Here is a 57,671-nt window from a genome sequence, read left to right on the forward strand (position 1 = left end):
AAGTAAGCCGCATATTGCAGCTGTTCAATCAGCGCCAGCTCCTTGTTGATTAGCGTCTGAACTTTGGCTGGAATCGTATCTGCACCATAATGCCCGGCAGCACCCGCCCATGTGAGATCATGCAGATGCTGCTGCGGTGTCTTGCCGGGCGGTACTGGCTCATCAGGATAATCATATTTCAATTCATCAAGCCTGAATGTGATGGGAGCCACAAAATCGACTGTCGCTTTGATTGCTGTTGCGTAATTGCGGAACAGACGCAGCATTTCATGCGATGGTTTGAGGTGGCGCTCGGCATTTTTTTCAAGCAGCCGCCCGGCTGCAAAAACCGTTGTGTGATGCCGCGTTGCTGTCAGCACATCCTGCAACGCGCGGCGATCAGGGTGGTGATAAAGCACGTCATTGGTGGCAAGCAGCGGCACATTTGCTGCCGCTGCAAAACCTGCGATGCGTTCGGCACGGCGCCCGTCATGGCCTTGATGGGGCATGGTCAGCGCCAGCCAGACAGAGCCGGGAGCCGCCTGTGCGATCTCCGTCAGACGCGCGGCAAAATCCGGCTCGTCTTCGTCGGGCGCAAAGACGGCAATCTGAAACTGCCGCGCGCGGAACAGCAGATCGCCCCATTCGAGATGACATTCGCCCTTGGTGGAAGCGCGATGTTTTCCTGTTGTCAGCAGGCGGCACAATTGCCCATAGGCCGCGCGATCACGCGGATAGACAACCATATCGGGTGTGCCATCAGTAAAGGAAAGGCGACAGCCGATGAACAGGCGGAAGTCGCATGTGTCGCGAATCTCTTTCCACGCCGCGTGGGCGCGAACCACACCGGCCAGCGTGTTGCGGTCGGCAATGCCGATGCCGGACAGCCCAAGCGCGTGAGCCTCCATCACCAGTTCCTGCGGATGCGATGCACCACTCAAGAAAGAAAAGTTGCTGGCGACTGCCATTTCAAAATAGCGGGGCATCACGCAAACAACCCATGCAAAAACCAGCGGGGATGGTTGGAGCCATCATAAAGCCCCTCGCGAAAAATCCAGAAACGCTGGCCGTTATCATCCTCCACGCGGTAGTAGTCGCGCAGCTGCGGCACATCATGGCCGATTGCGAGCCACCATTCCGGCTCGATTCGTTCTGGTCCTTCGGCAAGCCGCACATGATGACGCACGCGCCGCCACAGGAAAAACGAGGGTGGGCTGTCGGGCACTTCCGCAATACTCTCGATTGGCTGCGGCGGATGAAACAGTTTTATTGGTCGCGCTGGCGGATCATCGGGAAGTGTCGGACCAATGTCATAATCGGCCTCGCTTTTGCGGTTTTGCAGGGCAGAACGCAGGCCAAAAGCACGTTCGGGAATATGCGTATTGCGCGAAAAGGAAACCAGCACGCGCTCCTGCCCCAGCCGTGCCGAAAGCCGGTCGATCAACTGGCTGAAACCTGCTTCATCTTCTTCATGCTGATCAAGCCCTGTCTGGCGTTGGGCAATGGCTCCGCTGCGAAGTGCTGCGAGACGGATCATGTCGAAGCCAAAACCGGCATCAAGCGGATCGGTCAGCGCATTGAGCCGCTCCCGTGCGAGCCTGAGAAATACCCGATCTTCACGCAAAGGCTGGCCGGTTTCGATACGGATATGGCGCACCTCGCCATCGACCCGAAAGAAGGAAGCTTCGATCAGAAGCGCCCCTTTGCCTTCGGTTTCAAGCAGCGCAAACAGCTCCTGCGCCAATTCCTGCAAGAGGCGTTCGACCAGTTCCATGGCGCTCACCGGTTCAGGCAGGCGGCGTTCGGCCATGTTGAGCGGTACGATGCGCAAGGGCGAAATTGGTGCGCGCTCCTGTCGAGCCAGCCGGTCAAGCTTGGTGGCAAGGTCGGCTCCAAAACGCGCGGTGAGTGCTGCGCGGGGCAGTGCCATGACATCGCCGATACGCTTTAGCCCGGCCCGTTTGAGACCTGTTTCCGCAGCCTCCGTGAGTTCAAGAGACGAGAGCGGCAGGCGCGGCAACAGCTTGTCGGCATCAGATTTGCTGAAAACACCGCCTTTTGTTCCGCGTGCAAGCAACCGTGCGGCAAAGCTGTTATCGGCAACGGCTGCCTGTATGTTCAGGCCCGTCCGTTCAATCCGCATGACAGCGTCCTCACGCATGGCGGCAAGCCCGCCAAAGAGATGCGCACAGCCGGTGATGTCGAGCATCAGACCATGCGGCGCATCAAAAGCTATAAGCGGTGTGTAACGCTCGCACCAATGGGCAAGACGCTTAAGCAGTGCGCAATCACGCTCCGGTGCGGCTGTTGCCACTTCCAGCCCTTCCACCCGCGCCCGTGCATCGGTCAGCGCCATGCCAGGGAAAAGGCCGAGCGTGGCTGCTTTGGCGTCCACCGCCATCAGGCGCAAGGCATTGGCCATGCGCTCGCTCACAACAAGCGGCCGTTGCTGTTTGCCATCATGCAGAGCGGCGCGGCGCAGCCGGTCGGTCGGCAGGAACGGAAACCACAGGGCGAGGAAAACGCGTTCTGTCATCCCTTTCGCTTGCTCCAAATTCAAGGTTTTCATTGTTCCATTCCATGATCCACTGTCCGCAGGAGCCGTGCCGGTTGCGCTCAAGCACGGCGGAAAAGACAGGCATACCGGGTGCATTCGCGCCGCTGGAGCGAGATGGCGCAGGTGCCACCCGCCAGCGGCTGACAGCAGCACTTTGCACGCCTGTGCGGTGGCTTCTGAGCAGGATGACCGGCAGATGCGCGGTTTCTGTTGCCAGAAGCAGGCGACGTGAAGCAGTCAGATCGAGACATTTCGGTTGCCCCGTCACCGCGGCGACGACGCCGGAGATGAGGTTTGAAGCCTTGCCGCTTGCCTCTTCAAGCGCATCATTGGTTGCTTTCAAAACATCCTGTGCGCTGGGGCAGCGCACGATCAGAAGCCGGGACGGATCGATGCCGAATGCATGAAGGCCCGGTGGATAAAGTCCACCATATTCGCTTGATGCCCTTTCTTCCTCAATCCAGATAATTGCCCGTTTTGAACGGGAGGCACGCAAAGCCAGCGCCAGCGCAAAGCCGGTTGCGGCCATATGTGCACCGGGATTTTCAGCAAAAACCTCATGCAGTGCATCGCCTCTCAGACCATGCGGAAAGGCGGCATCGGCCCCGGCAAGGCCGAGCGTAAAAGTGCCTGCACGCCCACTGCCTGCTCCTGTTTCTTGTGCAAAATTTCCTTGCGGATTGTTGCCTTCGATGGCCGTAACCATGCGCCGCAACGCCGCGATGTCGATGCCGCTCACGTCAAAAACCCCATCAATTGTTCATGTTATGTTCTAGTATTGAATCGTCAAAGCCAAGAGTCAAGCGCAAGAAACAGTTGCCCTCTGCGATTTAAAAGTTGTATATGAATCGTATATGTTTCGTATATCGCTTTTCATCCCGGAACACATGAAATGGTTTCGGGTAAGACGTACGCTAAAACAACAGCTTGGAGCGCTGATCTGATAAAATCAGATCAGAATGGCTCTAACAGAGGACGCCATGGGTATCGTAAAAATCGGGGATGAACTGCATGAAGAGCTGCGTAAGGCAAGCGATGTCATGTGCCGTTCGATCAATGCGCAGGCCGAATACTGGATGAAAATCGGTATGCTCGCACAGGCAAATCCGGAAATGTCGTTTAATGAAATTGTACAGATGCAGTTGCGCGCCGCCCGGGTTGAGCTTCCTGTTCTGTCGGTGCAGCTGTCATGATCAAGACAGCTGCTGAACTGGAAAAAATGGCGGCTTCGGGTGCGCTGCTGGCTTCCGTTTTTACCCTTCTGGATCGCACGACGCTTGCCGGTATGACCACGATGCAGGTCAATGATCTGGTTGAGGATTATATTACGCGCGCGCTCAAGGCGCGACCGGCCAGCAAGGGCCAATATGATTTTCCTTATGTGCTCAATGCCTCGAAAAATGAGGTTGTTTGCCACGGCATGCCTTCGGAGAGCGAAATCATCGAAAATGGCGAAATTATCAATTTCGACATTACGCTGGAGAAGGACGGCTATATCGCTGATTCCAGCAAAACCTATATGGTTGGTGACGTCGCTCCGTTCGCTTCGCGTCTGGTGCGCGTGAGCTATGAGGCACTGTGGAAGGGCATCGCCGCCGTGCGCCCCGGCGCCACGCTGGGCGATATCGGTTATGCGATTGAGCGGCATGCCAAGCGCCATAATTACAGCGTGGTGCGTGACTATTGTGGCCATGGCATTGGTCGCGAAATGCATGAGGAGCCGCAGGTTCTGCATTTCGGCAAGCCCGGAACAGGCCTGCGTCTGCGCGAAGGCATGGTGTTCACCATTGAACCAATGCTCAATCAGGGCACAGCCAAGGTAAAGACCGAAAAAGACGGCTGGACGGTCGTGACGCGGGATGGAAAATTATCGGCACAGTTCGAGCATACGGTGGCGGTCACGCCGAATGGCGTGCGGGTACTGACCTTACGTCCGGACGAAGACAAGATGCTGTTAAAGCATGTCTCGCAAAAGCCGGTGACGATTTTGGGATAAGACGCATGTAAAATGCGTATTCTGAATAAAAAACGCCCTCCGGTTGAGAGGGCGTTTTTTGTCTTTAGGATTGGGCTTAGCGACGATCGCGGGCAGCGAGCGTACGCAGACGAAGCGCGTTGAGCTTGATGAAGCCAGCTGCGTCTTTCTGGTCATACGCGCCCTGATCGTCTTCAAATGTCACGAGCTTGTCGGAATAGAGCGACTTTTCGCTTTCACGACCAGTTACGATCACATTGCCCTTATAGAGCTTGAGTGTGACTTCACCTTCGACATGACGCTGGCTGAGGTCGATAGCGGCCTGCAACATTTCGCGTTCCGGCGAGAACCAGAAGCCATAATAAATGAGTTCTGCATAGCGTGGCATCAGCTCATCCTTGAGGTGCGCTGCACCACGGTCGAGCGTGATCGATTCGATGGCGCGGTGTGCAGCCAAAAGGATCGTGCCGCCCGGCGTTTCATAAACGCCGCGGGACTTCATGCCGACGAAGCGGTTTTCAACGAGGTCAAGGCGACCAATGCCGTTGTCGCGGCCATAATCATTAAGCTTGGCAAGCAACGTCGCAGGCGACAGACGTTCGCCATTGATCGAAACCGCATCACCCTTTTCAAAGCCAATCTTGATGATGGTTGGCGTATCCGGGGCGGTTTCGGGCGAAATCGTCCGCATATGCACATATTCAGGTGCTTCAATCGCCGGGTCTTCCAGAACCTTACCTTCGGATGAGGAATGCAGCAGGTTTGCGTCAACGGAGAATGGCGCTTCGCCCATCTTGTCCTTGGCAACAGGAATCTGGTGCTGTTCGGCAAATTCGAGCAGATGCGTGCGGCTCTTGAACGACCAGTCGCGCCATGGGGCGATGATCTTGATGTCCGGGTTCAGCGCATAAGCGGAAAGCTCAAAACGAACCTGATCGTTGCCCTTGCCGGTTGCACCGTGTGCAATGGCGTCTGCGCCGGTTTTCTTGGCAATATCAATGAGGTGCTTGGAGATCAACGGACGGGCTATCGAGGTGCCGAGCAGATAGACGCCTTCATAGACGGCATTGGCGCGGAACATCGGGAAGACAAAATCGCGCACGAACTCTTCACGCACGTCCTCAACGAAGATTTCCTTGATGCCCAGCATTTCCGCCTTTTTGCGTGCTGGTTCAAGTTCTTCGCCCTGGCCGAGATCGGCGGTAAAGGTGACGACTTCTGCATTAAGCTCAGTCTGCAACCATTTCAGGATGATCGAGGTGTCGAGGCCGCCCGAATAGGCGAGAACGACTTTTTTAACGTCTTTCAGCTTGCTCATAGTTCACTTCCGTCTGATGCGATGAAGGCTTGTTGCAAGTCTTTTATCAGTTGCTAAGCCGCGTGCAACCCGGATGACATTTTCTTATAAAAAAGCATCAAAAATTCCGATGGCGTGATGGCCATATTCGCGTTAGCTTGCCGCGAATTCCCGGAGTCTCTGCTCATGTCTTTCCTGACAAATCTGACCTTCATTCCCGAATGGACCATCTTCGTCCAATTTGTGATCGCCACCGCAATTTTATCCATCACGCCCGGCCCGGACATGACGCTTTTTGTTGGTCGAGCTCTGTCAGAGGGAAAAGCTGCAGGCTTTGCCTGTCTGGCGGGTGCCAGCACAGGCATTATCATTCATACAAGCATGGTGGCTCTGGGCCTGTCGGCGCTGATCATAGCATCGCCCGCCGCCTTCACTGTGTTGAAAGCCGTTGGTGCGCTCTATCTGGTGTGGCTGGCTGTTCAGGCAATCCGCAAGGGGTCGGCATTTTCACCGGAAAAGAATGGCGGCAAGAAGCACACATTGTTTCAGAACTGGGCAACGGGACTGGGCATCAATCTGCTCAATCCGAAGATCATTCTCTTCAACATGACCTTTCTGCCGCAGTTTGTTTCCGCGCATGACCCGCACGCCATGGGAAAACTGTTTTTTCTTGGCCTGTCGTTTATTCCGCTGGCGCTGCCTTTCACCATTCCGATGATTGTGGCAGCTGATAAATTCTCCGGTCTTCTCAAGAAGAATCCAACGGTTACGCGGATTGTAGACTGGCTTTTTGCGGGTGTTTTTTCGGCCTTTGCGCTCAAAATTCTGACAGCGCAGGCCAAGTAGGATTACTTCGCCGGGCGGGCTAAAAATCGTCCGGCATTACGACCGGCAATCAGCCAGTAGACAAAACCACCGACGACGCCTGAACAAGCGAAAGCGCCTGTCAGAAGCGCGATACTTGCGGCAATCTGCTGATCCGTGATTGCGAAAAGCGAACCTGTTCCCATCGCCAGCAACCCGATCACAAGGCCGCCGATACAATAAGGCAGCGATGATTTCCACCCGCGCGCTTCGGCTATCACAATCAGCACCAGTGCCGGGAAAAAGCTGAAGCCGCCTGCCATGAATGCCAGAACAGGTCCGCCGACGAGAACGGCTGCATAAAAGCCCGTCATATCCCAGCTGTCACGAATTTCCGTAAAAATATCCTGAAAAAACGGGTCTGACATGGCATAGCCGAGTACATCGACCTGGCTATAAAGAATGGCCGCCAGAAAAAATCCTGCGGCCAGAACAGCGACACAATAGCCGAAAACAATGACAACAAACCGTGTGATGTAATCGAAAGTGTCGGTCAAACGCGTTGATCTCCGTTAATTACTCACCGTGTCCGGCGATCATCATGGCTTCAAGCGCCAGCCGTTCGGTTTTGCGCATACGCTCTGATTCCGACTTCAGCTGACCACAGGCCGCCAGAATATCGCGACCGCGTGGTGTTCGGATCGGCGACGCGTAGCCCGCCGCATTCACATAATCGGCGAAGCGTTCGATATGTTCCCAATCCGAGCACTGGTAGTTGGTGCCGGGCCATGGGTTAAACGGGATCAGATTGATCTTGGCCGGAATGCCCTTGAGAAGCTTAACCAGCAGCTTGGCATCTTCCATGCTGTCATTGATGTCTTTGAGCATCACATATTCAAATGTAATGCGTTTTGCATTCGACAGGCCCGGATATTCGCGGCAAGCCTTGAGCAACTGCTCCAGCGGATATTTCTTGTTGATCGGCACCAGCAGGTCGCGCAACTCGTCGCGCACGGCATGGAGCGAAATTGCCAGCATCACGCCGATTTCTTCGCCGGTACGATAGATTTCCGGCACAACGCCGGAGGTCGAAAGCGTGATACGACGCTTGGAAAGGGCAAGGCCATCGCCATCTGACGCAATCAGCAGAGCCTTTTTCACTTCTTCAAAATTATAAAGCGGCTCGCCCATGCCCATCATGACGATATTGGTAACCTTGCGGCCTTCCGCAGGCACGATGGCACCATCGGGTGTGTCGGTCTCCGGGAAATCACCCAAACGATCACGCGCGGTCAGAAGCTGCGCCAGAATTTCTTCTGATGTCAGATTGCGCACCAGCTTCTGCGTGCCGGTATGGCAGAAGGAACAGGTTAGCGTGCACCCAACCTGTGAAGAAATGCAAAGCGTGCCGCGGCCTTCTTCCGGGATATAAACACATTCGATTTCGACAGGACGCCCGGCACCGCGTGGCGGAAAACGGAACAGCCACTTGCGCGTTCCGTCCTGCGAGATTTGCTCTTCAACCACTTCCGGGCGCGCAATGGTGAAATGCTGCGCCAGCAGCGCGCGCAGATCCTTGGAAATATTGCGCATATCGGCAAAGTCGGAAACGCCGCGCACGTAAAGCCAGTGCCAAAGCTGCGCAATGCGCATCTTCACCTGCTTTGGCAACACGCCAATCTTGATCAGTGCATCAGCCATTTCCTCACGCGACATGCCAATGAGCGAAGGCTTCTGTTCCATATTTGCGCGCACATGGCGGGCAAGCTGGTCGCGCGTATCATCAATGGTCAGGTCGAACGAAATGGACATATGTTTTCAACTGTTGAGGACGCCGCATAAAGCGCGCCGGTAAACACGATCTGTTGCATGGATATATGGGCTCGTTCATCTGAAATGCGAGCCTGTTGCGCGCGCTCATAGCACACAATATTCGATCCGTCATCCCGCAGTGTTTCGTGGGAGATATGCAGCGACGCGATATCGGATGATAAAAAGAAAAGCCGGAGCTTCGGCCCCGGCTTTTAAATCTGCTTGGACTGATTGGCTTATTTGCACTTCTGAATGGCTGCGAGTGCTGCCGAAATGCCTTTGAGCGAATAAGTATAACTGGTTTTGGTGCCGCGCTTGGACTGCGCCTGAACCTTCATGTCAGAACCGCCGCGCATGGCTGCGACCAGCTGTGGCTCTTCCGCGGCATTTTCCATCCAGCCGGATTTGCCGTTGACGAACATGTTGAAGCTGCGATTGCCGACAGTAACCACAACCTTGGCGTTGGTATTGAGATCATAACCGGCCATGAACTGAGGTTCAAAGCTGATGTTCTGGCCCGGTTTCTGGCTCACGAGAAAGAAATTATCACCGTGATCGACATTGGCTGGGGCCTTTTGTGTCGGCACGGACAGGACATAGCAAACCTTGCCATTGCCCGACTGGTAGCTATATGCGCCCCAGGCGTCGAACTGTTTAATCTGGGTCGGTGTCTGGGCCAGCGCTGCGCCAGCCATTGCAATCGTGAACACCGAAGCCGCGACGATCGATTTTCCAAGCATGGTTTTTTACCGGTTCTCTTTCGTTTGCTTCCAAGTCGAATATCGGGATGTCGTCGTTCAACACGCCGCCCCGCTTAGTGACCCTTAATGTGCCTTAATCTGGGTTACCAAACGGTGAAGTTTTGAAAGAAAACTTGAACGAGTGCACCAGGCTTTGAACCTTAGTCCCCACGATCCCGCTGCTCACTTCATCCAAAAGAAAGCGGCAAGAGTTTGTCGGCAGCAATCTATCCCATTGTATGGATGTGTAAATCCGTAACAAAGCTGTGAATGAGATCGGTCAGCTTCCGGTGATATCAGCTTCGTCGCGCATGGCTTCGCGCGCTGCAATACGGTGCGCAGGCGTTATATGCGTGCGCACGGCTGTGAGTGCTGCCATCAGCACCGCAACGTCATCGGTAAAGCCAATGCCAACCAGCATATCGGGAATAATATCGAAAGGCAGTACGAAATAGGCAAGAGCGGCCATCAACGTCATGCGCACACGCGTTGGCGTTTTTTCATCAAGCGCGCAATAATAAGCCGCCACGACTTCATCCATAAAAGGAACCATGCGACCGGCACGGCGTGCGGTTTTCCAGAAACCTTTTTTCACCCGTTCGCTGCGCCTTTGGTTCTGGCGATCATCACCGGGTTCAAGGATTTCATCGATCCTGGTGCTATCCATAGTCAATCAAACTCCTGTCATCCGCATCAGCCTGTGACTCCAACAAAATGGGGGTGCTGGGACGTCTTTTCAAGTTTTCGTGGTCTTCAGCCTGCAAGAACCGTCAGCTACACCAAACCTCCCAAATCACCAGAATATAGAGTCCTTCCCGTTGAGGGGCGTCCTACGATCTGGCTGAATGGAGATTTTTATGCACTTTACCGGCTATGGCGAAAATTTTGTACGTAGTGACCGGTCAACCCAGTTTTACCGTGGACATCAACTGGCTTTGGCGCAGGACATTGGCGATCAGATCACTGTCGATGTGAAAGACGGCGTTTGCTATGACATGACTGCCTATATGCGTTTTCTTCTGGGCGCCGGGATATCGCAGCATACATTGCGCGGCACATCCGGTCAGAACTGGATTCCTTTACTGAATTTCAAAGCGGGCGAATTGTGGAACGGTTATTCAGCGCTTCCCTATGGCCGGGCAATTGGATTTTACGACGTGAAAGCCGGCCACATTTTTCATTCCGCCATTTCTGTGGGGGATACCTTCATTCGAAGTATCAATGGCGGAGCGCTCGGTCAGGACTGGAGTGATCGTGTCGATCTGACGAAGGCTCTGCCTTATAATTTGAGAAACCGAGACGGAAGCTTCAATTATCAGAAAAAGATAATTATCGTTTATATTTCAAAGATTTGATAGGATTAAGCGATTGCATTCATCATGCGTGCTAACTGGGTGTCCAACTCTGTGATGCCGTTTTCGCTATGCGTTGAAAGCGTGACATCGACACGATTATAGACATTGAACCATTCGGGGTGATGGTCAAGCTTTTCAGCATAAAGTGCTGCCCGGCTCATAAAGCCGAACGCTGCGTTAAAATCCTTGAATTGAAAACTTTTGCTGATCGCTTCACGGTCATCGACCTTCTGCCAGCCCTCAAGCTTGGCAAGTTCCTGTTTCAGTTCATCTTCATTGAGCCGGTTGCGTGTCATTGCCTTTTGCCTATGTTGTTGGCTATTCAGCTCTAACTTATCATAGCCGTGAGAGTTCCGTGACCCAATCAGCCCCAACCAGTATTTTGTTTGTCTGCGCAGGCAATATCTGCCGTTCGCCGCTTGCGGAAGGTGTGATGCGCGAAGTTCTGGCTGAGCGCCGCATTGATCATGTGTTGATCGATTCCGCAGGAACCAATGGCTACCATACTGGCGAAGAGCCGGATGATCGCTCGATCCGTGTTGCAGCCGGTTATGGCCTCGATATTTCTGAGCAGCGCTGCCGTCAGCTCATTGCAAGCGACTTTACGCGGTTCGATCTCATTCTGGGTATGGATCGCTACAATATGCGCATGATCGCACAGCGAAAGCCTGTAAGCGCAAGCGCTCGTATCGGGTTGTTCACCGAAATTGCGCAAGGAAAAGCAGTTGAAATCCCCGACCCTTATTATGGCAATATCGGGGATTTCGAACATGTTTACCGGATGGTTCTGGCCTCATCAAAGGCGCTGGCTGACCAGTTCTGGCGCGATGCGGGTACCAAAGGCCAGGCTTCCTCGACAACATAAGGTCCACCGCCGACAGAATCACGTGACGACATCAGCACGAAGCGCCCCACCTTGAACGGCATTGTCGAGAAGTTGCCGCGCGATGAGAGGTAATGCACGACATCCTCAATGCGCGGGTTTCTCAACCGTGCCAAAGTCACATGCGGTGTGAATTTTCGCGGATCAGCAGGAATGCGAAGCCGTTGGCAGATGCGTTCGATTTCGCCCTGAAGTGCGTTGAGTTCAGGCGAGGGAGATACGCCGGCATAGATGCTGTGCGGCTTCTTGGAGCCGAAAGCATCGACACCTGACAGGCTGAGCATGAATTCAGGGCGCCGCACGCGATCGAGTGCATTGGCAACCTCATCGGCCACATGGCCTTCCACATCTCCAATAAAACGCAGGGTTATGTGGTAGTTTTCGACATCAATCCAGCGTGCGCCGGGGAGGCCGCCTCGTAATAACGAGAGCGAAAGCGCGGCGTCGCGCGGGATTTCGAGGGCAGTAAAGAGACGCGGCATAAAGCATCCTCCTCGAACCGTTCTGCACCAGAGCGTCGTGTGGCAAAAACCACGGAAGGACGCTCTGCGTTTAGAGTGCCTATGCATCAATCATCAGGAAAACGAATCTTCTTTACGAACCGATGCAACTTGCAGCGAATCATTCTTCGCCGTTTTGAGCAAGCTGTTTATGCTTCCGGTCTGTGTCAGCCGCCCGATGTCCCCGTCTTTTGTTTGGCTTTGAGGGTTTTCTCGATCACTGGCATGAAATGGCTGACCATTGTTTCAACGCCCTTTTCATTTGGGTGCATGCCATCTTCGAGCAGCAGATCCTTCTGGGTAGTGACACCATCAAGGAAGAACGGATAAAGTGGTACGCCATATTTCTGCGCGAGCTTTGGATAGATCGGGTTGAATTTGTCGGCATAATCCTTGCCCATATTGGGCGGAGCCATCATGCCCGCGAGAATGACTGAAATACCGCGTGCCTTCAGACGCGAAAGCATTTCATCAAGATTTTTCTCTGTAATGTCCGGCGAAATACCGCGCAGCGCATCATTGGCACCCAGTTCCAGAATAACCAGATCGGTGCCATCGGGAATCGACCAGTCGATGCGCGCAAGCCCACCGGTTGTGGTGTCGCCCGAAACGCCTGCATTCTCGATACTGACTTCATAGCCCTTGTCGTCGAGTGCTTTTTCAAGCTGCTGCGGGAAGGCCGCATTGGACGGCAAAAGGTAGCCAGCCATCAAACTGTCGCCAAAACCGACAATCTTGACCTGTTCAAGCTGTTCGGTTGGCAATGCGTCTTCGAGGCCAGTTGGCTCTTCCTGAGCGCGTGCTCCTGTCGCAAGAAAAGATGCGGTCAGAGCAAAAATCGATAACCAAACCGTGATCGAGTGTTTGAAACGCATTGTTAGCGACCCATATCTAGCAAAGTGGGCAATCCGCCCGGATGATTCCTTCTCGCGCAAAACAAGTTCAATTTTGTGACGCGCTTTGACCCTGAATATGCATATAGGAAGAAAAACGCGTGACGGAACAGGTAGCATCTTCAATTTCTGGCCCGATTATTGAACTTGAGAACGTTCATTTGACCCTCGGGCACGCTGCCTCGTCTGTGCATGTCCTCAAAGGCGTCTCGCTTTCCATTATGCAGGGCCGCTCTGTCGGTATTGTTGGGCCATCGGGTTCGGGCAAATCAACCCTGCTGATGGTGCTGGCGGGGCTCGAGCATGTCGATCAGGGCAGCGTGAAAATCGCAGGCGAGACGATTAGTCAGATGTCCGAAGATCAGGCCGCGGCTTTTCGCGGTGCCAATATCGGTATTGTCTTCCAGTCGTTCCATCTGATTCCCAATATGACGGCGCTTGAAAATGTCGCTGTTCCTCTTGAACTTGCCGGACGTAAAGATGCGTTTGAGGTTGCCGAACGCGAGCTTCGCGCTGTGGGGCTTGGCGAGCGCCTGACACATTATCCGTCGGAACTGTCGGGTGGTGAGCAGCAGCGCGTCGCCATTGCGCGTGCGCTTGCGCCAAGCCCGAAAATCCTCATTGCCGATGAACCAACCGGCAATCTCGACACGGCTACTGGTCGCCAGATTACCGATCTTCTGTTTTCAAAGCAGCGTGAAAACGGCCTGACCATGGTGCTGGTAACACATGATCCATCGCTTGCTGCGCGCTGTGATCAGGAGATCCCGGTGCGTTCAGGCCGTATCGAAGAGCCTGCCCGAAAAGAGCCTGCGCTTGAAGAAGCGGTGGCAGGCGCATGAGTTTTTTAAAATCGTTTTCTCTCGCTCTGCGCTTCGCTTTGCGTGAAATGCGTGGTGGGTTATCCGGCTTCTATATCTTTCTCGCCTGTATCGCTTTGGGTGTTGCAGCCATTGGTGGCGTAAACTCAGTTGCGCGCTCGGTCAGTACCGGTATTGCAGCCGAAGGCCAGACTATACTTGGCGGCGATGTCAGTTTTGCGCTCAATCAGCGTGAGGCCAGCCCCGATGAACGTGCCTTTATCGAGCAGCAGGGACGCTTTGCCGAAAGCGCCACCATGCGCTCCATGGCGCGTTTGCCCGATGGGTCGGATCAGTCGCTCGTGGAAGTGAAGGCCGTGGACGCTGCTTATCCGCTCTATGGTGAGTTGAAAACACAGCCGCAGCTTTCGCTTAACGATATGACCAAAGAGCAGGACGGCGTTTACGGCGCGGCTGTCAGTCAGGATTTTCTCAATCGCATGGGCGTGTCGCTCGGCACGAAGGTGCTGCTCGGGTCTGAAACTTTTGAGCTGCGTGCGCTGATTGAAACCGAACCTGATCTTCTGTCATCGGGTTTTAATTTCGCGCCGCGTTTTCTCGTCTCGATAGACGGCTTACGTGCATCTGGCTTGATACAACCCGGAAGTCTTGTCGATCATATCTATAAGGTCGCATTGCCGGGTAGTGCATCTGATTCAGCAATCACGCAGTTGCGTGAACGCGCAACGAAGGACTTCCCCGATGCTGGCTGGAATATCCGCTCACGCAACAACGCAGCCCCCGCACTGACTGCCAATATTGAGCGCTTTTCGCAATTCCTCACGCTGGTCGGCCTGACGGCGCTGATTGTTGGCGGTGTTGGTGTTGCCAATGCCGTTCGCGCTTATCTCGACGGCAAGCGCGGGGTGATTGCGACTTTCAAATCATTGGGCGCGCCTGCACGCTTTGCGGTGCTGGTCTATCTTGTACAGATCATGGTGATCGGCCTGATTGGCATTGCCTTTGGACTGCTGCTGGCGGCCATTATGCCGTTTGCGGCTGCCGCAGCCCTTGCCAATTATCTGCCCGTTGCGGGTGGTGGCGGCTTTTTCCCTGATGCTTTGGCACTGGCGGCAGTGTTTGGCCTTATCACAACGCTGGCCTTTGCGATCATTCCGCTGGGGCGTGCACGCAACATCCCCGCCACTGCATTGTTTCGCGAGCAGGGTTTTGAGCAGCGCGGACTTCCGCCATTGCTTTATCTGGCTCTGGCTGTCCTGCTGATTGCGGCACTGGCCGGACTTGCGCTTTATGTGGCCTATGATCGGCGGATCGCAGGCGTTTTCATTGTTGCGGCGATTGCGGCTTTTGGTGTGCTGCGGCTTGTGGCAGACGGCATCCGCTGGCTGGCGCGCCGTGCGCCGCGTGTGCGTTCAACAGCTGTGCGTCTGGCAATTGGCAATATCTACCGCCCCGGCGCGCTGACGCCTTCGGTGGTTTTGTCGCTCGGTCTTGGCCTGACGCTGATGGTGGCTATTGCGCTTATTGATGGCAATCTGCGGCGTCAGATAACGGAGAATATTCCCGCACAAGCGCCGGACTTCTTCTTCGTTGATATTCAGAACAATGACATCGGTGATTTCACCAAACTTGTCAGCGGCATCGTGCCGGATGGCAAGCTCACTGCCGGGCCGATGCTGCGTGGTCGTATCGTTGCTTTCAACGGCACCAATGTGCGCGACATGACCATTCCGCCTGAGGCCGCATGGGTGTTGCGTGGAGACCGTGGCATTACTTTTGCGGACAAAGTTCCCGAAAATTCGACGCTGAGCGAAGGCGAGTGGTGGCCTGCTGACTATAAGGGCGAGCCTCTGGTCTCGTTTGCAGAGCGCGAGGGCAAAGAGCTGGGGCTCAAGATCGGCGATGTGGTCACCGTTAATGTGCTTGGCCGCAATATCAATGCCAAGATTGCAAGCTTCCGGCAGTTGCAATGGGAAACGCTGGCGATGAATTTCGTCATGGTTTTCTCGCCCAACACGTTTGCCGGTGCGCCTGCAACGTGGCTTGCAACGCTGACGATCCCAGAGAATCAGAAGAACTTGGCGCCGGATGTTTTGCGACAGGTCACAAAGACATGGCCGGCGGTAACAACCGTCAGCGTCACCGATGCGCTTGATGTGGCAAATGACCTGATCAGTCAGCTTGCAACGGCGATCCGAGCGGCAGCCTCTATTGCGCTTGCGGCATCGGTTTTGGTGCTGGGCGGCGCTTTGGCTGCTGGCAACCGTGCCCGTGTTCACGATGCGGTGGTGCTAAAAACGCTGGGTGCCACACGCGGCACGCTGATTACGGCTTATATCGTTGAATATATGCTGCTTGGTCTTGCAACCGCCGTGTTTGCGCTGGTCGCGGGCAGCGTTGCGGGTTGGTACGTCGTGGTTGAAGTTATGAAGCTTAAAGCGCAGTTCCTGCCGGATGTGGCTTTGATGACGATTGCCATCGCTCTTGTGCTGACTGTCGGATTCGGACTTGCCGGAACATGGCGTGTTCTGGGTCAGAAGCCTGCGAACGTGCTCCGAAACTTATGAAGCATTTGTAATGTTGTTGCATAAAATCGCGTAAGGTCTTGGATCTTATTGAAAATGCGGTCCATTTTAAAATGCTCTTATTATGATTTTTTACAGGGAGTACTTGTAGGATAGCTGCAAAATCCCCATAATAAGCGAAGGCATGCTGGGGTCCCGCCAGCGGCGCCTTGTGGCATCTTAAGCTTGAAGTATGCCCTGACACCGGACGGGACAAGGCAAGAGGAATTAAGTCATGGCTGACTATCGCAATATTCAGGCGCAGAGGCCCGTCGGCGGCGCACGCGTCGGTGCTGACATCGATCAGGGGCTGCGCAGCTATATGCTGGGCGTTTACAACATGATGGCTATCGGCTTGGTCGTTACCGGCCTTGCTGCTCTGGCTGTCTCATCGCTGGCAACAACAACAGACCCATCGGCTGCAGTCGCGCAGATGGCGAACGGCAAGATGCTCACTGCACTCGGTGCAGCCCTTTACACATCCCCGCTGCGCTGGGTTGTTATGCTTGCGCCGCTCGCAGCAGTCTTTTTCCTGAGCTTCCGCATTGAGCGTCTGTCGGTATCGACCGCCAATGCTGTGTTCTGGGGCTATGCGGCACTGGTTGGTCTGTCGCTGTCGTCGATCTTCCTGGTCTTTACCGGCCAGAGCATCGTTCGCACCTTCTTCGTGACGGCTGCCTCTTTCGGCGCGCTGTCGCTTTACGGCTACACCACCAAGCGTGATTTGTCCGCTATGGGGTCGTTCCTGATGATGGGTCTGTTTGGCCTGATCATCGCTTCGGTTGTTAACATCTTCCTCGGCTCCACCGCGCTGCAGTTTGCAATCTCGGTGATCGGCGTGCTGATCTTTGCAGGTCTGACCGCCTATGACACGCAGTCGATCAAGGAAATGTATTTTGAAGGTGATTCGGCCGATTCGCAGGGCCGTAAGGTTGTTATGGGCGCGCTGCGTCTGTACCTCGACTTCATCAACATGTTCATGTTCCTGCTTCAGTTCATGGGCAACCGCGACTGATCAGTCTGGAATAGAATGAATGCGAAAGGGCAGCGGAAACGCTGCCCTTTTTGCTTTTCAAAAAGACTTCTTCGGGGCATGTTGAGCGGGTAATTTCAAACAGAGTCCTGGCTTTCGCTATGCCCTTCATTCGAGACTTTCAGCCCACCGATATGGCAACCATTTCCGCGATCTACACGGAAGCGGTGTTAAACGGCTCCGGTTCCTATGAGATTGAGCCGCCTACTCTTGATGAGATGAAGCGGCGCTTCGACACTTTCGTCGATCAGGGTTTTCCGATTCTTGTTGCGGAAGAGCATGGCCGGGTGCTGGGCTATGCCTATATCAGCTATTTCCGCACAAGGCCTGCCTATCGCTGGCTTGCAGAAGACTCGATCTATATCGCACCCGATGCGAAGGGAAAGGGCCTTGGTAAGCTGCTGCTTGGAGAATTGATAAAGCGCGCGACCGCGCTTGGCTTCCGGCAGCTGCTGGCGGTGGTGGGCGATGGTGAGCACAATATCGGCTCGGTGAAGCTGCATGAAAGCCTCGGCTTTATCCATTGCGGGCGTATTCAGGGTTCCGGTTTCAAGCATGGCCGCTGGCTTGATACCGTGCTGATGCAGTTGCCGCTTAATGGCGGTTGCACGGTTGATCCCGGCGCCATGCCACTGACTTAAGTCATCGCTTATTTATCGACCAGCTTGAGGCTCTTGTCGAAAACGCGAAGCACACGCTCAAGCTCGTGCCCGCGCTTCATGATAAGGCCTGTTGCGGCAATGACAGAATAGGCGCCCTGCTTATTTGCGAGCTTTGGATTTTTCTCAATGCGAAAAAGCGGCACTTCGCTTGCCCGACGGAAAATCGAAAAAACAGCCCTGTCTGCGAGATGGTCAATCGCATAATCCCGCCAAACGCCTGTTGCGACCATGCGGCCATAAACATTCAGGATTTTTCCAAGCTCATGCCTGTCAAAGCTGATGGTGGTTGGAGCAGTTTTTATATGCCCCACAAGGGCAATGTTTAGGGTGGACGAAGAGTTGGGAAGTGAATGGGACGCTGCCGCATTCTCATTTGCAGCGCTTTGTTTATCCATGGTTTTCCTTTCGACGCTGGATGGTTAGCCAAGGAAATGTGCAAGTCGCAATTATCTTGCCGCATAAGCCCATGGTGATGGTTTTGTTAAATCTTTGCAAGGTTGTGATTGGCGCTGGTGATCGCGCGCAAATTGATCTATAAAAAATCAATCCCAATTAGTTGTATATTAGCTGGTCACGAAAAAAGAACGCCTGTTCTGAATGGTGATGATTGGCCACATTTTGGCCTTGTTAACTTCGCATTCCGGCCTGATTGTGCGGCCTATATTAGCGTGTTGCCTGAGACGGTTCGGTTCGGGTTTGTCCGACCCCAAGCCCCCCGCCCAAAGGACTGCTCGAACCGAACCAGCTCACACGCGATCAGCCTCTCAGGCAAATGTGAAACTTCCAAAAAATTATCGAAAACAGGCCGTCAAAGACGTGATCCTGATAGCGTTTCGCGCATTACAGGCTAAGCGGGCTTCTTTGCTTGAATATGGCCGCACCATGGATTGGGCCAAGCGCATTGGCGCTGTTGCTTTCCTGCAAAATGATTGCGCAGCCGTTTACGTCCTTGCGCTTGAGCTCTGAGGCAGGCAGCTCGATTTTCATAGCTTCACCGTCCCACATGCCGATCGTGTCAGTGTCCATCACCGTATTGCGGTACGTGACTGACTGGCCGGCATTCTCGCCCCGGTCGATCGGGATCGTGACTGCATCGCGCAAATAGAACATCACTACATGCACCGGACTTTTCGGCTTTTCACCTTTGGCGATCTCGATGGACAGACGTCCGTCATCCAGCTTACGGATCGAAACGGGCACGTTAAGTTTGTTTGCAGCAATATGTTGTTTTACGGCCTCAGCATCGCGACCATTTACTTCAGACGTGCCATTGACGATGGCCTGCGGCGTATACAGCATCTTGGCATTAAACGAATTGCGATAGGCGTTCTGGCGGTCCGTGTTGTCCTGCGATGCAAGCGTATCGTGCCAGCCCATATAGTCCCAGTAATTGACGTGGAATGACAGCGCCAACACGTTCGGGTCATCGGCATATTTCGCCAGATTCTTATCGGCTTGCGGGCAGGATTTGCAGCCTTGGCTGGTATAAAGCTCAATCACCGATGTGCGCGTGCTGCTGGATTCAGCGTTCGCCACGCCATGCATGGACAAACTACCCGTAAACGCCAAACCCAGAGCAGCACAAACACAGCGCAGACCGGGAGCATATTCGCCGGAAAATCGTGTACATGTCCCATTGAAAGGGGAGTGGAAGGTCACTTTGGTTTCATCCTGCAATCAACGCATTTCCAGCAAAACGAAAACGGTTTTGAATGGTTCAATGCGTATATAATTAGCTCTGACATATATTATGTAGGAATTGGCATGATCAATAGGAAGTCACGTTGCAGTGAGTTTCATGTCGGTACTGTTTCTTTTATCCCACGCTTGGCGTGACCTGCGATAAAAGGATGGTGTGCCAGAAAATCCATAGGGACGGGACTGATCGAATATGCGGTTGAGCCTAAGAGAAAGAGCCATCGCCATTTGCGATGAAAAGATAGCCAAAAAGGGCGAGACGGTTGGCATCTCTTTTTACGCGTTCTTTGCCAATAAGAATTCTGACCCCGAATTGCTTATGGAAGCTGCTCAGTGGTGGATTAAAACCCACTCGCTTGATCATTTTGAGAAAGCAGTAAAAATCAGGGATATGATCCGTTCGGGCTTATAAACCAAAAAGCCGCCGGATTTCTCCGGCGGCCTTTTAATTTTGATGCTGTACTGATTAAGCAGCCAGATCGCGCAGAACGGTCTGCAGAATGCCGCCATTCTTCATGTAGTCGAGCTCATCCAGCGTATCGATACGGCAGATGAGTGGAACCTTCTTCACGCTGCCATCGGCATAAGTGATGGAAGCTTCGACCTTTTGGCGTGGGCGCACATCGGCAAGGCCTTCGATGGAGACGATTTCATCGCCCTTAAGACCGAGTGTCTGCCAGCTTGTGCCTTCCTCGAAGACGAAAGGCACAATGCCCATGCCAACGAGGTTGGAGCGGTGAATACGCTCAAACGACTGCGCAATCACAGCCTTGACGCCGAGCAGATTGGTGCCCTTTGCAGCCCAGTCACGCGACGAGCCATTGCCATATTCGACGCCGGCAAAGATGACGAGCGGAACGCCCTCTGCCTTATATTCCATAGCGGCGTCGTAGATCGACATTTCTTCCTTCGACGGATAGTGAATGGTGTATCCACCTTCACGACCGTTTTCGCCCAGCATGTGATTGCGAATACGGATATTTGCAAACGTGCCGCGCATCATCACTTCATGGTTGCCGCGACGTGTGCCGTACTGGTTGAAGTCGGCAATGCCGACGCCATGGTCAAGCAGATACTTGCCAGCAGGTGACTGCGCCTTGATGGAACCGGCAGGTGAAATATGGTCGGTTGTGATCTTGTCGCCGAAGAGACCAAGCACACGCGCGCCTTTGACATCAGAAATCGTGCCAGCCGACTTGCCCATGCCCACAAAGTAAGGCGGGTTCTGCACATAGGTCGAATTGTCGTCCCATGCATAGGTCTGGCCAGCAGGAACCTGAACGGCCTGCCAGTTTTCGTCGCCCTTAAACACATCCGCATATTTCTCGGAGAAGATTTTGCGGGTGACATTCTTGGCGATGAAGTCCTGAATTTCCGCCGATGAAGGCCAGATATCGCGCAGGAATACCGGATTGCCATCTTGATCTTCGCCAAGCGGCTCTGTTGTCAGATCCTTGGTAACCGTACCGGCAAGCGCGTGAGCAACAACCAATGGCGGCGAAGCCAGGTAGTTTGCCTGAACGTCCGGCGAAACACGGCCTTCAAAGTTACGGTTACCGGAAAGAACGGCAGCCGCAATCAGACCCTTTTCATTGATGGTCTTGGAGATCGGCGCAGGCAATGGACCGGAATTGCCGATACAGGTCGTGCAGCCGAAGCCAACGAGGTTGAAGCCGAGTGCATCAAGATCCTTCTGGAGGCCAGCGGATTCAAGATAAGCGGCCACAACCTGAGAACCGGGTGCGAGCGAGGTCTTGACCCATGGCTTGGTCTTGAGACCTTTGGCAACCGCATTGCGCGCCAGAAGACCGGCAGCAATCAGCACGCTTGGGTTGGAGGTGTTGGTGCAGGACGTGATTGCGGCAATCGCCACATCGCCATGACCAAGATCATAGTCTTCACCTTCAACGGCATAACGTGTGGTCTGGCCGGTGGTCTTCTTGTACTCGGTTTCAAGCGAGGTTGCGAAGCCCGATGCAATGTTTTCCAGCGCAATGCGGCCTTCAGGACGCTTTGGACCAGCCATCGATGGAACAACGTCGCTCATGTCGAGTTCGAGAATGTCGGTAAAGACTGGGTCTTCGGAACCGGCTTCACGCCACATGCCCTGAGCACGCGAATAAGCTTCCACGAGCGCGAGGCGGTCTTCTGCACGACCGGTCGTGTTCATGTAGTTGAGCGTTTCCTTGTCGATCGGGAAGAAGCCGCAGGTTGCGCCATATTCCGGGCCCATATTGGCAATGGTCGCACGGTCGGCAAGCGTCATGTTTTCGAGGCCTTCGCCGAAGAATTCGACGAATTTGCCGACAACGCCCTTCTTGCGCAGCATCTGTGTGACGGTGAGCACGAGATCGGTTGCGGTCACGCCTTCCTTGACTTTGCCTGTCAGGCGGAAGCCGATGACTTCTGGCAAAAGCATGGAAACGGGCTGGCCGAGCATGGCAGCTTCCGCTTCAATACCGCCAACACCCCAGCCAAGAACGCCAAGGCCATTGACCATGGTGGTGTGGGAATCGGTGCCAACGCAGGTATCAGGATAGGCAACGGTTTCGCCATCTTCTTCCTTGGTCCAGACGGCCTGTGCCAGATATTCAAGATTGACCTGATGGCAGATGCCGGTGCCCGGAGGAACAACACGGAAGTTCTTGAATGCCTGCTGGCCCCATTTGAGGAAGCGGTAGCGTTCGCCATTGCGCGCATATTCGAGGTCCACATTGGCCTTGAAAGCATTTGGATTGCCGAACTCATCGACGATCACCGAGTGGTCGATGACGAGATCGACAGGAACCAGCGGATTGATCTTTTCAGGATCGCCGCCCAGCGCCTTCAGACCATCGCGCATGGCTGCAAGGTCAACAACGGCTGGAACGCCGGTGAAGTCCTGCATCAGCACACGGGCCGGGCGATAAGCGATTTCAGCGCCTGCCGAGCCGCGATCATTGAGCCACTTTGCAACAGCTTCGATGTCCGACTTCTTGACAGAGCGGTCGTCTTCGAAGCGGAGCAGGTTCTCAAGGAGAACCTTCATGGAGAAAGGAAGCTTGGATATGCCCGTCAAGCCGTTCTTTTCGGCTTCGGTCAGGCTGTAATAGACATAATCCTTACCGCCAACGGTAAGGGTTTTGCGGCATTTAAAGCTGTCGATGTGCGACACTTCATTCGTCCTTTATGCTACTGGCCGGAAAACCAGGACGAACGCCTAGGCTAGCGTTTCAAGGACGCGCCAAGGTGCGGGTGCAGTCATTTCCGCTGTCCGTCCCGAAACTTGTATAATAGGTTACAAGTGTTTGAGATCGGCCAAAATTCGTTTCCACACCGACCGCTGGCATGGTAGCCCTCATATAGAGAGTTTCCTAAAACGATTCCAGACTGAATTTCGTGAATTTGCCCCCTTGCGGCGAAATGTTGCGATAGCCCCTTTTAGACGTTGCCAGAAGGGGCTGAGGAGAGAGAATGCGGCTCAAAGCCGAAAATCTGGCAGGTGAGCGCGCGGGCGAGACGATCTTCGCAGGCCTTTCATTTGACTTGTCGTCGGGTGAAGCACTTATTGTCACCGGCCCGAACGGCTCTGGAAAATCGACATTGCTGCGAATCATCTGTGGTCTTCTGGCGCCGGAAAACGGCACCATTGCGCTCTACGAAGACACTGTTTCGATGCCAGTGCGCGCTGCTTGCCATTATCTTGGCCATCTCAATGCAATGAAGCCCGCTTTGAGCGTGCGCGAGAATCTTTTGTTCTGGCAAAAATTTAATGGTGCTGCACGCTTCGATATTGAAGAGGCACTGGAGGCAGTCGATCTGCCGGGCGTTGACCATCTGCCTTTTGGCTATCTGTCAACCGGGCAGAAGCGCCGTGTTTCCATTGCCAAACTGCTGATCAGTCATCGCCCGGTCTGGATTGTCGATGAGCCGACCGCCGGTCTCGACAAGGCATCCGAGGCGCGCTTTGCAGAACTGATGCGCGATCACAGGCGTGAGGGCGGCATGGTGATTGCCGCAACGCATATTCCGCTTGGTCTGACGGGGATCAAATCGCTCGACATGGCCGCCTATGCGCCCGAGGTGGCGTGATGGGAGCACTGTTTATCAGAGATTTGCGTTTGGGTTTTCGTGCCGGTGGCGGCGCACTGATCGGGATTTTGTTCTTTCTGGCTGTCATTTCAGTGATGCCGTTTGGTGTCGGCCCTGATCTTAATCTGCTCTCGCGCATTGGTCCGGCCATGTTATGGATCGGCGCTTTGCTGGCAACACTTCTTGGCCTCGACCGGCTGTTTCAGGCGGACCGAGAAGATGGCTCGCTTGATCTGCTGCTGATTGGTGCAGACCGCCATATGCTGGCTTTTACAGTCTTTGTGAAATGTCTTGCCCATTGGGTGGCGAGCGTTTTGCCGCTGGTCATTGCGTCACCCATGTTGGGGCTGTTCATGAATATGGATATGACCGCAACCGCTGCAACTGCGCTGACACTTCTGGTCGGAACGCCAGCCATTGCTTTCATCGGCGCAGTCGGTGCGGCATTGGCGGTGGCGCTTCCGCGCGGCGGCTTGCTGGTTTCGGTGATCGTGCTGCCGCTGACCATTCCGGTGCTGATTTTCGGTGTCTCGGCTTCATATGGCGCGACCGATGCTGTGGCCCCATTCTTTGCGCCGTTTCTGATTCTGTGTGCGCTGACTTTGTTTTTTGCTGTTTTAGGGCCGTTGGCAGCTGCTGCATCTTTAAAAAGTTCGGCGGATTGAGCATGATCCCGAAAAGTGGGAACCGGTTTTCGGATAAGATCATGCTCGAAAATAATGTGATCCCGAAAAGTGGGAATCCGTTTTCGGATAAGATCAGGCTCGGCGGATTGACGCAGTTGATTACGGTCAATTGAACGGCATATCGCGTCAGGTATAAGTATAGGCCATGACGAATGACATGATGAAAACCCAAAGCTGGCTCGATCTGGCAAACCCGACCCGCTTTCTCGCTTTTGCGGGTAAGGTTCTGCCGTGGCTTGGAGGCTTTGCCGGGCTGTTTCTGGCAGCCGGGCTTTATATGGTTTTTCTGTCGCCGGATGATTATCAGCAGGGTCTGACTGTCCGCATCATGTATATCCATGTGCCTTTCGCCTGGCTTTCGATGATGTGCTATTCGATCATGGCAATCTCGGCCCTGGGGACGCTGGTCTGGCGCCATCCGCTGGCGGATGTCTCAATCCGCGCAGCGGCTCCCTTGGGCGCGGTGTTCACAGCGCTTGCACTTGCAACCGGCTCGCTCTGGGGCAAGCCGATGTGGGGCACATGGTGGGTGTGGGATGCGCGATTAACTTCCGTGTTCGTGCTGTTTTTGATGTATCTCGGCATTATTGCGCTGTCGCGCGCCATGGATGATCCGGCCAAAAGTGCAAAGTCCGTCGCCGTCCTCACACTGGTTGGTTTTATCAATATTCCGATTATCAAATTCTCGGTCGACTGGTGGAACACATTGCATCAACCCGCTTCGGTTTTCCGCATGGATGGTCCGACGATTGACGGCTCTATGCTGCGGCCGCTTTTTGTGATGGCGATCGGCTTCACGCTGCTGTTTCTCACATTGCACATGATGGCGATGCGCAATGAAATCTGGCGTCGTCGCGTGGCTATGATGAAAAAGCTTGCAGCCCGCAATGCAGATCGCAGCCGTATGAAAAAAGTGCGTGTGGAAGCACAGGAGGCAACGCAATGAGCCATTTCGCTTATGTGGCGATCTCCTATGGCATCGCCGCCGCAGCCCTCGCCATCACGATTGGCTGGATACTGATCGATCAGCGCATTCAGAAAAATGAGATCAAACGGCTTGAAGCGCAAGGCGTGCGCCGCCGCTCGGCAAAGAGTTCTGCGCAATGAGTGAAGCCGATACCGCTAAAAAGCCCCGCATATTGGTGGCGCTGCTGCCTTTGCTAATCTTCGTTGGCCTTGCCGCGATCTTTGCCGTGCAGCTTTTATCCGGCAAAGACAATACGACCATTCCTTCGGCCTTGATTGGCAGACAGGCACCGCCAACCAATCTTCCGCCCGTCGAAGGCCTTCTGCGCGATGGTGCGCCCGTGCCGGGGCTCAACAGCGAAGATTTCAAAACGGGCCCTGGGGGCAAGCTCACGCTCGTCAATGTCTGGGGATCATGGTGCGTACCATGCCGTCAGGAGCATCCGCTTTTGATGGAAATCGCCAAGGACAAGCGCATTCGTGTGGTTGGCCTCAATTACAAGGACCAACCCGAAAACGCCCGCCGTTTTCTTGGCGATCTCGGCAATCCCTTTGCTGCCGTGGGCGCAGACCGCGCGGGACGCTCCGCCATTGAATGGGGGGTCTACGGCGTGCCGGAAACCTTCCTCGTCGATGCAGACGGTAAGATCGTTTACAAGCATGTCGGGCCGTTTACGCCGGAGTCGGTCAAGAACGATTTGATGCCTGCGGTGGCGAGGGCTTTTAAAGCTGATTAAAAAGGCTCGTGTCCGTGTAGTTCGCGAGCAAATTCGTTATCATTGGCTTTTGAGAAGGCTTCTTTTAATGATGGGATGTGATTATCAAAGGTTTCCCTGAATTTATTAGATAAACTGAATTTGTCTATTGAGTTCATCCGTTTTTGAATAAATCTTAAGTGCTGATCATTAATAGCATAAGCGAGCCTTTTACTCGATAGGGCGAACAAATTATTAAATTTGAGTCGGACGGTCTGTAAAGGAGCTGCTCTTAATTGATTAGCTGTATCCTCACTTTGATACGCAAAAAATAAATGATGGGGCGAAATCGGGCAGGCCAACCAGCCTTGAGAATTATTAAAAGGTGTATCGAAAATAACGGGTCTATCTGAAGTGATAAAATCATAGTTACGTACATAAAGTACGAACCATTTCATTTTGAGAATTCCATCGATTATTCTTTTGTTGGACATTATCTCTGGTAATTTAAGCATGGCTTTCTGAGGCGCAGACGCGATTATCTCAGTACTAATTTGATCGAATTGATTATCCGAAGCGCGTCGAATAGTATTATATACTGTTTCGAATTCAGGTATGATAGACTTGTAGAGATCGTGCAACGATGCCTTAAAATTTAAAATGTCATCCGGCATTCTCAACATCAAAGTTGCGATAAATTGAGCCCAAGCATGTCGCTGGGCTGGGGAAAGCGATTGTTTAGATAATAATAGTTTTTGCGCTTCAGCAGCTCGGCTGTCGATAGGGGACAAAAATTCTGTTTCAATTTTCTGCGCAGCTTCGTCTGGGAGGCCGTCAATAGCATACAAACGATAGATATAGCCCGTAGCTGCGGGGTGAACTCGTCGCGGCTTTACAACGTTACCGTAAGGTCTGCTGAACTCAACAAGGGTATCTGCTTCTCCAGTCCATTGTTTGAGGTAAAAAACGGGAAGAAAATGATGCTTTTTTGGAGCGGCCATTATTTTATCTAAATCCTAAAAACGGACTTGAATATTTTACCGGAGAAGCCGTCCAAGAATCACCCCCTCCCCGCATGAAGGAAGGGTTTGATTACTGCATCTGAATTTTCAATCAATCCGGCAATTTCCGCACCGCGCCCTTGGCAGCACTCGTTGCCATGGAAGCGTAAGCTTTGAGCGCGGTTGAAACCTTGCGCTTGCGCTCTTCAAGCGGCTTCCAGCCGGATGCATCCTGCTCGGCGCGGCGTTCCGCCAGCGTTGCATCATCAACAGCCAGATGGATTTTGCGGTTTGGAATGTCGATATCGATAATATCGCCTTCGCGCACCAGACCGATCGTGCCGCCTTCGGCTGCTTCCGGCGAAACGTGACCAATTGAAAGACCCGAAGAGCCGCCCGAAAAACGTCCGTCAGTGACCAGCGCGCAAGCCTTACCGAGGCCCTTCGATTTCAGGTAGCTGGTTGGGTAGAGCATTTCCTGCATACCCGGACCGCCGCGCGGACCTTCATAGCGGATCAGCACAATGTCGCCAGCCTTGATCTTGCCGTTCAGGATACCGAGCACGGCAGAATCCTGGCTTTCGAAGATGCGGGCAGGGCCGGAGAATTTCAGAATGGAATCATCCACGCCTGCCGTCTTCACGATGCAGCCGTCTTCAGCCAGATTGCCGTAAAGCACGGCCAGACCGCCATCCTGACTAAACGCATGTTCTCTCGAACGGATAACGCCCGTTTCACGGTTCGTATCAACGCTGTCAAAGCGGCGTTCCTGGCTGAATGCAACCTGTGTCGGCACGCCGCCGGGGGCCGCCGAATAGAACTTGTGCACCATTTCACTGTTGGTGCGCGTCACGTCCCAATGATCGAGCGCCTTGCCCATGGTTTCACTATGGATGGTCGGCAGATCGGTATTGATCAGCCCTGCCTTGTCGAGCTGGCCGAGAATGCCCATAATGCCGCCTGCACGATGCACATCTTCCATGTGAACCGTATTGTTGGCAGGCGCGACCTTACAAAGAACCGGCACGCGGCGCGACAGACGGTCAATATCGGCCATGGTGAAGTCGATTTCGGCTTCCTGTGCAGCCGCCAGAAGATGCAGGACCGTATTGGTCGATCCGCCCATGGCAATATCAAGCGTCATGGCGTTTTCAAAAGCCGGGACGCTTGCAATCGAGCGCGGCAGGACGCTGTCGTCGTTCTGCTCATAATAACGGCGCGCGAGATCGACAACCAGATGACCGGCTTCCACAAACAGGCGCTTGCGGTCGGCATGGGTTGCGAGCGTCGAACCATTGCCCGGCAGCGACAGGCCAAGTGCTTCTGTGAGGCAGTTCATCGAATTGGCGGTGAACATGCCCGAGCATGAGCCACAGGTTGGGCAGGCAGAGCGCTCAATCGCCTTGACCTGATCGTCGGTATAGTGGTCATCGGCGGCAGCAACCATGGCGTCCACGAGGTCGAGCTTCTTGACCTGATCGTCCCACACGACCTTGCCAGCTTCCATCGGACCGCCGGAAACGAAAACGACCGGAATATTGAGGCGCAGCGAGGCCATCAGCATGCCGGGCGTGATCTTGTCGCAGTTGGAAATGCACACCATCGCATCGGCACAATGGGCATTGACCATATATTCCACCGAGTCGGCGATCAGCTCGCGCGATGGCAGCGAATAGAGCATGCCGTCATGACCCATGGCGATGCCGTCATCGACCGCAATGGTGTTGAATTCTTTCGCAACGCCACCAGCGCTTTCGATTTCACGGGCAACCAGCTGGCCCAAATCTTTCAGATGCACATGGCCCGGCACGAACTGGGTGAACGAGTTCACCACGGCAATGATTGGCTTGCCAAAATCCTCATCCTTCATGCCGGTGGCGCGCCATAGGCCGCGCGCGCCAGCCATATTGCGGCCGTGGGTGGTAGTACGCGAACGATAAGGAGGCATTTTCAAACCTTTTAGGAACTGTTCTAATTTGGTCGTCGGTATGCCAGAATCACCCGCTCTACGCAAAGCGCAAATTGCCCCAGCGCCTGCACTGGTGCGCTATTTTCAAGCACATCGCATTCAGCGGAAATGTTCAGGCGTGCAATCATAATTGCCGACACCGACCGCCCCAACTTAGCATATTGTTGATATAATGCAAAAGATTTTACGCTTTAAACGTAAGGAAATTTCTTAAACGCCGCTCGTTGCTTCCGCCAAGGCGCTGTCAATCAACGCATTGACGGTTTTCATGCACTGCTTTGAAAAACGTGCAGGTCAAAAAGAGCCGATGTTTTCGCTCTAAATGAGCCCGACGTCGAGACAGGAGAGGCGAAACTAAAACCGGCTGAAAAAAACGGCCAAAGCGACATGCGCAGAGTCGGTGCGCGTGATTGTGGTTGTCGCCTTAGGCTTTCGTTTCTCTCAGCACGGTTGCAAAGTCGGGAAAACTGTGCCGCATCGTCAGCGCTGCATCACTTCAGAAGAAAATGCGTAGGCCAGCGTCCTCGTCAGCACGTAGGGTGGCACGGGTTTTCGAAACACCGGCACATCAGGATAGCGCGCAGCAAGATGCGTGGGCAGTCCTCCACCTGTATGAACCACGACAAAAACGTTGCGGCTCTTTAGTCTGTCCAGAATAGGCTCCAAATCACCATCCGCAAGGTTGACGTCGAGAATGGCGGCGTCCACTTCCTGCTTATTGATGAGGTCTATGGCTTGTTTTACGGTGCCCACAGGGCCGATAACAGTGCCCTGGGCATCTTCCACAGTGGCGGCAACGTCGAGAGCGACGAAAATTTCGTCCTCCACGACCAGTACCCGCCTATGTTCAAGATTATCCATGATCTTTCCACTGTCGCTATCGATTTCTGTTTGCTCTAAACCCAGTGTGGGTTGTCGCAGAGTCAATGCTCAGGCACACAAAGAGGTTCCCTGAAGGATCAGGATAATGGATTAATGGTGAATCAAATCTTTATTTCAGGCAGGGCAGCCCGATTTAGCTCACTTTAGAAAGCAGTGAAGGTCAGGGTCGTGAGCGAACGCACAATATTGGGAATATCGAGCACATTTTCATTGATGAATTTGCCGATGTCGTCGCCTTCTTTTACGTAGATCTTGGCGAGCAGATCATATTCGCCGCTCGTCGAATAGAGTTCCGAAACAATCTCACGCTGATAGAGCGTGTCCGCAACCTCATAGGTCTTGCCGGGGGCGCATTGCAGTTGCAGGAAAACGGGCTTCATATCTGTTCCTTTCGCCATATGGCGGTCAGCGGCCATAGAGCTAAATTGGCCATTATCTTTGGCTGTTTCAAGCACGGGCGGATACGCGAAATCAAGAGCGTTTCCCGTATGCAAACGGTGTTTCTATCGCAGGTTTAATTTACAGAATTGTGTTTTTAATCAATGAAGGCGATAAGACACCGCTAAAGTGGAAATAAGATAATCATTACATGCTTTATGTACTCCCAGCCGTTTTAATGCTGTTTTCACTGGCCTTTGTGGTTGTCGGTGCAATGGATAAGCTGCGCCGCCATCTCTTATGGTGTGCATTATGCTTTTTCTGCATCGGCCTGGCCATGCTTTCCCAGCTTGTCGATATACCGGCAGATGATGGTGTCAACACGCTGTTGACCACCACAATATATGTGGTCGGCACTTTATCGGGCGGGCAGGGCATTCTTCTCAGGTCCGCGCGCCGTTTGCCGCTGTGGTTCGGGATTGTCAGTTTTGGTCTGATTGTCGGTGGCGTTGTTTATTTTCTCTACGTGCAGCCCAATGCGATCAATCGCATTTACGTTGTGAATTTTGGCCTCGCATGCATGATTTTGACCTTTGTCTGGTACTTGCGCGGATTGGCGCGGGGCTCTGTCGCTGACCAGCTCATTCTGGGAATGCTGTTTTTGGTTGCGGTGCAGTTTTTTCCCCGAACACTGCTGACCGCGCATTCCATTGTCGGTGATGACACGGCAGCTGACTTTGCTTTTACGCCATTCTGGCAATGGACTGTTTTTTCAACCGCTGTTGCGGGTGTCATTGCCGGTCTGGTGCTATTTGCGGCAGCGGGGGCTGATCGGTTCAGAGAACTGGTTTATGAACGGGATACTGATCCGCTGACCGGGCTTTTAAACCGCCGTGGGCTTGAAACAGGGATGAACGCGCTGGAGCGCGGTCGCTTTTCTGGCTGGGTTGTCGCCTGCGACATCGATTATTTCAAAACGATCAACGATATTTATGGACACGCGACGGGGGACACAGTGCTCACAGAGTTCGCAGCTATTTTAAGGTCCTATTGTACTGATCGTCATCTGACGGCGCGTATCGGCGGCGAGGAATTTGTCATCTGCCTTGAGGATATGCCGAGTGAGGCGGCGTTTGAGCTGGTCGAGAGCATTCGGAGAAGCGTCAAGACACGCGTTTTCTCGCGCCTGTCAAAGGATACGAGCCTGACGTGCAGTTTTGGAGTGGTCAGACTGGGGCATAAAGACGATTTCTGGCGGGCGGTGGAGCGCGCTGATAAGGTTCTTTATGAAGCCAAAGAGGCCGGTCGAGATCGGACTTTGTTTGAAGATAGAATTTCCTGAGCGTTGTGGCGTTTGAAATTCTTGCTGTGAAAACCGGATAAACTTGCTGTGATGATCAAAAATCTGACGCAGATTATGTGTTAGAAGCGTTTTTTACACTCCCGCAAAGCGAGTTATGCGTAAGCCAATGCAATTTTTATCCGCTCTGATTTCGAATTTTCCTTTTCGCTTTTCGTCATTTTTTATCATGAGTGTTGCCGCCTCTTTGAGTACGCCGTCCATGGCAATGACGGCGCTGGAAAAAGCACAACTTGAAAGGCTTGACCCTGCAACGCGTCTTGAGCAGCGTTGCGATGTCGAGGCGATGGAACGCATCAGCAAGGATAAAAGAAAGCTTTCGGTCGATAAGGTGCTGGCCTATGCCTTTTCTGACCCTGTTGCCTCAAAAAATATGATCAAAGCGGATGGCGCTGCTTTTCGCAGCCGCGAGCATTGGTACAAGCTCTCATTCGTTTGCAAAACGGATGATGAGCACATCAATGTCGTTTCATTTGATTATCACATTGGTGAGGAGGTTCCGCAGTCTCAGTGGGACAAGCATTACCTCGTGCCATGATGATGAGCGCACCTTTATAGGTTTGCCGGAACGTTTCTATTGCGCACCATCATCCGCGCGGCAGGCTGAAAGCAGCGTGATTTCTTTGGCCGAATCGTCCGCCTCCAGATGGGTGAGAATGGCCCGTCCATCTTTTTCAGCCCAGCGATAGCTGTCCTGCTCGTCCATTGCGACATATTTCCTGAGCGCATTATGCCATTGCAGAGCAACCATTTTGCCTTCAACGTCAATGACGGCAAAAGCAGGCTCTTCGCCCGCATGAATATAGGTGACAGGCACCACGACCCCGCGTTCACAGACATAATCCGTCCGAATGACCGAATCCCGGCTGATTGTCTGGGCCAGAGCGGGGCTTGATGCGAGTGCGCTCAGAGCAAGAACGATGCCTGTATTGCGAGATTTTCTCAGCATAATGACCTCTGTTTCGTAAAGCGTTATGAAAGGTCTGGCAGAAAAAACAAAGAATTTCAATTTTTTACGGGAACCTAATTTACACTTGGCCGTTCTTCATGTGCTGGTCGTTAGATCGGCCGGGGCCCGGAGTTAATTTGCCCCCGCAATCCTAATCCGGGTCCCACTTTTAAATCTGCCGCTTCATCCTGAAATTGATAATTCTTTCCCCGGAATTCGGTTATTTGAGAAATCGGGTGAAAATTTAATTCCGCATATTTCATTATCATAGCTTATAATTTTCGAAGTGCTTTCAAATAAGAGAAAGCTTATGGCATCCTGTGTGCAAAGACCTCTGATACTCTCAGGTCAATGAAACGCGGAGAGGTGGTCATGAAAATATCGAGAGTCTCATTCACGCTTGCAGCTTTTTTAGCAACGGCGGGTATTGCCGGAACTATTCAGGTCGGTCACGCCGATCAGACATTGCTCAATGTGTCCTATGATCCGACGCGGGAGCTTTATAAGGATTACAACGCGGCTTTTGCGAAGCATTGGAAAGAGCAGACAGGCGAAAACCTGACCATCCGTGTTTCGCATGGTGGTTCGGGCAAGCAGGCACGTTCCGTTATTGATGGCGTGAAAGCGGACGTTGTCACCCTTGCACTGGAAAGCGATATTGACGCAATTGTCGAACATTCCGGCAAAATCGACAAGGATTGGCGCAAGCGCCTTCCGCATAATTCTTCGCCTTATACATCGACGATTGTTTTTCTCGTGCGCAAGGGAAACCCGAAGGGCCTCAAGGATTGGGGCGATCTGGTCAAAGACGGGGTTGAAGTCATCACGCCCAATCCGAAGACCTCGGGCGGTGCACGCTGGAATTATCTCGCTGCATGGGCATGGGCCAATAAGGAATATGGCGGCGATGAAGCCAGGATAAGGGAATATATCGGCGAACTTTTCCGCCATGTCCCGGTGCTTGATACGGGTGCGCGTGGTTCGACCACAACCTTTGTGCAGCGTCAGTTGGGTGATGTTTTGCTGGCCTGGGAAAATGAGGCCTATCTTTCCATCGCTGAATTCGGCGACAATGCCTTTGATATTGTGGTGCCGCCGCAGTCTATTCTGGCAGAACCACCGGTGGCGCTGGTTGACAAAAATGCTGATGACAATGGAACCCGTAAGGTTGCGCAGGCCTATCTCGAATATCTCTATTCACCGGAAGGTCAGGCCCTTGCCTCCAAGCATTTCTATCGTCCATCCGAGCCGGATATTGTGCCTGCTGACCAGAAACGTGATTTTCCGAAGCTCGACCTTGTAACGATTGACGACCCGGTTTTCGGCGGTTGGGCCAAGGCGCAGCCTTATCACTTTGGCGATGGTGGTACTTTTGACCAGATTTACAAACCGGGTAAATGAGCCTCTGTCAGGGCAGTGATTGCTGAGAAAGACCAATAAAAGGGAGCAAATATTGATGTCTTCGCACCCTGCACGGGTCAGAGCAGGGTGGCATTTCAGAAAACCGAGCGTTGTTCCGGGCTTCGGACTGACGTTCGGTTTTAGTGTCGCCTATTTGACTCTCCTCATTCTCATTCCGCTTGCAGCCCTCGTGCTGCGCTCAACAGATGTTGGCTTTGCCGGCTTCTGGCGGATCATCACCGATGAACGCACGTTAAAGGCACTTGAAACCAGCTTTGGCACCGCTTTCATTGCTGCAGTCATTAATGTGATTTTCGGTGTTATTCTCGCATGGGTTCTCGTGCGCTATCGTTTTTTTGGTCGCAGGTTTATCGATGCAATCGTTGATATTCCCTTCGCGCTTCCCACAGCCGTTGCCGGTATCGCGCTCGCTTCAATCTATGCGCCCAATGGCTGGATTGGCAGTCTGCTGGCGCCTTTCGACATTCGCATTGCTTTCACCCGTGCCGGCATCGTTGTGGCGCTGATTTTCATCGGGCTGCCATTTGTGGTGCGCACGGTGCAGCCCATTATGGAAGAGATCAGCCGGGAGGTCGAGGAGGCGGCGGCAACGCTTGGCGCATCGCGTTTTCAGACGATCTGGCAGGTTTTGTTGCCCGCATTGCAGCCCGCAATTCTTACTGGCTTTGCACTGGCTTTCGCGCGCGGGGTGGGCGAATACGGCTCGGTCATTTTCATAGCAGGCAACACGCCTTATGTTTCGGAAATTGCTCCGCTGCTCATCGTGATCCGGTTGGAGGAATATGATTATGCCGGTGCAACGGCGCTTGCGACTGTGATGCTCGCACTTTCATTTGCCATGCTGCTGTTGATCAATCTGATCCAGTCGTGGTCAAGAAAGAGGTATGGCTATGGCGCGTGACCATGTTTCTCCTGCGCGCAGCGCTGTGAGCGAAAGCCTGCCAACGCGTATTGTGCTGATCAGCATAGCGCTGATCTTTTTGTTGCTGTTTCTTATCCTGCCGGTGGTGGCCGTTTTTGTCGAAGCCTTCCGTAAAGGCATGGGCGAATATCTGGCAGCCTTGGCGGAGCCCGATGCATGGGCCGCAATTCGGCTGACATTGTTCGTTGCGGTTATCTCTGTTCCGGTCAATCTGGTTTTTGGTGTCGCGGCTGCATGGGCGATTGCCAAATATGAGTTCAAAGGCAAGGCGCTTCTGACAACGCTGATCGATCTGCCTTTTTCGATATCACCGGTGATTTCGGGTCTGGTTTTTGTGCTGCTTTTTGCAAGCCACGGCTTGCTGGGGCCGTGGCTTGAAAGCCATAATATTCAAATCCTGTTTGCTGTTCCGGGCATTGTCCTGGCAACGCTTTTTGTGACGTTTCCGTTTGTGGCACGCGAGCTTATTCCGCTGATGCAGGAGCAGGGAAGCGGTGATGAAGAAGCAGCCATTTCGCTGGGCGCCAATGGTTGGCAGACCTTTCGTTATGTCACTTTGCCCAATATCAAGTGGGGCCTTCTCTACGGTGTCTTGCTGTGTAATGCCCGCGCAATGGGCGAATTCGGCGCTGTTTCGGTGGTGTCAGGACACATCCGCGGCCTCACCAACACCATGCCGCTGCATGTCGAGATTCTCTACAATGAATATAATTTCGTTGCGGCTTTCGCGGTTGCATCTCTGCTGGCCTTGCTTGCCCTTGTGACCTTGGCGGCCAAAGCTTTTCTGGAGATGCGTTATGGTGATGAACTGGCTGGCAGTAACGGGCATTAAAAACTAAATTGTCCAAAAGAAAATAAGCCGCCCATGCTTTGGCTGAGCAGTCGGTGGTAGGGGAAAGGATCGGGAATGGAAGTTCGTGTCGCCGGTGTGCGTAAAGAGTTTGGTCGCTTTCCGGCATTGCATAACGTGTCGCTGGATATTCGTTCGAGTGAACTGATTGCTTTGCTTGGTCCGTCCGGATCGGGCAAAACAACCTTGTTGCGTCTGATTGCCGGTCTTGAACGGCCCACAGAAGGAGCGATTTTTTTTGGTGATGAGGACGCCTCGCATAAGAGCGTGCAGGAGCGCAATGTTGGCTTCGTGTTTCAGCATTATGCGCTGTTTCGCCATATGACGGTCGCCGAGAATATCGGTTTTGGCCTCAAGGTCCGCCCCGGCAGCACCCGTCCGCCTTCCGCTGAGATCCGGCGTCGTGCACTCGAATTGCTTGATCTGGTGCAGTTGAAGGGACTGGAAAATCGCTATCCAACGCAGCTTTCCGGTGGGCAGCGTCAGCGCGTTGCTCTGGCCCGCGCCATGGCGATTGAGCCAAAGGTTCTGCTGCTTGATGAACCCTTTGGCGCACTTGACGCGCAGGTGCGTAAGGAATTGCGCCGCTGGCTACGCGAAATTCATGACCGTACCGGCCATACGACCGTGTTCGTCACGCATGATCAGGATGAAGCGCTGGAGCTTGCGGATCGCGTGGTGGTGATGAGCCAGGGGCGGATTGAACAGATCGGTACCCCGGATGAGGTTTATGATCAGCCGAACTCGCCTTTTGTTTATGGCTTTATTGGTGAATCCAGCACGCTGCCGGTAAGGATTGAAAAAGGGGAAGTCTGGCTGGCGGATCGCAATATCGGACTGGTGGCTGATGGCGCGGACGATGGCGAAGCACAGCTCTTCTTCCGCCCGCATGATGTCGAGTTGCTCGATGGCTGTGGGGGCTGCATCGCAGGCACAGTTATTGCCAGCCGAAGATCGGGGGGCAAAAGGCGGGTCGAGCTTGAAATCGGCGGGGCGCGTCAACGTGTCGAGATCGAGATTCCGGCCGAACATCCAGCGGCTGAAAAAAGCCGCATCGCTTTCCGTCCGCGCTATTGGCGGATTTTCGGACATGACCGAGCATCTCAAGCGGATGAAAAAGCAGAGGTTTTGGCTCAAGGCCATTCATAATTCAGGCGTATCGCCCCGATTTTACCCATCAGACATCCGCATTGGCGGGTGTCTTTTTCATTTTAGAAACAAAGAGCATCGGCAGAGCATTTTCGAAATCTATTCTTCAGAGTGGTATTATTCTTATTTTCAGTATGTTAGGGTTGTAGAAACCGCTCATTTTATAACGCAACATTAATGTTCGGAAAGAATTGTGCGTTGCGATCTAAACGATTTGAATATCTCCACAGACTGTCGTCGCATTTTTGTCAAATGAGGACGACATTCAGGGAACCGAATACGGATATTGTCGTTTTTCTGCATTGAAATTCAATCTAATATCCATCCGCCGCATTTCACTCATTCCCTTCGGAAAGGCTGTTAAGGCACATGCCGGAATTGTCTTCTTCGCCGTCTCATTCGTCCATTGCCGATCATAAGACTTCGGATCAAATTCCGCCCGAACAACCTTCTCCGATACGTGCGCTTTACAAAAGCGAGGATGAACTGCGTGAGCTCGCAGCCTCCGTTGCACGTGGTGAAGAACTGGCATTACCCGGTTATCAGTCTTTTGAGTTCGATCAGCGCCTGTCTGAAAATGGCAAGCTTATCCTGCATGCCTATCGCTCGTCGGATGCGGCGTCTCGCGCTGGCGAAACCATCACGCCGGCGGCGCAATGGTTGCTCGATAATCATTATCAGATCGACAAGACGGTCCAGCAAACCCGCCGCGATCTCCCGCGCAAATTCATCCGGCAATTGCCACCCTATGCCGCCCGCGATGAAAAATTTAAGGACATGCCACGTATTTTTGCGCTGGCATGGCTCTATGTCGCGCATACCGACAGCAATTTCTCGCTCAAATCACTCACCGCGCTGGTTCAGGGTTTTCAGACGGTTGAGCCGCTCAAAATCGGTGAATTATGGGCGCTGCCATCCGCTGTTCGCTATTTTCTGATCGAGAATGCACGCCGGTTGGCGCTGCGTGTGGATCGTGCGCGCAATATGCGCAATCTTGCCAATACCGCAGCAGACCGTATCGTCGTTGCCGCCAATGGCGACGAGCTTGATACGGTTCTTGCACAATATGCGCAGGCGGCACGCGACAGTACCTTTGCCACCCATCTTCTCTATCGTCTGCGCGGCGCTTCCACCGATACATCGGCTGCGGCCAGCTGGCTTGAGCATATTCTTGAGCAGGAGGGCAGCAATCCAGAGGACGCCATCGTTGAAGAACATGCGCGCCAGTCGACCGGCGGCGTGACGATGGGCAATGCGATCAGCAGCCTGAAACGCATTGACGATATTGATTGGGAAACCTGGTTTGAAACCGTCAACGAGGTCGATGCGATCCTGCGCGACCACAGCGATTTCGAACTGCTCGATTTCCGCTCGCGCAATGCCTATCGCGTGACAATTGAAAAGCTCGCGCGCTTTTCAAATATGAGCGAAATCGACATCACCTGGGCGGCGCTCAAACTTGCAGAAGAAAGCAAGGCAAACGGACCAGAGGCAAACGGGCAGGAAGGCAGAGGTTCTATTGCCTATTACCTTTCGGGTGAAGGGCGTACAGAACTTGAAAAGGTCTGCGGCTACAAAGCACCCTTTGGCGTCAAAGCCCTGCGCTTTTATCGCAATCTTGGCCTTTTGGGCTTCTTTATCCCGACAGCCATTTTCACGATTTTGATTCTGCTGGGCGTCAATTACTGCATGAGCAGGGCCGGGCTTTCGGCTGATTGGCGCTTGCTGTTCACGCTTCTGGCACTTTTCCCGGCGATGGATGCGTCCTATTCGCTGTTCAATGCGCTGGTGCCGTGGTTTGTTCAGCCGACGCGTCTGATCGGTTTTGAATATAAGGAAGGGCTTCCCGTCGAGGCGCGCACGCTTGTTGCAGTCCCGACGCTGATCAATTCTCGCGATTCCATTGACGAGCAGATCCGTAACCTTGAAGTTCACTATCTTACCAATCCGCGTGGTGAAATCTATTTCGCACTGGTGAGTGACTGGGTTGATGCCAAGCAGGAAATTACACCTGCTGATATGGAAATTTACGAATATGCGCGCGATGAAATTGCCAAGCTCAATGAGCATTATACCGGCAATGAACAGCCGCGTTTCTTCTTGCTGCATCGCCGCCGTCTGTTTAACGAAAAGCAGAGCTGCTGGATGGGCTGGGAGCGCAAACGTGGCAAGTTGCATGAGCTGAACCTGCTTTTGCGCGGCGATCAGGATACGAGCTTCTTCCCACCTGATGAGCGCCTGCCGAAAGATGTCAAATTTGTCATGACGCTGGACGCGGATACACGGCTTACGCCTGAATCCGTGACCAATCTGGTTGGCAAGCTCAGCCATCCGCTCAACCGTCCCGTCTTTGATGAAAAGACCGGTAAGGTGGTTCGTGGTTATGGCATCCTGCAGCCACGCGTGACGCCATCTTTGACAACGGGTGATGAAGCCTCGTTCCTGCAACGTGTCTTCTCGGTCAATCGCGGCATCGATCCTTATGTCTTTGCAGTTTCTGATTCCTATCAGGATCTGCTGGGTGAAGGCAGCTTCACCGGTAAAGGCCTGTATGACATCGACGCTTTTGAAACCGCGTTGAAAGGCCGTGTGCCGGAAAACACGCTTCTCAGCCACGATCTGCTGGAAGGCGGCTATGCGCGTGCAGCACTCGTCAGCGATGTTGAAGTGGTTGAAGATTATCCGACCGGCTATAATGTCGACGTGTCGCGTCATCACCGATGGGCGCGTGGTGACTGGCAGCTTCTGCCATGGCTTTTCTCGACAAGCCGCGGCGTCAGCAACGTTACCCGCTGGAAGATGATCGACAATCTGCGCCGGTCGCTTAATCCTATCCTCTGGCTGATCGCTTCGGTTGTTGGGTGGAGCATTCTGCCGATTGGACCGGCTGCCGTCTGGCAGGCCTTCCTGATCGTCAGCATGTTTGTGGCGCCGACCTTTGGCATCATCACCAATCTCATTCCGTCCAATATGGACTATTCGCTCAAAGGCCACGCGCAGTCGGTTCTCACCGATATTGCTCTTGGTACTGCGGATGTGGCGCTTCGCACCACCTTCATTGCCCATTCCGCTTTCCTGATGGCCGATGCGATTGCACGCACGATCTATCGTTTGTTTGTCTCGCGCCGTGATCTTCTGGAGTGGCGCACGGCTGCACAGGCCAAGTCATCGCCTGATACGCTTTTGTTCTATTTCCAGCTGATGTGGCCAGCCATTGTCATCGCAGGGCTTGCAATTTTCTTTCCGCTCGCCGCGCAAAGCCATGCGGCAATGATCGCCGCGCCCTTTGCGGTGATCTGGTTTGCATCGCCGCTGATCGCATGGCTTGTGAGCCGTTCGGCCAAGCCGCAGGATACGCTGGAAGTTCTCTCTTCCGATAAGGCTGATCTGCGCCGCTATGCACGCCGCACATGGCGCTATTTTGCTGAGTTTGCCAACGAGGAAAACAACCATCTTCCGCCGGATAACTTTCAGGAAGACCCGGCTCCGATTGTCGCGCAGCGAACCTCGCCTACCAATATCGGCGTTTATCTTCTCTCGGTCATTGCCGCGCGTGACTTTGGCTGGATCGGCTTTGCCGAGACGATGAACCGCGTTGAAGCCACCGTCACGACGCTTGAGAAGATGGAGAAATATCAGGGCCATCTCTATAACTGGTATGAGACAAACACGCTGACGCCGATGCGTCCGCTTTATGTCTCCGCCGTGGATAGCGGCAATCTTGCCGGTCATCTTGTGACGCTTTCTTCGGCTTTGGAAGAATGGGCGGAAGCGCCTTCGGTTTATCTTCAGGCTGATCTCGACGGCATTATCGACGTCAATGATGTGCTTGAGGAAGCGATTGCAAAAATCCCGGATGATCGCCGGATTTTGCGCCCGCTGCGTCGTCGTCTGGAAGAGCGGATTGCCAATTTCCGCCGTGCGGTGCGCACCATCAAGGACGAGCCGGAAACAGCCTCCTTCCGCACCATCAATCTGTCGCTCTTTGCGACGGACATTGTGCGCCTGATGGAAGAGCTCGATAGTGAAATTGAAACGCCAGCAAGCGCTGAGGCAAAGGAATGGGCCAATATTCTGGTCGATACCTGCAAGGCGCATACGGATGATTCCGTTGGCGATCGCAACACAGATGAGCTGCGTGAGCGCCTGCGCGATCTCGCAGGGCGCTCGCGCCAGCTGGCATTCGATATGCAGTTTGGCTTCCTCGAACGCAAAGAACGCCGTTTGTTGTCGATCGGTTTCCGCGTTCAGGAAAACGAACTCGATGAAAGCTGTTACGATCTCCTGGCGTCCGAAGCCCGTCTTGCAAGCCTGTTTGCGATTGCAAAGGGCGATGTGCCTGTTGAACATTGGTTCAAGCTCGGTCGCCTTCTGGTGCCTGTTGGCTGGAAGGGCGCGCTGCTCTCCTGGTCAGGCTCGATGTTCGAATATCTGATGCCACCGCTGGTCATGTCCGAACCGCTTGGCTCCCTGTTGGATCAGACCAATAAGCTCGTTGTGCAGCGCCAGATTGATTATGCAACCTCGCGTGGTCTGCCATGGGGCATTTCGGAAGCGGCGTTCAATGCGCGGGATGCGCATATGAACTACCAGTATTCCAATTTTGGCGTGCCAAATCTGGGTCTCCAGCGTGGACTTTCGCGTAACGCCGTTATCGCGCCTTACGCAAGCTTGCTTGCATCGCAATATCAGCCAGCGGCTGCGGTTGCCAATCTGAAGCGTCTGGAAAAGCTTGGTGCACTGGGCCGTTATGGTTTCCACGATTCGGTGGATTTCACCCCGTCGCGTGTTCGCGAAGGTGAAACCTATGCGGTCGTAAAAAACTACTATGCCCACCACCACGGCATGGCCATTATCGCGGTCAACAATGTGATTTTCGAAGGCCGTATGCGGGAACGCTTCCATTCCGACCCAGTGATCGAAGCAGCAGAACTTCTGTTGCAGGAAAAAGCACCACGCGAAATTCCGATGATCTACGCAAAGACCGAAAATCCGATGCGTGTGGATTCGGGCGGCTTCGACGATGCGCCAATGCGCATCATCGACGTTCCTTTCAAGGCACCGCGCACAACGCATATGATGTCGAACGGCCAATATGCGCTGATGGTTACGGCCAACGGTTCCGGTTACAGCCGCTGGCACAATTGGGACATCACCCGTTTCCACGCCGATGCCTCGGAAGACTTGCAGGGCACATTCCTGTTCCTGCGTGACATGGAAAGCGGCTATTCATGGTCGGCAACCGGCGAGCCTGTGCGCAACCCGGATGAAGAAACCAAGACTGTCTTCACGGAAGACAAGGCTGAGTTCTACAAAACCGCAGGCGACATCAAGACGGTCATGGAAGTGATTGTCTCGTCTGAATCCGATGGTGAAGGCCGCAGGCTCGACATCATCAACACCTCTGCGCGCGATCGTATCATTGAGGTCACGTCTTATGCGGAACTGGTGCTGACCGACAGCGACAGCGATGCGGCGCATCCGGCCTTTGCCAAGATGTTTGTTGAAACCGAAATCGCTGATAACGGTTCGACCATCTACGCCAAGCGCCGTAAACGTGCGCCGTCCGACCCGGATATTCATGTCGCGCATTTTGTGACCGATCTTTCGGGCTCTATCCGCGAAACGGAAGTCGAAACCGATCGCCGTGCCTTTATCGGTCGGGGCCGTTCGCTGCGTGATGCGGCAGCCTTCGATGAAGGTGCAAAGTTTACGGGAAGTCAGGGCTGCGTGCTTGATCCGATTGCATCGGTGCGCACACGTGTCCGCGTTCCGGCACATAAAAAGGTCAGCCTTGTTTTCTGGACCTTTGCGGGTGGAAGCCGCGATGCGGTTGAACATGCGGTGGCAACGCATCGCCATCCAGAAACCTTTGCGCGGGAATATTCACTCTCATGGACAAGCTCGCAGGTTCAGCTTTATCATATCGGTATCAAGCCTGCGGAAGCTGCTGACTATCAGAAGGTTGCCGCCTATCTGCTTTATCCGGAGCGCAATCTGCGTCAGCCGCCGGAAACCATTGCAGCCGGACTTGGCAAGCAATCCAACCTCTGGCCGATGTCGATTTCGGGTGACTATCCGATCTTTGCCCTGCGCATCGACAACGAGGTTGATCTTGATGTGTTGCGCGGCGTGCTGCGTGCACAGGAATACTGGCGCAGCAAGGGCCTTATCGTTGATGTGGTTGCGGTCAATGAACGCGCCTTCTCCTATGCGCAGGATACGCAACGTGCGATTGACTGGATCGTGGAAGGCTTCCGCGCACGCGGTGGCGGTCTGCCGCATATCTTTGCGGTGCGGCGCGATCAGATGAGCGAGGAAAGCTATAATACACTTCTGGCTTCTGCGCGTATCGTCATGCATGCGCAGAACGGTCCGCTTGCCGAGCAGTTGCGTCGCAGTGAGGAAATCACTGTCGATTTGGCTGCACGCAGTGATGCCAAAACACCGGCCACTGCACAGCAGGGGCTTGGTTCTGCGGGGCTTGGGCCGATTGCGCTTGAACGCGGCTCAGAAGAGCGTCGTCTGGTTGCAAAGCCGAAACCAGTCACTCTGCCGGCTCCATCAGGCGATGATCTCGAGTTCTGGAATGGCTATGGCGGCTTTGCGCAGGACGGCAGCTATGTTGTGCGCATCAACAACCGCACGACCACGCCGCATCCGTGGATCAACGTGATCGCCAATCCGAATTTCGGCTTCCATGTCTCGGCAGAGGGGTCGGCTTTCACATGGGCAGGCAACAGTCGCGATTATCAGCTCACCCCATGGGCGAATGATCCGGTCACCAACCGTCCGGGCGAGGCAATCTATATTCTCGACCGTGAAACGGGCCGCAGCTTTGCTCCAACGGCCAATGTGCTGCGCGACGAGGCGGTCACCTATGAAGCGCGCCACAGCCATGGTTACAGCACTTTTGCCGCTCAGCATGGCGAACTGGCACTCGAACTGACCCATATTGTCGATGCTGAAAAGCCTGTCCGGCTTTCGCGTCTGACGATCACCAATAAGGGCCGTTCCAAGCGTAAGCTGCGCGCTTATGGCTATGCTGAATGGGTGCTGGGCAATGCCCGCTCCAAGAATGTGCCGTTCATCGTTCCATCGCAGGATGAAGAACTGGGCGCACTCTTCGCAGGCAATCCTTATCACCCGGACAAGTCCGGTCAGGTGGCCTTCTTTGCGGCGAGCGAAAAGCCGCAAACGGTAACGGCTGACCGTGGCGAATTCATCGGCACGACCGGATCGGTGGATCGCCCTGAAATCGTGCTTGCAGGCAAGCCGCTTTCCAACACGGTTGAAGCCGGGCGCGATCCTTGTGCAGCGCTTGCCATCGATATTGAAGTCAATTCGGGTGAAAGCCGTGAAATTGTCTTCCTGCTCGGCAATGCTGCCGATCAGATGCAGGCAAAAGCGCTTGTCGAACAAAGCCGCAAGGCTTCGTTTGACGACAAGCTTGAGGGCGCGCGCAGATATTGGGAAGGTCTGTTCGACCGCGTACAGGTCAAGACACCGGATCCAGCATTCGACCTGCTGATCAATGGCTGGTTGCCCTATCAGGCGATTGCCTGCCGTATCTGGGCCCGCGCTGCCTTTTATCAGGCCAGCGGCGCGTTTGGCTTCCGTGATCAGTTGCAGGATACGCTCTCACTTCTGCTGATCGATCCGTCGCTGGCACGTGCGCAGATCCTCAATGCCGCTTCGCGTCAGTTCCCGGAAGGCGATGTTCAGCATTGGTGGCTGCCTGCAACCGGTGCGGGTGTCCGCACGCTGATCTCGGATGATGTGGTCTGGCTCGGCTATGGCACGTCGCTTTACGTCCAAACAACGGGCGATGATGCGATTCTTGATGAAAAGCTGGCCTTCCTTGAGGGACACAAGCTGGAAGAGGGCGAACATGATGCTTTCTTTGAGCCGGAAATCTCGGATCAGACAGCAAGTCTTTACGAGCATTGTGCGCTGGCGCTTGATCTGGCGATCAAACGCACCGGCAAGCATGGCTTGCCGCTGATGCTGGGCGGCGACTGGAACGACGGCATGAACCTTGTCGGCGTGAAGGGCGAGGGCGAGAGTGTGTGGCTCGGCTGGTTCCTTGCCTATACGCTGAAGCAGTTCATCCCGATTGCCCAGTCGCGCAATGATATGCGCGCAACAGCGTGGGCGAACCATCTTGAAAGCCTGACCAAAGCGCTTGATCGCGATGGCTGGGATGGTGAATGGTATCGTCGTGGCTTTTTCGACAATGGCGCGCCGCTTGGCTCAAAAGACAGCGATGAATGCCAGATTGATGCCATTGCACAGTCGTGGAGCGTGTTGTCGGGCGTTGCCGATCCAAAGCGGTCCGAGCAGGCCATGGCTTCGCTTGAGAAATATCTGCTCGATGATCAGGGCGAATTGCTGCGTCTCTTCACGCCGCCTTTTGACAAGACGGTGCAGGAGCCGGGTTACATCAAGGGCTATCCTCCGGGCGTTCGTGAGAATGGCGGTCAGTATACCCATGGTGCAACATGGGCCATTCTGGCGCTCGCCCGCATGGGCAAGGCCGCTGAGGCATGGCGTTTGTTCTCGCTCATCAGCCCGGTCAATCATGGTCGCAACCCGGATGTTTATCGCGTTGAGCCATATGTGATTGCAGCCGATATCTATTCGGTTGAGCCGCGGCGCGGACAGGGTGGCTGGACCTGGTATACGGGGTCTGCCGGCTGGTTCTACCGCGTTGCGACTGAGGGTATTCTTGGCGTTACCAAACGCGGCAATCGCTTGCATCTTGATCCGGCCTTGCCGCCGGAATGGGAGGGCTATGAAGCAGAACTTCGTTTCGGCGAAGCGCTCTATCGCGTGAAGGTGATCGCCGGTGCCAAGGACAAGGTGATCAGGCTCAATGGCCGCAAGGTCGGCAAACCAGATGAAGGCGTGCCGATCAAGACGGATGGTGAACATGAAATCATCGTAGAGCTTCCCAAATCTGAATGAAGCATTTAAAAAGGCAGGTGAAAACCTGCCTTTCTTTTTGCTGCCAAGCATTTGGTTTGGCTGAAGCACATGCTCATGCAATGGAGGCCGTCATGGCCAAAACCGATATCGCGCGGCGCGTCTATAATCACGCATGGAAGCTTGATCCGATTGTCCGCAGCCTGTTGGATACGGACTTTTACAAACTTCTGATGTTGCAGATGATCTGGGGGCTTTACCCCAAAGTGGATGCGACCTTTGCACTTATCAACCGCACGACAACCGTGCGCCTTGCTGATGAGATTGACGAAGGTGAGTTGCGCGCACAGCTTGATCACGCCCGCACGCTGCGCTTCACCAAGAAGGAAATGATCTGGCTGGCGGGTAACAGCTTTTATGGTCGAAAGCAGATTTTCCAGCCGGAGTTTCTCAACTGGCTGCATGATTTCCAGCTGCCGGAATATGATCTGCGCCGCAAAGACGGCCAGTATGAGCTGCATTTCCATGGTCCATGGTCGCACACCACCATGTGGGAAATTCCCGCACTTGCCATCATCAATGAATTACGCTCGCGCGCTGCGATGAAAAACCTCGGGCCTTTCTCGCTTGATGTGCTCTATGCTCGCGCCAAAGCCAAGATGTGGAGCAAGGTCGAGCGGTTGCGCGAACTGCCAGACTTGAAGATTTCCGATTTTGGTACGCGTCGCCGTCATTCGTTTCTGTGGCAGCGCTGGTGCGTTGAAGCACTCAAAGAAGGTATCGGCAGCGCCTTTACCGGCACCAGCAATGTGTTGCTGGCAATGGATACTGATCTTGAAGCGCTTGGCACCAATGCGCATGAATTGCCAATGGTGCTGGCAGCGCTGGCCAATACGGATGAAGAACTGCGCAGTGCGCCTTATCGCGTGTTGCAAGACTGGAACCGCTATTATGGTGGCAATCTTCTTATCGTTCTGCCGGATGCTTTTGGCACGGCTGCTTTCCTGCGCAATGCGCCGGACTGGGTTGCGGATTGGACAGGCTTCCGCCCAGACAGCGCACCGCCCATTGAAGGCGGCGAACGTATCATTGAATGGTGGAAGTCACGCGGCAAAGACCCACGCGAAAAGCTGCTGATTTTCTCGGATGCGCTCGATGTCGATACAATTGAGGAAACCTATCGCCATTTTGAAGGCCGCGTTCGCATGAGCTTCGGCTGGGGCACCAACCTCACCAATGATTTTGCCGGATGCGCACCGACAACGATCCATGGTCTCAAGGCGATATCGCTCGTTTGTAAGGTGATTGATGCCAATGGACGCCCGGCGGTCAAACTTTCCGACAACCCACAGAAAGCAACCGGCGATCCGAAGGAAGTCGAGCGCTATTTGAAATTCTTCGGCAATGAGGAACGTGTAGAGCAGCTCGTCAGAGTGTGACGAGCTGCGGTTTGTCTATTCCATCAATCGGGCCGTGCCGGAAAGGCGGATAGATTCGCCCCTCACGTGGCCGATTTCTGCGCGCAGATGTGAGGGCACGCCCATATCCTCGCCCTGGATGACTTCAATAGCGCCGCCATGCGGCCAGCCCAGATCACGCAGATAAGCGGCAAAGGCCGCAGTCGATGCACCTGTCGCCGGGTCTTCATACACGCCGCCAGACGCAAAAGGATTGCGGCTGTGGAAGCGCTGTGGTGTTTCCGAATGCACCAGAAGGATCGTGGTCCAGCCCTGCCGGTTCATCAGTACCCGCCCACGCGGAAGGTCATAATGCATGGCGGCAAGCTTCTCGCGTGAGCGCAATGCCAATACGATATGATCAGCGCCTGCATGGATGAGTGCTGGCGGGATGCCCGGTGCGAGATCGTCCTTTTCATAGTTGAACAGCGCGAGCGCCTGCTCAATTTCGATCTCAGAGGCCGCACGGTTTCGCGTAGATGGCGATTGAAGGCTTGCAGAGAACAGATCGCCCTCCTTGCGGCCTTCTACCTTTATTGTCGTATTGTTGAGCATAAGCGTAAAAGCACCATCGCCTTCACGCATGGCCAGCGCTGCACCGAGTGCAATTGTGGCATGGCCACAAAAAGGGACTTCCATTTCCGGCGCAAAATAGCGCACACGAAAGCCTCCGGCTTCCGGCATGGCGAAAGCCGTTTCCGAAAAGCCTACATTGTGAGCGATTGTCTGCATGTCTTGAGCAGAGGGAAGTTTTTCAGAAATCAGCACACCGGCAGGATTGCCGCCCTGATTACCTTGCGAGAAGGCGGCTATACGCAAGACGTTCAATGACATGTCCTTTGCCTATCTTCGATTCTCTCCCGCCCCCCTCTTATAGAAGGCGCGCGATGCGTCGGGTCAAGGGAGCAATTATGCTCAATCGCGCATTTCTGTTGCCCATGGAGGATTGGCGCCTGCACGCGAAACGGTTACCGCGGCTGCACGAACGCCCAGCGCTATGGCGGAGTGAATCTGGTCTTCGTCCAGCTGGGCGAGGGCATGTTTGTTAAGCAGTCCCTGACTATGCAGGCTTGCGAGGATACCGGCATTGACCGTGTCGCCCGCGCCAACCGTATCCACCACATCGACTTTAACGCCGGGAACACGGATGGTCGCGTTTACGCTATAGGCATCGGCACCATGCGCACCTTTGGTAATCACGATGAGCTTAGGCCCGAGCGTGAGCCATCGGGCGGCAATCTCGTCATGACTGCCCTTTTCACCGAACCATTCGAGGTCTTCGTCGGATAGTTTCACAATATCGGCAAGGGCGATCATGCGCTTCATGCGCGCCAGATGCTTTTCGCGGTCAGTGATAAAGCTCGTACGAATATTCGGATCGAGAAAAATGACGCGCTTGGATGCTTCGCGCGTCATCAGTGCTTCATAGACACGCCCGCATGGCTCTGAAATCAGGCTGATACAGCCAAACAGCAGTGCATCAATTCTATCATCGATCTCCGGGATGTCGTTTTCCGAAAGCATCCGCAGCGCTGTGTTTTCATCGTAAAATGCATAGCGTGCCTGCCCGTCAACGAGCCGCACAAAGGCCAGTGTTGTCGGACGGTCAGAGACTGCCGAGAAGGAGTAATCGACATTGGAGCGCGCAAGCGCGTCGCGCAAAACCTCGCCGAAAAAATCTGACGAAAGACCGCAGAAAAATCCGGTCGGAACGTTAAGCCGCCCAAGTGCGATTGATGTGTTGAACACCGAACCACCGGCCAAAGGCATGAAGGCCGTTTCTCCCTCTGCCGTCTGGCGAGGGAGCATGTCGATCAGGGCTTCACCGCAGCATAGGATCATAGAATTCGTCTTTCAATTATACGTGCTGGCCACCATTGATGTGAATTTCTGCACCCGTGACATAGGATGAGGCTTCCGAGCACAGATAATAGATTGTTTCGGCCACTTCTGATGTTTTTCCAAGCCGCCGCATCGGCAATTGCTCGACGAGCTTTTCCGTACCCGGCGAAAGAATCGCCGTATCGATTTCGCCCGGCGCAATGGCGTTCACGCGGATACCATGGGGACCGAAATCGGAGGCCATTTCGCGGGTCAGTGCTGCAAGCGCTGCTTTGGATGTTGCATAGGCAGTGCCTGCAAACGGATGCACGCGGCTACCTGCAATGGAGGTCACATTGACCACAGAACCCTGCGCTGCTTCCAGTTCTTTGAACAGCCCGCGTGCGAGCATGATCGGGGCCATGAAATTCACCTGAAACACATCACGCCACGCGGCCATTGGCGTTTCAATCGAGTTCAGGCGGCGACCGCCTTCGGCTTTGGGCGAAATGCCGGCATTGTTGACGAGCGCGTGCAACTTGCTGCCATTGGCTTCCAGTCTGCGCCGGATTTCAGAAATGGCTTTGCCAATATCTTCCTGATCGGCAAGATCAACTTTGATATGATCTTCCGGACCCGCGGGCCAAGGACAGTTTTCTGAAAAATCCTGTCGCGAACAGGTGATGACGCGCCAGCCGGCGCGGGAAAAACGTTTGACCGTCGCATGCCCTATGCCGCGGCTGGCGCCTGTCAGAACAAGCGTTTTGCGTTCCGCGGCAACATCGGGACGGGACGTATCGGTTGGGGAAATTGTAGACATGGCAACCTCACTCTCAATCTTTGAATAGACTAAGCCGCTCAGGATTTCGAGTGGATTCAACCGATCAGGCCGTTGGATGCTTCACTTGACCGCGATAAGGGCCGGTTGGCGACCGGCCCTGAACGAATTTTATCGTGAATTGCCCATGATAATATCGAGAAGCGTGGTTGAATCACGCGGTTTCTGTTGTCCGCCGACGCTGGCAGGCGGCATTGGCTGAGCGTTATGATCCATACCCGTTGCGGTACCGGCCGGATAATCGGCTGTCGTGCCCTGCTGGATCGTGTTGCGCGCAGGCGAATCGGGTGCCGGTGGCCAATAGCCATCATCGTCATTGCCTGCCATAGGCGGATTGCCATAGCCGCCCTGCGGTGTCATGCCGGGTTCATAAGGCAGGTTCGGATCAATGCCATCGCTGCCGCCGGGAACCACGTTCTGAATATCGTAATGACCGGGCAATTCTGCGATGGGCACGCCCTTATGGGCTTCCTTCATAAAGGCTTTCCAGGCGGCCACCGGAAGCGTGGAGCCGAACACCCGCTTCATGCCCTTGCCGTCATCATTGCCAAACCACACACCTGTGGTGAGATTGGCGGTATAACCGATAAACCACGCGTCACGGAAATTCTGGCTGGTGCCGGTCTTACCTGCTGCTGGCCAGCCGAAGGCCGCGCGCTTGGCAGTTCCGTCCTCCACTGTCTTGCGCAGCATAGCATTCATCATGCCGACATTGCGCTCATCAATCACGCGCGGACCAATACCGTCTTGCCTCTGATAGAGAACCTTGCCCTGTGCATCTGTGACTTTGGTGATGAAATAAACAGGCGCACGATAACCGCCATTGGCAAAAGGCACATAGGCGTCGGTCAGTTCCAGAAGCGATACTTCCGAGGTGCCCAGTGCCAGCGAGGCATTGGGCTCAAGCTTTGACTGAACGCCAAGGCGGTGTGCGGTGTCGATCACGGTCTGCGGGCCGACCTCCATCACCAGCTGCGCTGAGACGGAATTGAGCGAATGGGAGAGGGCGGTGGCAAGCGTGACTTCGCCCATATATTTCCCGTTATCGTTGCTGGGCGTCCAGTTGCCAATCCGCACCGGCGCATCATTGCGCACTGAATCCGGTGTGCGGCCCTGTTCGAGTGCGGAGAGATAAACGAATGGCTTGAAGGATGAGGCAGGCTGGCGCTTGGCATCGGTCACGCGGTCAAACTGGCTGGCGGCATAATCATACCCCCCCACCAAGGCACGCACAGCACCCGTACCATCAATGGAAACGAGCGCCCCTTGGCTCACATTCATCTTCTTTCCGTTTTCGGAAATCTGATCCTTGATTGCTTCTTCACCGATATGCTGGAGGTTAAGATCGATGGTTGTCTCAACCGTGATATCGCTTTTGGTGTCGCCGATCAGCTCTGGCAATTCTGCCACGACCCTGTCTGCAACGTAATTTTCCGAGCCTTGCCAATAGGATGCAGCGCGTGTGGGCGGTTCGCTTTCGGCAATTGCCACCTGACGATCATCGATCATGCCTTCTTCACGCATGGCACCAAGCACCAGCCTGGCACGTGCTGCGGCAGCTTCCGGGTCCCGCGCAGGCGAAAGCCGCGATGGCGCTTTGAGAAGCCCGGCCAGCGTTGCAGCTTCCATAAGGTTCACGTCTTTGGCGGATTTGTTGAAATAGCGGCGCGATGCCGCATCCACACCATAAGCACCCGAGCCGAGATAGACGCGGTTGAGATACATCTCCAGAATCTGGTCTTTGGTATATTTGTGCTCAAGCCAGAGGGCGAGCATCACTTCCTGAACTTTGCGCTCCAGCGTGCGATCCGGTGACAGGAACAGGTTTTTAGCAAGCTGCTGTGTGAGCGTTGAGCCACCCTGTACGGCGCGACCTGATATGATGTTGGTTATGACGGCACGTGCAAGACCAATCGGATCAATACCGAAATGCGACATGAAGCGGCGATCTTCGATTGCCATGACGGCTTGCGGTATAAATGGTGACATTTCGTGCAAGCCCACAGCCTGTCCGCCGGTGGTGCCGCGATTGGCAATCAGATTGCCTTGAACATCGACAATGCGCACGTTTGGTGGCCTGTCGGGAATTGCCCAGTCGGTTGTTGGTGGCATTTTGGCTGCGAAATAGACAAGCATGCCGGCAAAGGCAATGCCGCCCCAGAGGCCGAGCACCAGACACCAGTAAACAGCGCGGCGGACAAAACCAAAAAAACCACCGCGTTTTTTTTTGGCGCGGCGCGCACCGCGTGTTTCACGATCTTTCGACGGTTTGGCTTTACGTTGGGGCCGGGCCATGCGTTCCTCTTCGTCGACGCGAAATACGTCCTCTTCCTGTTCCGGCTTTTTACCGAAAGAAGGTTCGATCCGCCCGTTTCTGCCGTCTCGCGATGCCATGTCTGTTTAGATCCGCCCCGTATTCTTATCGTCTGCCGTCATCATAACCGGCTTAAATGATCAAACCCTGCACATAGGAAGGGCGTTTATCGCCTGAAGGGTAAATGCGGCAGTTTAAAGGGGTGTAAATTGGCAATTAACAAAAAAGCCTAAGATTAAGCACAAAATGAGAAGGCCCCGCAATGCGGGGCCTTCAAAGCAGTCTATCTGATCAGATCAGATTAGAACTTGTATGCAACGCCGAGACGAACTTCGTTGGTCTTGAACTTGTCGCGGACCGAGGCAACACCATCGGTGCCAAAGTCGAAGTTCTTGCGACCGTAATCGGTGTAACGGTATTCAAGGCGAACGATGACGTTGTCGGTTGCAGCATAGTCAACGCCTGCACCAGCAGTCCAGCCGGTAAGGGTCTTGCTCTGCTCAACGCTACCAGCAAGCTCATCAGTCGAAACACTTACCGTGTTCTTGACCTGACCGAATGCTACACCACCAGCGATGTAAGGCAGGAAGCGATCAACTGCGTAACCGGCACGTGCACGAACGGCACCCGACCAGCGCAGCTTGCTTTCAAGAGATGCAGAATCCGTACCATCGGTAATCGAATAGCTGTCCTTGAGGTTGTTGTAGGTTACGTCACCGTCGATACCCAGAACAACGCTGTTGCCGAGGTCGAAGTTGTAACCTGCATAAAGACCACCGAGGAAGCCATCTGGCTTGATGTTAAGCGCACCGGCTTCGCCAAACTGGCTGAAGCGCGACTTGCCCCAACCGTAGCCAATCTGACCACCGAGGTAAGCACCGTTCCATGTGAACGTTGGAGCAACAACAACCGGAGCTGGCTCTTCGTAAACGATAGCGTCTGCAGCTTTTGCGCCAGTTGCAGCAACGAGAGCAACGGTCGACGCGAGAAGAAGGGTCTTGAGCTTCATAATAGGCCTCCACTTGGGAAATAGGGATAATGAACTGTTGTCCCTAATATAGGCCATGGATCGGGAATGTCTGTAGCAAGAAGGACACAGTCACTTCTTAGTCGCAAAAAATGGGTATTTCCGGGCTTTTGTCTTAAAAACCCGCGAAAAATGGTTATCAAATGCTTAAAATTGGCCTCTAAATGATACCAAAGTGGTATCTGGGCATCCATTGCGTTGCGCGCATCAGGTCTTGATTGCGGGGAAATGCATGCACGGGTTAGTGCAACATCGCATCGCGAAAAATGCGAAGCAGTTTTCGGACAACATGCGCGATAAGAAAAAGAAAGGGAGCGTTCTGTTCGGAACGCTCCCTGAAGCCGCCATTTGATTGCGCTTTACGCGTGCGCGAAAATATCCGTCTCAGGCCAGCCCATCAGATCAAGTTCTGAGCGGGTTGGCAGAAACTTGAAGCAGGCCTCAGCCTGTCTGGTGCGGCCATCGCGTTCCAGACGCTGTTCAAACACAGCTTTGAGCCGATGCAGATAAAGAACGTCAGATGCTGCATATTCAAGCTGTGCCTGTGACAGAACCTCTGCCGCCCAGTCCGATGACTGCTGCTGCTTTGAGATAGAAACATCAAGCAGCTCGCCGCAGATTTCTTTCAGGCCATGGCGGTCTGTATAGGTGCGGGTGAGCTTGGATGCGATCTTCGTGCAGAAAACCGGCTGCGGCATGGTGCCAAAAGCGTGCGCCAGCACAGCAAGGTCGAAGCGGCCAAAATGAAAGATCTTGGTGATCGAACGATCTTTCAGAAGCTTGACCAGATTGGGCGCCTTCTTCTGGCCTGCTTCAATCTGGATCACGTCTGCCGTGCCGTCACCGGGCGAAATCTGCACCACGCAAAGGCGGTCGCGATGCGGGTTAAGGCCGAGCGTTTCGGTGTCGATTGCCACCGAATCCACCTGATAATGCTCAAGGTTCGGCAGATCGTGTTTATGAAAACGGATAGTCATTGAATTGTCCTTACTTGGCGGCAATCGCCGCCAAAATACGTACCCAAGAGCGCTGGCCCTTGTGGAAAGAGTTCAGCTCATATTTTTCATTGGGCGAATGGATGCGATCATCTTCGAGGCCGAAGCCGACGAGCAGGGATTCCATGCCGAGGAATTTGTCGAAATCGCCGACAATCGGGATCGATCCACCCATGGCGATCAGCACGGCTGGCTTCGGCCACTCGTCGGAAAGCGCATCCTTGGCCTTGGAAACCAGTGGTGAGTCATATGGCAGCTGGATGGCAGGCGAACCGCCATGCGGATGGAACTCGACCGAGCAATCGGCTGGCAGGCGCTCTTGCACAAAAGCGCGGAACGCTTCGCGGATTTTAACCGGGTCTTGCTTGTGAACGAGACGGAACGAAACCTTGGCGGAAGCTTGCGCTGCAATCACCGTCTTGAAGCCGTCACCGGTATAACCGCCGATGATGCCGTTGACTTCCGCAGTCGGGCGCGCCCAGGTCAGTTCGAGAATGCTGCGGCCTTTTTCGCCCGAGGGAATCGAAAGACCAATGGGGCCAAGGAAGTTTTCAGCCGTGCGGCCAAGGCTTTCCCATGATTGCAAAATCTGTGACGGGGTTTCTTCAACACCTTCATAGAAACCCGGAACGGTGACGCGGCCAGTTTCATCATGCAGGTCGGCAAGAATTTTTGCGAGAATATGAATAGGATTGGCCGCCGCGCCACCAAAAAAGCCTGAATGCAGATCGCGGTCCGCAGCCTTGATGACAATCTCTTCACCAACCAGCCCGCGCAGACCAACGCTGATCGCTGGCGTTTCAGTGTCCCACATCGAGGTGTCGCAAACGAGCGCCACATCGGCTTTCAGCTCTTGCTTGTGCGCATCAAGGAATGGCTTGAGCGACGGTGAGCCGGATTCTTCTTCGCCTTCAAACAGCAATGTCACTTTCACCGGCAGGTTGCCATTGACGGCCTTATAAGCACGGCAGGCTTCCACAAAGGTCATCAGCTGGCCCTTGTCGTCGGATGTGCCGCGACCGGTGAGGATTTTGCGGCCATTGCCAACATCCTTGATCGCTGGCTCGAACGGATCATTTTCCCAAAGGTTCAGCGGATCAACCGGCTGCACATCATAATGGCCGTAGAAGAGCACATGCGGCGCATCAGCGGTTGCACCTTCATGATGCGCAACCACCATCGGATGGCCGGGCGTATCGCGCACACTCGCATCAAAACCAATAGATTTGAGATCCTCGACCAGCCATTCAGCCGCCTTACGGCAATCGGCCTTGTAAGCCGGATCGGTGGAAATCGACTTGATCCGCAAAAGATCGAACAGATGGTCGATGCTTTTATCGAGATTGGAATCGATATGATTGAGGACTTTATCGAGTGATTGGGTGGACATGGATACTTCCTGACGAGTCGTAATGCTGCTGCACAGTACAACTGGCAGGCCCAAGAAGAAACCCAATATGAACGCAAAACTGAGAGCTGAAAATGAATTGGCCGTTGCGGTGAGGGGGTACCACAACGGCCATATCACTACACTCAAAAACGACAGCCCGGAGAGGGGAATGAGGCTGTCGCTTACAACCGGCATCCAACGGGGGACGGGTCAGAAAACCGGCGATCAACATACTGTCGATGAACTGCAAATGGCCCTGCAACTGTGGCTATTCAAGGGCATTTAAGATTACAAATTCGTAACATAAACGTTATCAAAATAAGAGATTTGCATGAACGAGGCGAGAAAAAGCCACCTTTCAAGTGGACACTCGTTTCTACTGACACATGGCTGGTTTTCTTTGGGCTTTGTTTCCTTTAATCCTAAGCCATGAAAAAAGGCGATCATCTCTTCCTCATCGACGGCTCGGGCTATATTTTCCGTGCCTATCATGCTCTGCCACCCCTTACCCGCAAGACGGATGGCTTGCCGGTCGGCGCTGTGTCCGGTTTTTGCAACATGTTGTGGAAGCTGTTGAAAGATGCACGCAATACGGATGTGGGTGTGGTCCCGACCCATTTCGCGGTCATTTTTGACTATTCGTCACAAACTTTCCGTAAGGAAATTTATCCCGAATATAAGGCCAACCGCACCGCACCGCCGGAAGATTTGATTCCGCAATTCGGCCTGATCCGACAGGCAACACGTGCTTTCAATCTGCCAAGCATCGAAAAAGAAGGCTTTGAGGCCGACGATCTGATCGCGACCTATGCGCGTCTGGCAGAGGCTGCGGGCGGCGATGTCACCATCATTTCGTCCGACAAGGACCTCATGCAGCTCGTCACACCGAGCGTGTCCATGTATGACAGCATGAAGGACAAGCAGATTTCGATCCCGGAAGTGGTTGAGAAATGGGGTGTGCCACCTGAAAAAATGATCGACCTGCAATCGCTGACTGGCGACAGCACCGATAATATACCCGGAATTCCGGGTATCGGGCCGAAAACCGCTGCACAATTGCTCCAAGAGTTTGGCGATCTTGACACGCTTTTGGCCCGCGCATCTGAAATCAAGCAGAACAAGCGCCGTGAAAATATCATCGCCTATGCCGATCAGACCAAGATCGCGCGCGAACTCGTCACACTCAAGACCGATGTGCCGCTGGATGTTGATCTGGATGGCCTTGTGCTTGAGCCACAAAATGGCCCGAAGCTGATCGGCTTCCTCAAGGCGATGGAATTTACATCGCTGACGCGCCGTGTGGCGGAAGCAACGGACACCGATGCATCGGCCGTTGAACCATGCCATATCGAAACGGAGTGGGGTGCGGATGCGCACGGCCCCGATGTTGATGTACCGGCAAGCTCGGATTCTGCATCATCTGAAACCGCAGTTCGCGAAGCGCTTAATGTCAGCGGTTACACGCCCAAAGCGCTGGCTGAAAGCCGTGCTTCAACGGCGCTTGCGCAGAAAATCGACACCACGGCCTATATTTGCATTCGCGATCTTTCCACGCTGAACGCGTGGCTCGATGAAGCGATTGAGACTGGTCTTGTAGCTTTCGATACCGAAACCAATTCGCTTGATCCGATGCAGGCCGATCTGATTGGCTTTTCGCTGGCTCTTGCTCCGGGCAAGGCTGCCTATATCCCGCTCCAGCATAAATCCGGTGCAGGCGATCTTTTGGGCGGCGGCATGGTTGAAGGGCAGATTCCGCTTGATCAGGCTCTGACTGCTTTGAAGCGCATTCTTGAGGATAAGTCCGTCCTCAAGATCGCACAGAACATGAAATATGACTGGCTGGTCATGCGTCGTCATGGCATCAATACCGTGTCTTTTGATGACACGATGTTGATTTCCTATGTGCTGGATGCGGGCGCCGGTGGCCATGGTATGGACCCATTGTCCGAGCGCTGGCTGGGCCATACGCCAATCGCTTATAAGGACGTGGCGGGCAGCGGCAAAAGTGCAGTCACATTTGATATGGTGGAG

The 57,671-nt window shown here is 54.0% G+C and carries 51 protein-coding genes (2 of these 51 running past the window's edge); 25 read left to right on the forward strand and 26 right to left on the reverse strand.

Annotated elements, in window-relative coordinates; genetic code table 11:
- The 3 genes in view from OPR82_RS01680 to OPR82_RS01690 are tightly spaced (each overlapping or abutting the next) and all read right to left on the reverse strand, a layout consistent with a single transcriptional unit that may run on beyond the window.
- Positions 1-965 carry the 5' end (the start) of an error-prone DNA polymerase gene (locus OPR82_RS01680; protein WP_265982650.1) on the reverse strand. The gene continues 2,272 nt to the left of window position 1, outside the view, so 965 of the gene's 3,237 nt are visible here — the first part of the coding sequence; it begins with the start codon at positions 963-965; the stop codon falls past the left edge of the window.
- Positions 965-2,548 (reverse strand): Y-family DNA polymerase, encoded by a 1,584-nt coding sequence (locus tag OPR82_RS01685; RefSeq protein ID WP_323054525.1) that lies wholly within the window; start codon positions 2,546-2,548, stop codon positions 965-967. Before OPR82_RS01685 ends, OPR82_RS01680 begins: the two co-directional genes overlap by 1 nt.
- The gene (locus OPR82_RS01690) at positions 2,439-3,275 is read right to left on the reverse strand and encodes an ImuA family protein (protein WP_265982651.1); all 837 of its coding nucleotides are present in this window, start codon (positions 3,273-3,275) and stop codon (positions 2,439-2,441) included. The genes OPR82_RS01685 and OPR82_RS01690 overlap by 110 nt, the downstream gene beginning before the upstream one ends.
- Before the next feature lie 241 nt (positions 3,276-3,516).
- On the opposite strand from OPR82_RS01690, the gene OPR82_RS01695 reads away from it, so the two are divergent.
- On the forward strand, positions 3,517-3,729 hold the full coding sequence (locus tag OPR82_RS01695) for a ParD-like family protein (protein ID WP_265983815.1): 213 nt from the start codon (positions 3,517-3,519) through the stop codon (positions 3,727-3,729).
- Positions 3,726-4,532 (forward strand): type I methionyl aminopeptidase, encoded by an 807-nt coding sequence (map, locus tag OPR82_RS01700; protein WP_265982652.1) that lies wholly within the window; start codon positions 3,726-3,728, stop codon positions 4,530-4,532. The genes OPR82_RS01695 and map overlap by 4 nt, the downstream gene beginning before the upstream one ends.
- Before the next feature lie 76 nt (positions 4,533-4,608).
- On the opposite strand, the gene OPR82_RS01705 is transcribed toward map, so the two are convergent.
- Positions 4,609-5,829 carry an argininosuccinate synthase gene (locus OPR82_RS01705; RefSeq protein WP_265982653.1) on the reverse strand — a complete coding sequence of 407 codons (1,221 nt, stop codon included), beginning with the start codon at positions 5,827-5,829 and terminating at the stop codon, positions 4,609-4,611.
- Positions 5,830-5,994: 165 nt separating this feature from the next.
- Here OPR82_RS01705 and OPR82_RS01710 point away from each other — a divergent pair, with 165 nt between their 5' ends.
- A complete protein-coding gene (locus OPR82_RS01710; protein WP_265982654.1) occupies positions 5,995-6,654 on the forward strand; it encodes a LysE family translocator in 660 nt (219 codons plus the stop codon).
- Between the two features lie 2 nt (positions 6,655-6,656).
- Here the strand turns inward: OPR82_RS01710 and OPR82_RS01715 are convergent, their stop codons facing one another.
- The 4 genes from OPR82_RS01715 to OPR82_RS01730 form a co-directional block, all read right to left on the reverse strand.
- A complete protein-coding gene (locus OPR82_RS01715) occupies positions 6,657-7,169 on the reverse strand; it encodes a hypothetical protein (protein WP_265982655.1) in 513 nt (170 codons plus the stop codon).
- A 19-nt stretch (positions 7,170-7,188) separates the two neighbouring features.
- Entirely contained in the window at positions 7,189-8,424 is a 1,236-nt protein-coding gene (gene rlmN / locus OPR82_RS01720) for a 23S rRNA (adenine(2503)-C(2))-methyltransferase RlmN (RefSeq protein ID WP_265982656.1), read from the reverse strand.
- 236 nt (positions 8,425-8,660) lie between these two features.
- Positions 8,661-9,164, reverse strand: a complete 504-nt coding sequence (locus tag OPR82_RS01725; RefSeq protein ID WP_265982657.1) for an invasion associated locus B family protein — start codon at positions 9,162-9,164, stop codon at positions 8,661-8,663.
- Between the two features lie 280 nt (positions 9,165-9,444).
- Positions 9,445-9,831, reverse strand: coding sequence for a YkvA family protein (locus tag OPR82_RS01730; protein WP_265982658.1), 387 nt, complete (start codon positions 9,829-9,831; stop codon positions 9,445-9,447).
- Between the two features lie 190 nt (positions 9,832-10,021).
- Between OPR82_RS01730 and OPR82_RS01735 the strand changes: the two genes are divergently transcribed.
- Positions 10,022-10,519 (forward strand): hypothetical protein, encoded by a 498-nt coding sequence (locus OPR82_RS01735; RefSeq protein WP_265982659.1) that lies wholly within the window; start codon positions 10,022-10,024, stop codon positions 10,517-10,519.
- A gap of 5 nt (positions 10,520-10,524) precedes the next feature.
- Here the strand turns inward: OPR82_RS01735 and OPR82_RS01740 are convergent, their stop codons facing one another.
- On the reverse strand, positions 10,525-10,815 hold the full coding sequence (locus OPR82_RS01740; RefSeq protein ID WP_265982660.1) for a 4a-hydroxytetrahydrobiopterin dehydratase: 291 nt from the start codon (positions 10,813-10,815) through the stop codon (positions 10,525-10,527).
- Positions 10,816-10,874: 59 nt separating this feature from the next.
- Between OPR82_RS01740 and OPR82_RS01745 the strand changes: the two genes are divergently transcribed.
- On the forward strand, positions 10,875-11,384 hold the full coding sequence (locus OPR82_RS01745; protein ID WP_265982661.1) for a low molecular weight protein-tyrosine-phosphatase: 510 nt from the start codon (positions 10,875-10,877) through the stop codon (positions 11,382-11,384).
- Here the strand turns inward: OPR82_RS01745 and thpR are convergent.
- Together thpR and OPR82_RS01755 are read right to left on the reverse strand one after the other, a co-directional pair.
- Entirely contained in the window at positions 11,294-11,884 is a 591-nt protein-coding gene (gene thpR / locus OPR82_RS01750) for an RNA 2',3'-cyclic phosphodiesterase (RefSeq protein WP_265982662.1), read from the reverse strand. The two genes, OPR82_RS01745 and thpR, sit on opposite strands and share 91 nt — an antisense overlap.
- Before the next feature lie 185 nt (positions 11,885-12,069).
- Entirely contained in the window at positions 12,070-12,777 is a 708-nt protein-coding gene (locus OPR82_RS01755) for an arylesterase (protein WP_265982663.1), read from the reverse strand.
- Between the two features lie 119 nt (positions 12,778-12,896).
- Here OPR82_RS01755 and OPR82_RS01760 point away from each other — a divergent pair, with 119 nt between their 5' ends.
- The 4 genes from OPR82_RS01760 (at position 12,897) to OPR82_RS01775 (ending at position 17,854) form a co-directional block, all read left to right on the forward strand.
- A complete protein-coding gene (locus OPR82_RS01760) occupies positions 12,897-13,637 on the forward strand; it encodes an ABC transporter ATP-binding protein (protein WP_265982664.1) in 741 nt (246 codons plus the stop codon).
- Positions 13,634-16,183 carry an ABC transporter permease gene (locus OPR82_RS01765; protein ID WP_265982665.1) on the forward strand — a complete coding sequence of 850 codons (2,550 nt, stop codon included), beginning with the start codon at positions 13,634-13,636 and terminating at the stop codon, positions 16,181-16,183. Before OPR82_RS01760 ends, OPR82_RS01765 begins: the two co-directional genes overlap by 4 nt.
- Positions 16,184-16,415: 232 nt before the next feature.
- Positions 16,416-17,195: a Bax inhibitor-1/YccA family protein gene (locus OPR82_RS01770; protein ID WP_265982666.1), complete on the forward strand. Its 780-nt coding sequence runs from the start codon at positions 16,416-16,418 to the stop codon at positions 17,193-17,195.
- A gap of 119 nt (positions 17,196-17,314) precedes the next feature.
- Positions 17,315-17,854 carry a GNAT family N-acetyltransferase gene (locus tag OPR82_RS01775; protein ID WP_265982667.1) on the forward strand — a complete coding sequence of 180 codons (540 nt, stop codon included), beginning with the start codon at positions 17,315-17,317 and terminating at the stop codon, positions 17,852-17,854.
- Positions 17,855-17,862: 8 nt separating this feature from the next.
- On the opposite strand, the gene OPR82_RS01780 is transcribed toward OPR82_RS01775, so the two are convergent.
- Positions 17,863-18,270, reverse strand: a complete 408-nt coding sequence (locus OPR82_RS01780; protein ID WP_265982668.1) for a DUF2794 domain-containing protein — start codon at positions 18,268-18,270, stop codon at positions 17,863-17,865.
- Between the two features lie 445 nt (positions 18,271-18,715).
- Positions 18,716-19,450, reverse strand: a complete 735-nt coding sequence (locus tag OPR82_RS01785; RefSeq protein ID WP_265983816.1) for a DUF1223 domain-containing protein — start codon at positions 19,448-19,450, stop codon at positions 18,716-18,718.
- 316 nt (positions 19,451-19,766) lie between these two features.
- On the opposite strand from OPR82_RS01785, the gene OPR82_RS01790 reads away from it, so the two are divergent.
- Complete coding sequence (locus tag OPR82_RS01790; RefSeq protein WP_265982669.1) at positions 19,767-19,985, forward strand: DUF6500 family protein; 219 nt, start codon at positions 19,767-19,769, stop codon at positions 19,983-19,985.
- A gap of 54 nt (positions 19,986-20,039) precedes the next feature.
- Here the strand turns inward: OPR82_RS01790 and acnA are convergent, their stop codons facing one another.
- Positions 20,040-22,727 (reverse strand): aconitate hydratase AcnA, encoded by a 2,688-nt coding sequence (gene acnA, locus OPR82_RS01795; protein WP_265982670.1) that lies wholly within the window; start codon positions 22,725-22,727, stop codon positions 20,040-20,042.
- Between the two features lie 299 nt (positions 22,728-23,026).
- Between acnA and ccmA the strand changes: the two genes are divergently transcribed.
- The 5 genes from ccmA to OPR82_RS01820 all read left to right on the forward strand — a co-directional run bounded on the left by ccmA (position 23,027) and on the right by OPR82_RS01820 (position 26,033).
- Positions 23,027-23,644 (forward strand): heme ABC exporter ATP-binding protein CcmA, encoded by a 618-nt coding sequence (gene ccmA / locus OPR82_RS01800; RefSeq protein ID WP_265982671.1) that lies wholly within the window; start codon positions 23,027-23,029, stop codon positions 23,642-23,644.
- Positions 23,644-24,309, forward strand: coding sequence for a heme exporter protein CcmB (gene ccmB / locus OPR82_RS01805; protein WP_265982672.1), 666 nt, complete (start codon positions 23,644-23,646; stop codon positions 24,307-24,309). Before ccmA ends, ccmB begins: the two co-directional genes overlap by 1 nt.
- 166 nt (positions 24,310-24,475) lie before the next feature.
- Positions 24,476-25,276 carry a heme ABC transporter permease gene (locus OPR82_RS01810; protein ID WP_265982673.1) on the forward strand — a complete coding sequence of 267 codons (801 nt, stop codon included), beginning with the start codon at positions 24,476-24,478 and terminating at the stop codon, positions 25,274-25,276.
- Positions 25,273-25,437, forward strand: a complete 165-nt coding sequence (ccmD, locus tag OPR82_RS01815; RefSeq protein ID WP_265982674.1) for a heme exporter protein CcmD — start codon at positions 25,273-25,275, stop codon at positions 25,435-25,437. Before OPR82_RS01810 ends, ccmD begins: the two co-directional genes overlap by 4 nt.
- On the forward strand, positions 25,434-26,033 hold the full coding sequence (locus OPR82_RS01820) for a DsbE family thiol:disulfide interchange protein (protein ID WP_265982675.1): 600 nt from the start codon (positions 25,434-25,436) through the stop codon (positions 26,031-26,033). The genes ccmD and OPR82_RS01820 overlap by 4 nt, the downstream gene beginning before the upstream one ends.
- Here the strand turns inward: OPR82_RS01820 and OPR82_RS01825 are convergent.
- The 4 genes from OPR82_RS01825 to OPR82_RS01840 all read right to left on the reverse strand — a co-directional run bounded on the left by OPR82_RS01825 (position 26,030) and on the right by OPR82_RS01840 (position 30,223).
- Positions 26,030-26,992, reverse strand: coding sequence for a DUF4238 domain-containing protein (locus OPR82_RS01825; RefSeq protein ID WP_265982676.1), 963 nt, complete (start codon positions 26,990-26,992; stop codon positions 26,030-26,032). The two genes, OPR82_RS01820 and OPR82_RS01825, sit on opposite strands and share 4 nt — an antisense overlap.
- A gap of 112 nt (positions 26,993-27,104) precedes the next feature.
- Positions 27,105-28,940, reverse strand: coding sequence for a dihydroxy-acid dehydratase (gene ilvD / locus OPR82_RS01830; protein WP_265982677.1), 1,836 nt, complete (start codon positions 28,938-28,940; stop codon positions 27,105-27,107).
- A 501-nt stretch (positions 28,941-29,441) separates the two neighbouring features.
- Positions 29,442-29,822, reverse strand: a complete 381-nt coding sequence (locus OPR82_RS01835; protein WP_265982678.1) for a response regulator — start codon at positions 29,820-29,822, stop codon at positions 29,442-29,444.
- 164 nt (positions 29,823-29,986) lie between these two features.
- Positions 29,987-30,223, reverse strand: a complete 237-nt coding sequence (locus tag OPR82_RS01840; protein WP_265982679.1) for an Lrp/AsnC ligand binding domain-containing protein — start codon at positions 30,221-30,223, stop codon at positions 29,987-29,989.
- Positions 30,224-30,432: 209 nt separating this feature from the next.
- On the opposite strand from OPR82_RS01840, the gene OPR82_RS01845 reads away from it, so the two are divergent.
- Together OPR82_RS01845 and OPR82_RS01850 are read left to right on the forward strand one after the other, a co-directional pair.
- Positions 30,433-31,563 (forward strand): GGDEF domain-containing protein, encoded by a 1,131-nt coding sequence (locus OPR82_RS01845; RefSeq protein WP_265982680.1) that lies wholly within the window; start codon positions 30,433-30,435, stop codon positions 31,561-31,563.
- Positions 31,564-31,750: 187 nt separating this feature from the next.
- On the forward strand, positions 31,751-32,119 hold the full coding sequence (locus OPR82_RS01850; protein ID WP_265983817.1) for a DUF930 domain-containing protein: 369 nt from the start codon (positions 31,751-31,753) through the stop codon (positions 32,117-32,119).
- Between the two features lie 36 nt (positions 32,120-32,155).
- Here OPR82_RS01850 and OPR82_RS01855 read toward each other — a convergent pair whose 3' ends face one another.
- Positions 32,156-32,530: a lysozyme inhibitor gene (locus OPR82_RS01855; protein ID WP_323054526.1), complete on the reverse strand. Its 375-nt coding sequence runs from the start codon at positions 32,528-32,530 to the stop codon at positions 32,156-32,158.
- 372 nt (positions 32,531-32,902) lie between these two features.
- Here OPR82_RS01855 and OPR82_RS01860 point away from each other — a divergent pair, with 372 nt between their 5' ends.
- The 6 genes from OPR82_RS01860 (at position 32,903) to pncB (ending at position 47,237) form a co-directional block, all read left to right on the forward strand.
- A complete protein-coding gene (locus OPR82_RS01860; RefSeq protein ID WP_265982681.1) occupies positions 32,903-33,931 on the forward strand; it encodes a sulfate ABC transporter substrate-binding protein in 1,029 nt (342 codons plus the stop codon).
- 55 nt (positions 33,932-33,986) lie between these two features.
- Positions 33,987-34,853: a sulfate ABC transporter permease subunit CysT gene (cysT, locus tag OPR82_RS01865; protein WP_265982682.1), complete on the forward strand. Its 867-nt coding sequence runs from the start codon at positions 33,987-33,989 to the stop codon at positions 34,851-34,853.
- Positions 34,843-35,706, forward strand: a complete 864-nt coding sequence (gene cysW, locus OPR82_RS01870; protein ID WP_265983818.1) for a sulfate ABC transporter permease subunit CysW — start codon at positions 34,843-34,845, stop codon at positions 35,704-35,706. Before cysT ends, cysW begins: the two co-directional genes overlap by 11 nt.
- Before the next feature lie 75 nt (positions 35,707-35,781).
- Positions 35,782-36,873: a sulfate/molybdate ABC transporter ATP-binding protein gene (locus tag OPR82_RS01875; RefSeq protein ID WP_265982683.1), complete on the forward strand. Its 1,092-nt coding sequence runs from the start codon at positions 35,782-35,784 to the stop codon at positions 36,871-36,873.
- 369 nt (positions 36,874-37,242) lie between these two features.
- Positions 37,243-45,840, forward strand: a complete 8,598-nt coding sequence (locus tag OPR82_RS01880) for a GH36-type glycosyl hydrolase domain-containing protein (RefSeq protein WP_265982684.1) — start codon at positions 37,243-37,245, stop codon at positions 45,838-45,840.
- 92 nt (positions 45,841-45,932) lie between these two features.
- Positions 45,933-47,237: a nicotinate phosphoribosyltransferase gene (gene pncB / locus OPR82_RS01885; RefSeq protein WP_265982685.1), complete on the forward strand. Its 1,305-nt coding sequence runs from the start codon at positions 45,933-45,935 to the stop codon at positions 47,235-47,237.
- Positions 47,238-47,252: 15 nt separating this feature from the next.
- Here the strand turns inward: pncB and OPR82_RS01890 are convergent, their stop codons facing one another.
- The 7 genes from OPR82_RS01890 to OPR82_RS01920 form a co-directional block, all read right to left on the reverse strand.
- Entirely contained in the window at positions 47,253-48,083 is an 831-nt protein-coding gene (locus OPR82_RS01890) for a PhzF family phenazine biosynthesis protein (RefSeq protein WP_265983819.1), read from the reverse strand.
- A gap of 87 nt (positions 48,084-48,170) precedes the next feature.
- Positions 48,171-49,097, reverse strand: coding sequence for a carbohydrate kinase family protein (locus OPR82_RS01895; RefSeq protein WP_265982686.1), 927 nt, complete (start codon positions 49,095-49,097; stop codon positions 48,171-48,173).
- 16 nt (positions 49,098-49,113) lie between these two features.
- Positions 49,114-49,896 (reverse strand): SDR family NAD(P)-dependent oxidoreductase, encoded by a 783-nt coding sequence (locus OPR82_RS01900; protein WP_265982687.1) that lies wholly within the window; start codon positions 49,894-49,896, stop codon positions 49,114-49,116.
- Positions 49,897-50,025: 129 nt separating this feature from the next.
- Positions 50,026-52,308, reverse strand: a complete 2,283-nt coding sequence (locus tag OPR82_RS01905; RefSeq protein ID WP_265982688.1) for a transglycosylase domain-containing protein — start codon at positions 52,306-52,308, stop codon at positions 50,026-50,028.
- 221 nt (positions 52,309-52,529) lie between these two features.
- Positions 52,530-53,237, reverse strand: coding sequence for an outer membrane protein (locus OPR82_RS01910; RefSeq protein WP_265982689.1), 708 nt, complete (start codon positions 53,235-53,237; stop codon positions 52,530-52,532).
- A gap of 377 nt (positions 53,238-53,614) precedes the next feature.
- Entirely contained in the window at positions 53,615-54,232 is a 618-nt protein-coding gene (locus OPR82_RS01915) for a ribonuclease D (protein WP_265982690.1), read from the reverse strand.
- Positions 54,233-54,242: 10 nt separating this feature from the next.
- A complete protein-coding gene (locus tag OPR82_RS01920) occupies positions 54,243-55,640 on the reverse strand; it encodes a dipeptidase (protein WP_265982691.1) in 1,398 nt (465 codons plus the stop codon).
- Positions 55,641-55,707: 67 nt separating this feature from the next.
- On the opposite strand from OPR82_RS01920, the gene OPR82_RS01925 reads away from it, so the two are divergent.
- Both OPR82_RS01925 and polA read left to right on the forward strand, forming a co-directional pair.
- Entirely contained in the window at positions 55,708-55,926 is a 219-nt protein-coding gene (locus OPR82_RS01925) for a hypothetical protein (protein ID WP_265982692.1), read from the forward strand.
- A gap of 143 nt (positions 55,927-56,069) precedes the next feature.
- A protein-coding gene (gene polA / locus OPR82_RS01930; protein WP_265982693.1) for a DNA polymerase I crosses the window boundary here: on the forward strand, positions 56,070-57,671 show its 5' portion. It continues 1,329 nt past the right edge of the window; the window shows 1,602 of its 2,931 coding nt (coding positions 1-1,602); the start codon lies at positions 56,070-56,072; its stop codon lies beyond the right edge, outside the window.

It is taken from the genome of Ochrobactrum chromiisoli (genome assembly GCF_026241335.1).
GTDB classification, from domain to species: domain Bacteria; phylum Pseudomonadota; class Alphaproteobacteria; order Rhizobiales; family Rhizobiaceae; genus Brucella; species Brucella chromiisoli.

Excerpts from the sequence above, each read along its gene's own strand:
- OPR82_RS01685 (WP_323054525.1), bottom strand. The coding sequence starts at position 2,548 with ATGAAAACCTTGAATTTGGAGCAAGCGAAAGGGATGACAGAACGCGTT.
- OPR82_RS01695 (WP_265983815.1), top strand. The coding sequence starts at position 3,517 with ATGGGTATCGTAAAAATCGGGGATGAACTGCATGAAGAGCTGCGTAAG.
- map (WP_265982652.1), top strand. The coding sequence starts at position 3,726 with ATGATCAAGACAGCTGCTGAACTGGAAAAAATGGCGGCTTCGGGTGCG.
- OPR82_RS01705 (WP_265982653.1), bottom strand. The coding sequence starts at position 5,829 with ATGAGCAAGCTGAAAGACGTTAAAAAAGTCGTTCTCGCCTATTCGGGC.
- OPR82_RS01710 (WP_265982654.1), top strand. The coding sequence starts at position 5,995 with ATGTCTTTCCTGACAAATCTGACCTTCATTCCCGAATGGACCATCTTC.
- rlmN (WP_265982656.1), bottom strand. The coding sequence starts at position 8,424 with ATGTCCATTTCGTTCGACCTGACCATTGATGATACGCGCGACCAGCTT.
- OPR82_RS01725 (WP_265982657.1), bottom strand. The coding sequence starts at position 9,164 with ATGCTTGGAAAATCGATCGTCGCGGCTTCGGTGTTCACGATTGCAATG.
- OPR82_RS01730 (WP_265982658.1), bottom strand. The coding sequence starts at position 9,831 with ATGGATAGCACCAGGATCGATGAAATCCTTGAACCCGGTGATGATCGC.
- OPR82_RS01735 (WP_265982659.1), top strand. The coding sequence starts at position 10,022 with ATGCACTTTACCGGCTATGGCGAAAATTTTGTACGTAGTGACCGGTCA.
- OPR82_RS01740 (WP_265982660.1), bottom strand. The coding sequence starts at position 10,815 with ATGACACGCAACCGGCTCAATGAAGATGAACTGAAACAGGAACTTGCC.
- thpR (WP_265982662.1), bottom strand. The coding sequence starts at position 11,884 with ATGCCGCGTCTCTTTACTGCCCTCGAAATCCCGCGCGACGCCGCGCTT.
- OPR82_RS01755 (WP_265982663.1), bottom strand. The coding sequence starts at position 12,777 with ATGCGTTTCAAACACTCGATCACGGTTTGGTTATCGATTTTTGCTCTG.
- OPR82_RS01765 (WP_265982665.1), top strand. The coding sequence starts at position 13,634 with ATGAGTTTTTTAAAATCGTTTTCTCTCGCTCTGCGCTTCGCTTTGCGT.
- OPR82_RS01770 (WP_265982666.1), top strand. The coding sequence starts at position 16,416 with ATGGCTGACTATCGCAATATTCAGGCGCAGAGGCCCGTCGGCGGCGCA.
- OPR82_RS01775 (WP_265982667.1), top strand. The coding sequence starts at position 17,315 with ATGCCCTTCATTCGAGACTTTCAGCCCACCGATATGGCAACCATTTCC.
- OPR82_RS01780 (WP_265982668.1), bottom strand. The coding sequence starts at position 18,270 with ATGGATAAACAAAGCGCTGCAAATGAGAATGCGGCAGCGTCCCATTCA.
- OPR82_RS01790 (WP_265982669.1), top strand. The coding sequence starts at position 19,767 with ATGCGGTTGAGCCTAAGAGAAAGAGCCATCGCCATTTGCGATGAAAAG.
- ccmA (WP_265982671.1), top strand. The coding sequence starts at position 23,027 with ATGCGGCTCAAAGCCGAAAATCTGGCAGGTGAGCGCGCGGGCGAGACG.
- ccmB (WP_265982672.1), top strand. The coding sequence starts at position 23,644 with ATGGGAGCACTGTTTATCAGAGATTTGCGTTTGGGTTTTCGTGCCGGT.
- OPR82_RS01810 (WP_265982673.1), top strand. The coding sequence starts at position 24,476 with ATGACGAATGACATGATGAAAACCCAAAGCTGGCTCGATCTGGCAAAC.
- ccmD (WP_265982674.1), top strand. The coding sequence starts at position 25,273 with ATGAGCCATTTCGCTTATGTGGCGATCTCCTATGGCATCGCCGCCGCA.
- OPR82_RS01820 (WP_265982675.1), top strand. The coding sequence starts at position 25,434 with ATGAGTGAAGCCGATACCGCTAAAAAGCCCCGCATATTGGTGGCGCTG.
- OPR82_RS01825 (WP_265982676.1), bottom strand. The coding sequence starts at position 26,992 with ATGGCCGCTCCAAAAAAGCATCATTTTCTTCCCGTTTTTTACCTCAAA.
- ilvD (WP_265982677.1), bottom strand. The coding sequence starts at position 28,940 with ATGCCTCCTTATCGTTCGCGTACTACCACCCACGGCCGCAATATGGCT.
- OPR82_RS01835 (WP_265982678.1), bottom strand. The coding sequence starts at position 29,822 with ATGGATAATCTTGAACATAGGCGGGTACTGGTCGTGGAGGACGAAATT.
- OPR82_RS01840 (WP_265982679.1), bottom strand. The coding sequence starts at position 30,223 with ATGAAGCCCGTTTTCCTGCAACTGCAATGCGCCCCCGGCAAGACCTAT.
- OPR82_RS01845 (WP_265982680.1), top strand. The coding sequence starts at position 30,433 with ATGCTTTATGTACTCCCAGCCGTTTTAATGCTGTTTTCACTGGCCTTT.
- OPR82_RS01850 (WP_265983817.1), top strand. The coding sequence starts at position 31,751 with ATGAGTGTTGCCGCCTCTTTGAGTACGCCGTCCATGGCAATGACGGCG.
- OPR82_RS01855 (WP_323054526.1), bottom strand. The coding sequence starts at position 32,530 with ATGCTGAGAAAATCTCGCAATACAGGCATCGTTCTTGCTCTGAGCGCA.
- OPR82_RS01860 (WP_265982681.1), top strand. The coding sequence starts at position 32,903 with ATGAAAATATCGAGAGTCTCATTCACGCTTGCAGCTTTTTTAGCAACG.
- cysT (WP_265982682.1), top strand. The coding sequence starts at position 33,987 with ATGTCTTCGCACCCTGCACGGGTCAGAGCAGGGTGGCATTTCAGAAAA.
- cysW (WP_265983818.1), top strand. The coding sequence starts at position 34,843 with ATGGCGCGTGACCATGTTTCTCCTGCGCGCAGCGCTGTGAGCGAAAGC.
- OPR82_RS01875 (WP_265982683.1), top strand. The coding sequence starts at position 35,782 with ATGGAAGTTCGTGTCGCCGGTGTGCGTAAAGAGTTTGGTCGCTTTCCG.
- OPR82_RS01880 (WP_265982684.1), top strand. The coding sequence starts at position 37,243 with ATGCCGGAATTGTCTTCTTCGCCGTCTCATTCGTCCATTGCCGATCAT.
- pncB (WP_265982685.1), top strand. The coding sequence starts at position 45,933 with ATGGCCAAAACCGATATCGCGCGGCGCGTCTATAATCACGCATGGAAG.
- OPR82_RS01895 (WP_265982686.1), bottom strand. The coding sequence starts at position 49,097 with ATGATCCTATGCTGCGGTGAAGCCCTGATCGACATGCTCCCTCGCCAG.
- OPR82_RS01900 (WP_265982687.1), bottom strand. The coding sequence starts at position 49,896 with ATGTCTACAATTTCCCCAACCGATACGTCCCGTCCCGATGTTGCCGCG.
- OPR82_RS01905 (WP_265982688.1), bottom strand. The coding sequence starts at position 52,308 with ATGGCATCGCGAGACGGCAGAAACGGGCGGATCGAACCTTCTTTCGGT.
- OPR82_RS01910 (WP_265982689.1), bottom strand. The coding sequence starts at position 53,237 with ATGAAGCTCAAGACCCTTCTTCTCGCGTCGACCGTTGCTCTCGTTGCT.
- OPR82_RS01915 (WP_265982690.1), bottom strand. The coding sequence starts at position 54,232 with ATGACTATCCGTTTTCATAAACACGATCTGCCGAACCTTGAGCATTAT.
- OPR82_RS01920 (WP_265982691.1), bottom strand. The coding sequence starts at position 55,640 with ATGTCCACCCAATCACTCGATAAAGTCCTCAATCATATCGATTCCAAT.
- OPR82_RS01925 (WP_265982692.1), top strand. The coding sequence starts at position 55,708 with ATGAACGCAAAACTGAGAGCTGAAAATGAATTGGCCGTTGCGGTGAGG.